At 72.0% G+C, this 57,671-nt stretch carries 45 protein-coding genes and 1 tRNA gene (1 of these 46 running past the window's edge); 16 read left to right on the top strand and 30 right to left on the bottom strand.

From position 1 onward, the window contains the following. The 3 genes from IXW69_RS08240 to IXW69_RS08230 form a co-directional block, all read left to right on the top strand. Positions 1-834, top strand: the 3' portion of a protein-coding gene (locus tag IXW69_RS08240) for a sensor histidine kinase (RefSeq protein WP_323745244.1). It extends 744 nt beyond the left edge of the window; only the last 834 of its 1,578 coding nucleotides appear in the window; its start codon lies beyond the left edge, outside the window; the stop codon is at positions 832-834. A gap of 160 nt (positions 835-994) precedes the next feature. Then, positions 995-2,245 (top strand): HD domain-containing protein, encoded by a 1,251-nt coding sequence (locus IXW69_RS08235; protein WP_194785863.1) that lies wholly within the window; start codon positions 995-997, stop codon positions 2,243-2,245. A gap of 244 nt (positions 2,246-2,489) precedes the next feature. Continuing rightward, on the top strand, positions 2,490-2,783 hold the full coding sequence (locus IXW69_RS08230; RefSeq protein WP_194785862.1) for a WXG100 family type VII secretion target: 294 nt from the start codon (positions 2,490-2,492) through the stop codon (positions 2,781-2,783). A 459-nt stretch (positions 2,784-3,242) separates the two neighbouring features. Here the strand turns inward: IXW69_RS08230 and IXW69_RS08225 are convergent, their stop codons facing one another. The 4 genes from IXW69_RS08225 to IXW69_RS08210 all read right to left on the bottom strand — a co-directional run bounded on the left by IXW69_RS08225 (position 3,243) and on the right by IXW69_RS08210 (position 8,652). After that, a complete protein-coding gene (locus IXW69_RS08225; protein WP_194785861.1) occupies positions 3,243-4,187 on the bottom strand; it encodes a hypothetical protein in 945 nt (314 codons plus the stop codon). A 603-nt stretch (positions 4,188-4,790) separates the two neighbouring features. Next, positions 4,791-6,410: a chaperonin GroEL gene (gene groL, locus IXW69_RS08220; RefSeq protein WP_194785860.1), complete on the bottom strand. Its 1,620-nt coding sequence runs from the start codon at positions 6,408-6,410 to the stop codon at positions 4,791-4,793. Between the two features lie 317 nt (positions 6,411-6,727). Then, entirely contained in the window at positions 6,728-8,092 is a 1,365-nt protein-coding gene (locus IXW69_RS08215) for a glycoside hydrolase family 15 (RefSeq protein ID WP_194785859.1), read from the bottom strand. Next, on the bottom strand, positions 8,089-8,652 hold the full coding sequence (locus IXW69_RS08210; protein WP_194785858.1) for a LytR C-terminal domain-containing protein: 564 nt from the start codon (positions 8,650-8,652) through the stop codon (positions 8,089-8,091). The genes IXW69_RS08215 and IXW69_RS08210 overlap by 4 nt, the downstream gene beginning before the upstream one ends. 84 nt (positions 8,653-8,736) lie before the next feature. Between IXW69_RS08210 and IXW69_RS08205 the strand changes: the two genes are divergently transcribed. Further along, the gene (locus IXW69_RS08205; RefSeq protein ID WP_194785857.1) at positions 8,737-9,414 is read left to right on the top strand and encodes a uracil-DNA glycosylase; all 678 of its coding nucleotides are present in this window, start codon (positions 8,737-8,739) and stop codon (positions 9,412-9,414) included. 73 nt (positions 9,415-9,487) lie between these two features. Here the strand turns inward: IXW69_RS08205 and IXW69_RS08200 are convergent, their stop codons facing one another. The 4 genes from IXW69_RS08200 to IXW69_RS08185 form a co-directional block, all read right to left on the bottom strand. Further along, positions 9,488-10,270: a Rossmann-like domain-containing protein gene (locus IXW69_RS08200; protein WP_194785856.1), complete on the bottom strand. Its 783-nt coding sequence runs from the start codon at positions 10,268-10,270 to the stop codon at positions 9,488-9,490. A 193-nt stretch (positions 10,271-10,463) separates the two neighbouring features. Continuing rightward, a tRNA-Thr gene (locus IXW69_RS08195) sits at positions 10,464-10,539 on the bottom strand. Between the two features lie 59 nt (positions 10,540-10,598). After that, complete coding sequence (locus IXW69_RS08190) at positions 10,599-11,489, bottom strand: DsbA family protein (protein ID WP_323745243.1); 891 nt, start codon at positions 11,487-11,489, stop codon at positions 10,599-10,601. A 190-nt stretch (positions 11,490-11,679) separates the two neighbouring features. Then, on the bottom strand, positions 11,680-13,659 hold the full coding sequence (locus IXW69_RS08185; protein WP_194785855.1) for a serine/threonine-protein kinase: 1,980 nt from the start codon (positions 13,657-13,659) through the stop codon (positions 11,680-11,682). A gap of 225 nt (positions 13,660-13,884) precedes the next feature. Between IXW69_RS08185 and IXW69_RS08180 the strand changes: the two genes are divergently transcribed. Together IXW69_RS08180 and IXW69_RS08175 are read left to right on the top strand one after the other, a co-directional pair. Then, positions 13,885-15,012, top strand: a complete 1,128-nt coding sequence (locus IXW69_RS08180; protein WP_194785854.1) for an ABC transporter ATP-binding protein — start codon at positions 13,885-13,887, stop codon at positions 15,010-15,012. 193 nt (positions 15,013-15,205) lie between these two features. Next, positions 15,206-16,594 (top strand): DUF4032 domain-containing protein, encoded by a 1,389-nt coding sequence (locus IXW69_RS08175; protein ID WP_194785853.1) that lies wholly within the window; start codon positions 15,206-15,208, stop codon positions 16,592-16,594. 96 nt (positions 16,595-16,690) lie between these two features. Here the strand turns inward: IXW69_RS08175 and IXW69_RS08170 are convergent, their stop codons facing one another. The 3 genes from IXW69_RS08170 to cysS all read right to left on the bottom strand — a co-directional run bounded on the left by IXW69_RS08170 (position 16,691) and on the right by cysS (position 20,626). Then, positions 16,691-17,935: a hypothetical protein gene (locus IXW69_RS08170; RefSeq protein WP_194785852.1), complete on the bottom strand. Its 1,245-nt coding sequence runs from the start codon at positions 17,933-17,935 to the stop codon at positions 16,691-16,693. Positions 17,936-18,147: 212 nt separating this feature from the next. Further along, positions 18,148-19,146, bottom strand: coding sequence for a 23S rRNA (guanosine(2251)-2'-O)-methyltransferase RlmB (rlmB, locus tag IXW69_RS08165; protein ID WP_194785851.1), 999 nt, complete (start codon positions 19,144-19,146; stop codon positions 18,148-18,150). Positions 19,147-19,168: 22 nt separating this feature from the next. Further along, positions 19,169-20,626 carry a cysteine--tRNA ligase gene (gene cysS / locus IXW69_RS08160; RefSeq protein ID WP_228525116.1) on the bottom strand — a complete coding sequence of 486 codons (1,458 nt, stop codon included), beginning with the start codon at positions 20,624-20,626 and terminating at the stop codon, positions 19,169-19,171. Positions 20,627-21,400: 774 nt separating this feature from the next. On the opposite strand from cysS, the gene IXW69_RS08155 reads away from it, so the two are divergent. Next, a complete protein-coding gene (locus IXW69_RS08155) occupies positions 21,401-22,561 on the top strand; it encodes a methyltransferase domain-containing protein (RefSeq protein WP_194785889.1) in 1,161 nt (386 codons plus the stop codon). 95 nt (positions 22,562-22,656) lie between these two features. Here the strand turns inward: IXW69_RS08155 and IXW69_RS08150 are convergent, their stop codons facing one another. Both IXW69_RS08150 and IXW69_RS08145 read right to left on the bottom strand, forming a co-directional pair. Further along, the gene (locus IXW69_RS08150) at positions 22,657-23,421 is read right to left on the bottom strand and encodes a glutamine amidotransferase-related protein (protein ID WP_194785849.1); all 765 of its coding nucleotides are present in this window, start codon (positions 23,419-23,421) and stop codon (positions 22,657-22,659) included. Positions 23,422-23,499: 78 nt separating this feature from the next. Continuing rightward, positions 23,500-24,894, bottom strand: coding sequence for a PAS domain-containing protein (locus IXW69_RS08145; RefSeq protein WP_194785848.1), 1,395 nt, complete (start codon positions 24,892-24,894; stop codon positions 23,500-23,502). 254 nt (positions 24,895-25,148) lie between these two features. On the opposite strand from IXW69_RS08145, the gene IXW69_RS08140 reads away from it, so the two are divergent. Next, the gene (locus IXW69_RS08140) at positions 25,149-25,601 is read left to right on the top strand and encodes a GNAT family N-acetyltransferase (RefSeq protein WP_194785847.1); all 453 of its coding nucleotides are present in this window, start codon (positions 25,149-25,151) and stop codon (positions 25,599-25,601) included. 267 nt (positions 25,602-25,868) lie between these two features. On the opposite strand, the gene IXW69_RS08135 is transcribed toward IXW69_RS08140, so the two are convergent. The 7 genes from IXW69_RS08135 to IXW69_RS08105 all read right to left on the bottom strand — a co-directional run bounded on the left by IXW69_RS08135 (position 25,869) and on the right by IXW69_RS08105 (position 30,932). Further along, a complete protein-coding gene (locus IXW69_RS08135; RefSeq protein WP_194785888.1) occupies positions 25,869-26,552 on the bottom strand; it encodes an HAD family hydrolase in 684 nt (227 codons plus the stop codon). Between the two features lie 23 nt (positions 26,553-26,575). Continuing rightward, positions 26,576-27,115, bottom strand: a complete 540-nt coding sequence (locus IXW69_RS08130; protein WP_194785846.1) for a hypothetical protein — start codon at positions 27,113-27,115, stop codon at positions 26,576-26,578. Beyond that, the gene (locus IXW69_RS08125) at positions 27,115-27,978 is read right to left on the bottom strand and encodes an HAD-IIB family hydrolase (RefSeq protein WP_194785845.1); all 864 of its coding nucleotides are present in this window, start codon (positions 27,976-27,978) and stop codon (positions 27,115-27,117) included. Before IXW69_RS08125 ends, IXW69_RS08130 begins: the two co-directional genes overlap by 1 nt. Before the next feature lie 202 nt (positions 27,979-28,180). After that, positions 28,181-29,056, bottom strand: a complete 876-nt coding sequence (locus tag IXW69_RS08120) for a PTS system mannose/fructose/sorbose family transporter subunit IID (RefSeq protein WP_194785844.1) — start codon at positions 29,054-29,056, stop codon at positions 28,181-28,183. Positions 29,057-29,077: 21 nt separating this feature from the next. Then, positions 29,078-29,929 (bottom strand): PTS mannose/fructose/sorbose transporter subunit IIC, encoded by an 852-nt coding sequence (locus IXW69_RS08115; RefSeq protein WP_194785843.1) that lies wholly within the window; start codon positions 29,927-29,929, stop codon positions 29,078-29,080. A gap of 68 nt (positions 29,930-29,997) precedes the next feature. Beyond that, positions 29,998-30,492, bottom strand: a complete 495-nt coding sequence (locus IXW69_RS08110; RefSeq protein ID WP_194785842.1) for a PTS system mannose/fructose/N-acetylgalactosamine-transporter subunit IIB — start codon at positions 30,490-30,492, stop codon at positions 29,998-30,000. Next, positions 30,492-30,932 carry a PTS sugar transporter subunit IIA gene (locus tag IXW69_RS08105; RefSeq protein ID WP_194785841.1) on the bottom strand — a complete coding sequence of 147 codons (441 nt, stop codon included), beginning with the start codon at positions 30,930-30,932 and terminating at the stop codon, positions 30,492-30,494. Before IXW69_RS08105 ends, IXW69_RS08110 begins: the two co-directional genes overlap by 1 nt. 913 nt (positions 30,933-31,845) lie before the next feature. Between IXW69_RS08105 and IXW69_RS08100 the strand changes: the two genes are divergently transcribed. Beyond that, positions 31,846-32,190: a hypothetical protein gene (locus tag IXW69_RS08100; RefSeq protein WP_194785840.1), complete on the top strand. Its 345-nt coding sequence runs from the start codon at positions 31,846-31,848 to the stop codon at positions 32,188-32,190. A 145-nt stretch (positions 32,191-32,335) separates the two neighbouring features. Here the strand turns inward: IXW69_RS08100 and IXW69_RS08095 are convergent, their stop codons facing one another. The 3 genes from IXW69_RS08095 to IXW69_RS08085 form a co-directional block, all read right to left on the bottom strand. Further along, a complete protein-coding gene (locus IXW69_RS08095) occupies positions 32,336-33,151 on the bottom strand; it encodes an HAD-IIB family hydrolase (RefSeq protein WP_194785839.1) in 816 nt (271 codons plus the stop codon). Beyond that, a complete protein-coding gene (locus IXW69_RS08090; protein WP_194785838.1) occupies positions 33,148-34,020 on the bottom strand; it encodes an HAD family hydrolase in 873 nt (290 codons plus the stop codon). The genes IXW69_RS08095 and IXW69_RS08090 overlap by 4 nt, the downstream gene beginning before the upstream one ends. Before the next feature lie 66 nt (positions 34,021-34,086). Further along, entirely contained in the window at positions 34,087-36,291 is a 2,205-nt protein-coding gene (locus IXW69_RS08085; RefSeq protein ID WP_194785837.1) for an NAD(+) synthase, read from the bottom strand. Between the two features lie 248 nt (positions 36,292-36,539). Between IXW69_RS08085 and IXW69_RS08080 the strand changes: the two genes are divergently transcribed. Next, positions 36,540-39,068, top strand: coding sequence for a GH32 C-terminal domain-containing protein (locus IXW69_RS08080; RefSeq protein ID WP_194785836.1), 2,529 nt, complete (start codon positions 36,540-36,542; stop codon positions 39,066-39,068). 118 nt (positions 39,069-39,186) lie between these two features. Further along, on the top strand, positions 39,187-39,621 hold the full coding sequence (locus IXW69_RS08075) for a PI-PLC domain-containing protein (protein WP_194785835.1): 435 nt from the start codon (positions 39,187-39,189) through the stop codon (positions 39,619-39,621). Between the two features lie 421 nt (positions 39,622-40,042). On the opposite strand, the gene IXW69_RS08070 is transcribed toward IXW69_RS08075, so the two are convergent. After that, complete coding sequence (locus tag IXW69_RS08070) at positions 40,043-40,729, bottom strand: TetR/AcrR family transcriptional regulator (RefSeq protein ID WP_194785834.1); 687 nt, start codon at positions 40,727-40,729, stop codon at positions 40,043-40,045. 171 nt (positions 40,730-40,900) lie between these two features. Between IXW69_RS08070 and IXW69_RS08065 the strand changes: the two genes are divergently transcribed. Together IXW69_RS08065 and IXW69_RS08060 are read left to right on the top strand one after the other, a co-directional pair. Next, positions 40,901-42,598: a carboxylesterase/lipase family protein gene (locus IXW69_RS08065; protein WP_194785833.1), complete on the top strand. Its 1,698-nt coding sequence runs from the start codon at positions 40,901-40,903 to the stop codon at positions 42,596-42,598. Between the two features lie 106 nt (positions 42,599-42,704). After that, positions 42,705-43,394: a hypothetical protein gene (locus tag IXW69_RS08060; RefSeq protein WP_194785832.1), complete on the top strand. Its 690-nt coding sequence runs from the start codon at positions 42,705-42,707 to the stop codon at positions 43,392-43,394. A 147-nt stretch (positions 43,395-43,541) separates the two neighbouring features. Here IXW69_RS08060 and clpB read toward each other — a convergent pair whose 3' ends face one another. Continuing rightward, positions 43,542-46,262: an ATP-dependent chaperone ClpB gene (gene clpB, locus IXW69_RS08055; RefSeq protein WP_194785831.1), complete on the bottom strand. Its 2,721-nt coding sequence runs from the start codon at positions 46,260-46,262 to the stop codon at positions 43,542-43,544. A gap of 346 nt (positions 46,263-46,608) precedes the next feature. Between clpB and IXW69_RS08050 the strand changes: the two genes are divergently transcribed. Together IXW69_RS08050 and IXW69_RS11925 are read left to right on the top strand one after the other, a co-directional pair. Next, the gene (locus IXW69_RS08050; protein ID WP_194785830.1) at positions 46,609-46,791 is read left to right on the top strand and encodes an antitoxin; all 183 of its coding nucleotides are present in this window, start codon (positions 46,609-46,611) and stop codon (positions 46,789-46,791) included. Between the two features lie 247 nt (positions 46,792-47,038). Beyond that, positions 47,039-50,716 carry a hypothetical protein gene (locus IXW69_RS11925; RefSeq protein WP_194785829.1) on the top strand — a complete coding sequence of 1,226 codons (3,678 nt, stop codon included), beginning with the start codon at positions 47,039-47,041 and terminating at the stop codon, positions 50,714-50,716. Positions 50,717-50,881: 165 nt separating this feature from the next. Here the strand turns inward: IXW69_RS11925 and IXW69_RS08040 are convergent, their stop codons facing one another. Beyond that, positions 50,882-51,409, bottom strand: coding sequence for a YceI family protein (locus tag IXW69_RS08040; RefSeq protein ID WP_194785828.1), 528 nt, complete (start codon positions 51,407-51,409; stop codon positions 50,882-50,884). A 199-nt stretch (positions 51,410-51,608) separates the two neighbouring features. On the opposite strand from IXW69_RS08040, the gene IXW69_RS08035 reads away from it, so the two are divergent. Further along, the gene (locus tag IXW69_RS08035) at positions 51,609-54,008 is read left to right on the top strand and encodes a prolyl oligopeptidase family serine peptidase (protein ID WP_228525106.1); all 2,400 of its coding nucleotides are present in this window, start codon (positions 51,609-51,611) and stop codon (positions 54,006-54,008) included. Positions 54,009-54,083: 75 nt separating this feature from the next. On the opposite strand, the gene IXW69_RS08030 is transcribed toward IXW69_RS08035, so the two are convergent. The 4 genes from IXW69_RS08030 to IXW69_RS08015 all read right to left on the bottom strand — a co-directional run bounded on the left by IXW69_RS08030 (position 54,084) and on the right by IXW69_RS08015 (position 57,532). Further along, positions 54,084-54,923: a hypothetical protein gene (locus IXW69_RS08030; RefSeq protein WP_194785827.1), complete on the bottom strand. Its 840-nt coding sequence runs from the start codon at positions 54,921-54,923 to the stop codon at positions 54,084-54,086. Between the two features lie 128 nt (positions 54,924-55,051). Next, positions 55,052-55,768, bottom strand: a complete 717-nt coding sequence (locus tag IXW69_RS08025; RefSeq protein ID WP_194785826.1) for a DUF4282 domain-containing protein — start codon at positions 55,766-55,768, stop codon at positions 55,052-55,054. Between the two features lie 208 nt (positions 55,769-55,976). Further along, on the bottom strand, positions 55,977-56,504 hold the full coding sequence (locus IXW69_RS08020; RefSeq protein ID WP_194785825.1) for a heat shock protein transcriptional repressor HspR: 528 nt from the start codon (positions 56,502-56,504) through the stop codon (positions 55,977-55,979). Further along, positions 56,501-57,532: a DnaJ C-terminal domain-containing protein gene (locus tag IXW69_RS08015; protein WP_194785824.1), complete on the bottom strand. Its 1,032-nt coding sequence runs from the start codon at positions 57,530-57,532 to the stop codon at positions 56,501-56,503. Before IXW69_RS08015 ends, IXW69_RS08020 begins: the two co-directional genes overlap by 4 nt. Between the last annotated feature and the right edge of the window lie 139 nt (positions 57,533-57,671).

The following is a 57,671-nucleotide window of genomic DNA, read 5'->3' as shown; positions in this document are numbered from 1 at the left end:
CTCAACACGATGCTCACCCAGAACGAGCGCGCCTTCTCCGTGCAGGTCGTCTCCCAGGAGCGGATGACCCGGTTCGTCTCCGACGCCTCCCACGAGCTGCGGACGCCGCTGGCGGCGATCCGCGGCTACGGCGAGCTCTACCGCATGGGCGGGGTTCCGCCCGAGCGTCAGAGCGAGGTCATGGGCCGCATCGAGGACGAGGCCTCCCGCATGGGGCGGCTCGTGGAGGACCTGCTCCAGCTCGCTCGCATGGACGAGGGGCGCCAGATGGCCTCCGCACCGGTCGACCTCACGAAGGCGGCCTCGGGCGCCCTGGCGGACATGGCCGTGCTCGCACCCGAGCGCGACTGCGCCCTCGTCCCGCTGCAGACGGGCTACGCGCCGATACCGGATGACGCCGAGCCGGGACCGCTCATCGTCATCGGTGACCGGGACCGCCTCTCGCAGGTCCTCACCAACCTGCTGGGCAATGTCACGCGGCACACGCCGGAGGGCTCGCCCGTGGAGATCGCCGTCGGTGCGCTCGGACCGGAGGCGGCCACGACGCTCACCGCGACGGGGAGGGCGCCGGCTGGGACCGCCGTCGTCGAGGTGCGCGACCACGGGCCGGGCGTCCCCGCGGAGGACGCTCAGAAGGTCTTCCAGCGCTTCTACCGCTCGGACTCCTCCCGCAACAGAGAGACGGGCGGATCAGGCCTCGGTCTCGCGATCGTCGCCCAGATCATCGAGCGGCACGGCGGGACGGTGCGGATGCTGCCGACGCCCGGCGGCGGCGCGACCGTCCGCATCGAGCTCCCGCTGGCCCCCGCGCAGGAGGCTCCGCAGGCGTCCTGAGGCCCCTCTGACGCGTGCGGAGGACAGGGCCGCCGACCGGCCCGCCACGCGACCGTATTGTCAGCGTTTCGTGGCGGTTCCGACATCTCAGCCCTTCGACTTCGCCGCCCGGACGGCCCTACGATTGCGGGCGTCCCGCACCCGATCCCGGAGGCTTTGCATGGGCGTCATCGACGCACCGCAGTGGCTGCTCCCCGCCTACGTCCGCTCCGTCAAGTCCCTCGGCGCCTCCGCGTCAGCGGACGAGATCCGCGCCGCCGGCGAGCGGCTCATCGAGATGTGGGGGAGCCCGGACCGCCGCTTCCACAACCTGCGCCACGCCATCGACATGCTCGCCCGCGTGGACGAGCTCGCCGACGAGTCCCACAACCCCGACATCATGCGGCTCGCCGCCTGGTACCACGGCTGCATCTTCTCCTCGTCCTCGGAGGAGACCTATCGCCGCAACGGCGGTGAGGACGAGGTGGCCTCCGCCGCCTACGCCGCGCAGGACCTCCACGGCCTCGGGGTGCCGGACAAGGTCGTGGACAGGGTCTGCGCCCTCATCCTCAACCTCAAGCATCACAACCTGGCGCCCAACGACATCGACGCCCTCGCCCTCAACGACGCCGACCTCGGCGCCCTGGCCGTTGAGCCGCAGCAGTACAAGAAGTACCGGGAGCAGGTCCGCGCCGAGTACGCGCACATCCCGGCCGCGGACTACCTGCGGGCGCGCCTTACCATCATCGGCAAGCTCCTCGCCCGGGACGCGCTCTTCTCCTCGCCGCTCGGCGCCCGCTGGGAGCTCCCGGCGCGGGAGAACCTGGAGGCGGAGCAGCGCCGCATCGAGGCCGAGCTCGCCAAGCTGCCCACGGACCCCGCCGAGCCGGTGACGGCCGCCGACGTCGTCGCCAAGCACCTGGACGCCCGCATCGCGGAGGCCGCCTCGCAGGGCGAGGAGCAGGCCGCGCGCCGCGCCCAGGCCGCCTCGGCCACCCTGGGCGGGCTCGAGTCCGCCGACGACCCCGAGCTCGCCGAGTCCCGCGCGACGACGCGCCCGACGCCCGTCGTCCCGCCGACGCCCGGTCGGACGACGACGGCCGCCTCGGCAGCCACCCCGGCCACCGGCGTCTCCGCCGTCGGGCCGCAGACGCGCCCCGAGCCGAAGGACGAGACCGTCGGCCACACGACGACCATGGAGTCCTGCATCGAGGACCTGGACCGGCTCCTGTCCTCCCCGCGCGCCGTCGACGCCGTCGCCGCGACCGAGGGCGGCTTGGACCGCGCGGCGCTCGCTCAGGCGGAGCGGGACAGGATGTGCGCGCGTCTGCGGGCCAAGGCCGAGGAGGCCAAGGTGCTCCGCGAGGCCCGCACCGGCGAGTTCGCACCGATCTCCGCGGAGGTCATCGACGACGGCCAGCACGAGGGCTGATCCCGCGGTCTCACAGCACCCACGGAGCCGCTCCCGGTCTGGGGGGCGGCTCCGTCGCGTTCCGGCGGGGTCGTACCGAGGACGCCGCGGCTCCACAGACGGCGGCCGCACACCCCTTCCCCCCAGGGCGACGAGGCTCGCCGGAGGCCGCGAGCGGCCCGCCCCTAACGTGGTGCGTGCCGCGGGCGCCCGCTCGCGCCGCACGCAGCAGGGGCCTGCCGCCCCTCTCACTGAAAGGCCCACCATGCCCGTCTTCGCCGTCGACACCCAGGCCGTCGCCGACACCGCCGCCCGGACCCGCACCCGTATTACGACCATCCAGACCGAGGTCGACGCCATGAACGGCGACGTCGCCCTCCTCCAGTCCTCCTGGAGCGGTGGCGCCTCGGACTCCATGAGCACCGCCGCGGCCGACTGGCACCTCACCCAGGCGCAGGTCCAGTCGAGCCTCGACCTGCTCAGCCAGGCCCTCGACCAGGCCGCCGTCTCCTACGACGACGCCGAGTCCGCCAACGCGGGCCGCTTCGGGGTCCGCTGAGGCACCGCGCCACTCACCCACGAGACGCCGCTGGCGTCAACCGTCGCAGACCCGCCCCCCCCCGCCCAGACACGACGACGGCGGGCCGCCCTCCGCGTGGAGGACGGCCCGCCCAGGCGCGTGCTCCGAACAGATCACCGTTCGTCCGTAGAGGTTCTCCCCCGAACGAGTCTCTGATCAGCCTCCCACCCTCTTCAACGGGTGCTGATATTGGGACGACTCCGATTTCCGGCTCCGGCGCACACGCTCACGACTCCATCCGGCGAAGCCGAGGTAGGCGCAAGCTAAACCCAACACGCTCACTGAGAAGCCCGCTCGCTGCCGAATGACGATGCTTAATATGCCGAGAGCCAGAAAAAGGGCAAACCCGTCCCATCGGGCCATCCCGGAACGCCAGCCAGCGATGCAGGCGAGAACTGACAGCGCAACAACCAGAATGCAGTCATACATCGAATCACCTCAACGGCAATACCCGTTCCTATACGGCCGGGCTACGATCTTCGTACTAATTGTCGCATTAGCAGGACGATAGTCGAGAGCCGCACAGGCACCATGGTTTGTGGTCACAGAATACACTCCGGCATGAAGTGCGCACGCAACCCCCATGACAGCACCACCAATTCCGGTCCCAAGAGCGAGAAGGGCGGTAACAATCGCACAGACCGTGTTGCTGCCGGTCACATAGTCAGCCGTCCACGATTTGTTGAGGTATGCCGTTGCCGCAGCACCTAAACCGCCAGGAACTGCGACGGTTACACCCCTTCGAGTCCAGGTCGGGTCTGCGTCTACTGGAAGTGCCGCACCAGACACGTCGACGTGCTGAACGATCGAAGTTCCCTCAATCTCGTACCGAGTCGGAACACTAGCACCGTTCGCATCGCGCGCCCACGGCCGCTGTGCAGTGAATACCTCCGAAACCACTCCGTCAGTCCCCTCCTCGGCGAGGATAATACTTCCGTCGCTTGCCTTAACGAGTGACTGACGTTCTCCGAGCGAGATGTCATATCGGAACACCGTGGGCGCGGATTCATTCTCGATCGTCGTCAGAGTTCGGATTCCTCCGCCGTGTAGCGCCTGCACGTAGACCCCGCCGTCGTCGACCGTAGAATCAAGCCTTAGAGTTCCATCGGGCAACTTCACAGGATCACCATCGGCGACCACAGGTAGGTGAATCGAAACGCCCTCCAGGGCTCCATCCGGCTCGATCTGCAACGTTCCTGATTCAAGATCGACCGTCTGTGTAACCACGCTGGACTGAACGCTCACATCACCATTTCCATCGATTACAGGGTCAACGTTGTCGGCCGTCACCACCTGAACGAGGTCGTCGCTGCCAGGAATTTCATCTGCGGCGGCACCTGGCGCAGAACCTGCCATCACGAGGCAACCGAGCGCAAGCGCCACGGTCAGGCGACGGGACGTGTGAGACTGTGAGACTGTGAGACATGATCTCGCCCCTTCAAGATTGGTCGGCCGGACAGCCTCCCTATCGGAAGGATAGTGTGCGTCACGTCACATTGGCTAGATGTCCGTCTCATGTTCGCGATGAATCTCTTCTGCATTGCACACCCAGCCAGGCCCTCGACCAGGCCGCTGTCTCCTACGACGACGCCGAGTCCGCCAACGCGGGCCGCTTCGGGGTCCGCTGAGGCACCGCGCGCCACTTGCGTCAACGGCCGCCGCTCCAGCTATCCCACCCGGGACACGACGGCGGCGGGCCGGTCGTTCAGCCGACGCACCGGCCCACGAGACGCCCAGTTCTGACCTTTCTCACTGAGTCAGCACCTCTGGGGGTCGATCTCGGTGAGAGACCTCAGAGCTCGGCGTGCGCCGCTCGCGTCAACCGTCGCAGCCCCGCCCACCCCGCCCAGACACGACGACGGCGGGCCGCCCTCCGAGTGGAGGACGGCCCGCCGTCGTGCGATCGGGGTGCTGAGCCGGTCACCGGACGCCGCGCCTGTCAGCGCGACGGTTCGGGGCCGGCTCAGTGACCGGCGACCGGTGGGATCAGTACATCCCGCCCATCTCGTCACCGGCCGGGGCGGCCGAGGCCGGGGGCTCCGGCTTGTCGGCGACGACGGCCTCCGTGGTGAGGAACAGACCCGCGATGGACGCGGCGTTCTGGAGGGCGGAACGGGTCACCTTGACCGGGTCGGCGATGCCGGCGCCCAGCAGGTTGACGTACTCGCCGGTCGCGGCGTTGAGGCCCTCACCGACGGGGAGGTTGCGGACGCGGTCCACGACGACGCCGCCCTCGAGACCGGCGTTGGTCGAGATCTGCTTGAGCGGAGCCTCGACGGCCAGCTTGACGATCTGGGCGCCCGTAGCCTCGTCACCCTCGAGCTCGAAGGAGTCGAGGACCTCGGCGGCCTGGATGAGGGCGACGCCACCACCGGCGACGATGCCCTCCTCGACGGCGGCCTTGGCGTTGCGCACGGCGTCCTCGATGCGGTGCTTGCGCTCCTTGAGCTCCACCTCGGTGGCGGCACCGGACTTGAGGACGGCGACGCCGCCGGCGAGCTTGGCGAGGCGCTCGGAGAGCTTCTCCTTGTCGTACTCGGAGTCGGAGTTCTCGATCTCGGCGCGAATCTGGGAGACACGGGCGTCGATGGCGTCCTTCTCGCCGGCGCCCTCGACGATGGTGGTCTCGTCCTTGGTGACGACGACCTTGCGGGCCTGACCCAGGTCCTCGAGGGTGGCGTTCTCGAGCTTGAGGCCGACGGTCTCGGAGATGACGGTGCCGCCGGTGAGGATGGCCATGTCCTGCAGCATCGCCTTGCGGCGGTCGCCGAAGCCCGGGGCCTTGACGGCGACGGACTTGAAGGTGCCGCGGATGCGGTTGACGACGAGGGTGGCGAGGGCCTCAGCCTCGACGTCCTCGGCGATGATGGCGAGCGGCTTGCCGGACTGCATGACCTTCTCGAGGAGGGGCAGCAGGTCCTTGACGTTCGAGATCTTGGACTCGACGAGCAGGACGTAGGCGTCCTCGAGGACGGCCTCCTGGCGGTCGGCGTCGGTGACGAAGTAGGGCGAGATGTAGCCCTTGTCGAAGCGCATGCCCTCGGTGACCTCGAGCTCGAGGCCGAAGGTGTTGGACTCCTCGACGGTGATGACGCCGTCGTGGCCGACCTTCTCGAGGGCCTCGGCGATGAACTCGCCGATCTGCGGGTCGCCGGCGGAGATGGACGCGGTGGCGGCGATCTCCTCCTGGGTCTCGACGTCCTTGGCGTCGGCGAGCAGGCGCTCGACGACCTTGGCGACGGCCTTGTCGATGCCGCGGCGGACGGCGATCGGGTTGGCGCCGGCGGCCACGTTGCGCAGGCCCTCGCGGACGAGCGCCTGGGCGAGGACGGTCGCGGTGGTGGTGCCGTCACCGGCGACGTCGTCGGTCTTCTTGGCGACCTCCTTGACGAGCTCGGCGCCGATCTTCTCGTAGGGCTCCTCGAGCTCGATCTCCTTGGCGATGGTGACGCCGTCGTTGGTGATCGTGGGGGCGCCCCACTTCTTGTCGAGGACGACGTTGCGGCCCTTGGGGCCGAGGGTGACCTTGACGGTGTCGGCGAGGGTGTTGAGGCCCCGCTCCATACCGCGGCGGGCCTCCTCGTCGAAGGCGATGATCTTGGACATTGAGTTCCTCCACTTGTGTGGTGGGGCCTGCCGGTGCCCGCGACGGACGGCCCTCCGGCTCCGCGTTCTGGTCACGCGGGCCGTTCGGGCCTCACTGGAAGGCCAGGTTGACTCACTCGGGCTGTCACTCGACGTCCCTGAGTGCTAACCGCAATGCTGGCACTCTCACCCCTTGAGTGCAAGACGCTCAAGGCTGCGCCGCGGGGCTTCCACCGACGGCGAAGACCCCGGGCCCTCAGCCAGGGCGGGCACTGGGCTGACAGGGTCCGCACCCAGGATCGGAGCCCGGCGCGGTGGATCGCTCGGCAGCCCGGACCTCACCCGCAGGCGGCGAGGACGACGAGGGCGCAGGTCCATGCCAGGGGCGCCGGCCCCGCGGGCGCACCGGTCGCCGCGACCTTCTCGGGCAGGGCTCCGACGGCGGTGCGCGAGGCCGCCAGCCAGTCGCGGAGCTGCTCCTCCTCCGACTCCAGTGAGAGGGCCCGGGCGGACCAGCCCACGAGCGCGGTCTCCGGCGTCCAGGACACGCCGTCGTCGCGCCACGAGGAGCCGGGAGCCAGGCCGCCGGAGCCTCGGGCCAGGCGGGTGAGGAGCGTCCCCCGCGCCTCGAGCGCGCCGGCGAGCGGCTCCGTGAAGGGCGGCAGCACCCAGCAGATCGCGGCGTCGACGTCGTCGCCACCGGCGTGGCGCCCCCACCCGGGCTCGAAGGCGTCCTCAACGGCGGTGCGGACCTCACGGCACCGGCCGGACAGGCCCTCCCGGCCGACGCTGCCCACGAGGACCCCGGCGGCAGCGAGCCGGGAGGCCGCCTCGAGACCGAGCAGGACGGGCGCCGCCGTGCCCAGCGTGAGACGGTCCTCCTCGACCTCCCAGTAGTCCGGCGAGGGCGCGGGGAGCCGGTCGTCGCCGTCGGTGAGGGCCAGCAGGCGGGCAGCCGCCCTCGTGAGCGCGGCACGGAGGTGGGCGCTCGGTGCCGGCGGGGTCCGCCGCGTCCCGACCGGTCCGGGAAGCACCCGTCCCGCGGCCCAGAGGAACCAGCCCGTGCCGTCCGTCTGGGGCGAGCGGGCGTCCGGGACGCCGCCGTCGGCCGTGTAGCGGGCCTGGAAGGCCCCGTCCTGGCCGAGGAGCGAGGCCAGGCGTTCGAGGACCGTGAGAGCCTCCTCCTCCAGGCCCGCGGCGGCGAGGGCGACCGCGGTGAAGGCGGCGTCGCGCGGCCACGTGTAGCGCCAGATCCCGACGGGGCCGGCGATCACGGAGCCCGCCGGGTACTCCACGGCGGGGGCTCCGTCCTGGGCGAGGACGGGCGAGGTGAGGGCGAGAAGGTCGTCGAGGGCGCCGTCCGCGAGGTCGCGCCAGGGGCCGTCGGGCAGGATCGCGCCCGAGCGCCGGGAGCGGGCGGCGTCGACGAGGGCCCGGCGCCCGGAGTCCGGCATGGTGACCGGGCCGCTGTCGGCGGTCGGCACGCGCGTACCCGGCTCGTACACGAGCCGTGAGCCGACGGGCAGGGCGCGCAGGACGCCGTCGGGCCCGACGGCGACGCCCTCACTGAGGAGGAAGGGCGGCAGGCGGTGCCAGAGGCCGGCCAGGCGCGCACCCGCGAGCGTCACGGCGGAGGTGCCGAGGACGAGGCCGGCGCCGCGCAGGAGGGCGCGTCGGGAGGGGGATCCGGGCTCCGGGGTCACTCCTTGTAGTCGTCCCGCAGCACGACCACGATCGGGTTGGACTGGGCCTCGGTGGCGGACTCGACGACCTCGGTGACGCCGAGGGCCTGCGCGACGGCCTGGGCCGTGGACTTGTTCTCGGGGGCCGCGTAGTAGACAGTCGACGCGGTCGGCTCGGCGAGGGAGTAGACGCCCTGCGAGACGGTGACGGCGGTGAAGCCGGCGTTGGTGAGCTTCTCGCCGGTGCGCGTGCCGAGACCGTCGGTGATGGTGCCGTTGTGGATGGTGATGCCGGCTGTCATGTCCGCGTCACCCGCGAGAGTGGCGCTCGCCGTCGCCGTCGGGGTCGCCGACGCGGTCGACACGGCGGAGGCGGTCGCCGCCGTCTCGGTCTGAGAGCCGGAGCGGGCGCCGAGGAGAGAGACAGCGCCCCAGGCGAGCAGGGGCACGATGATGAGGACCGCGAGGAGCGGGAGCCAGCTCCGCCAGGCGGGGACGGGCTCGCGGTGGACGCCGATCGGGGCCGGGCCGTCGTCGGCCGGCTCGTCGAACTCGTCCTCGGGGTACTCGTAAGGGGTCACGCCGCGAGGATAGCGGGGCGGCGTGCTGCGGCCGCCCAGGTCGGGCGCGACACCCCGGACGGGGCCCCGGGCTAGGCTCGCGCCGTGAGCGACCCGAGGCCTCTGAGCGACATCGTCGACCCGAGCTGGGCGAGCGCCCTGGCTCCGGTCGAGCCCACCATCCACGAGATCGGCGCCCGCCTGCGCGAGGAGGTCGCGTCGGGCCGCGGGTACCTGCCGGCCGGCACGGACGTGCTGCGCGCCTTCACCTACCCCATGGACGAGGTCAAGGTCCTCATCGTCGGTCAGGACCCGTACCCGACGCCGGGGCACCCCATGGGGCTGTCCTTCTCCGTCCAGCCAGGCGTGAGGCCACCGCGGAGCCTGGAGAACATCTACACGGAGCTCGTCGCCGACCTCGGCGTCGAGCGCCCCACCACCGGCGACCTCACCGCCTGGTCCCGGCAGGGCGTCATGCTCCTCAACAGGGTCCTCACGGTCCGCCCCGGCGCGCCCGCCTCACACCGCGGCTGGGGCTGGGAGGCGGTGACCCAGCGAGCCATCGAGGCGCTCGTCGCCCGGGACCGACCTCTCGTCGCGATCCTGTGGGGGCGGCCCGCCCAGTCCCTCACCCCGATGCTGGGCTCGACGCCGATCGTCGCCTCGCCCCACCCCTCACCGCTGAGCGCCTCCCGAGGCTTCTTCGGCTCACGGCCCTTCAGCCGCGCCAACGAGATGCTCGTGTCCCAGGGAGCCGAGCCGGTGGACTGGCGCCTGCCGTGATGGCGGCCCCTGCCTGACGCGAGACGTCCCCGCACCTGAGGGTGCGGGGACGTCGTCGTGCTGCTCGGGCGCGTCAGTCCCCCGCGCCGGGGACGGGCAGGCCGAGGTGCATGCGGAAGCCGGGGCCGATGTCGCCGGGCTCGGGGAGCTCCTCGGGGCGATCGGGGCGCACCGAGGGGTCTGCGACCCAGCCGGTGACGGTGTCGACGCCCAGGTCGAGCCACAGGGGGTGCATCGGCGTGGAGGGGCCGACCATGACGGTGCGGGCGCCGCCGTCGGCCGCGAGCGCGATGAGGCGGGGCGCCGTCTTGTTGACGAGGGAGGACGAGGAGATGAACACCCAGTCGGCCTCGGGCAGGAGGTACTCGCAGGCGGTGTCCGGGAAGTCCCCGTCCCGGACCTCGCGCTCGAGGACGTCGAGCTCACCGGCCTTCGACAGCGCCGTGCGGGCGAAGGGGTAGTGGCCGATGACGGCGACCCTCTGCCCCTCGACGACGTCGTTGTAGGGGTCGAAGACCTCGCGCCAGGTCGTGCCCGCACCCGTCTCCTCGAAGCCCTGCTCAGCGGCGACCTCCGCCTTGGAGTACCAGGAGTTGATGGCGGCGAGGCCGACGCTCGCCTCAGCGAGGTTCCAGCTCTTGACGAGGGCGGCGACGTCGCGCAGCGGTCGACCGGCGTCGGGGAGGCCGGCAGACAGGGCCGGGCGCGAGCTGAGCTCCATGGTCCAGGCCGAGCCGACGCCGTCGGCCGAGTTGAGGACACGGGTCCACCTCGGACCGCGGTGGGAGGCGGTCACGGTGACGTCCTCGGGAAGGTCCTCGATGAGGGCGTCGTAGACGTCCCAGGCGCTGGTCACAGGTGGTCTCCTCGCTGGTGGTGCTTGTTCGGCGAGTCACCCTAGTGGCGCGCGCGGCCGGTGCAGCGGTGGGACCGCAGCGTGGACGGGTTGCGATCCGGCGACGACGCTCGGACGCGGCGGTGCGATCCGGGTAGGAGCGGGAGACGCCCGCCGCCGCTCCCTCTGGGTGCGACGGCGGGCGTCCCGCACGTGGAGCCGCGTGCCGGGTTCGAACCGGCGACCTGCTGTTTACAAGACAGCTGCTCTACCAGCTGAGCTAACGCGGCGTGGCGGCGCCGAGCCTACAGGCTCCGCACGCTCGTCCCGACCACGGGCCGGAACCGGGTCACTTGGCGCCGGAGGGGTCCGCCGTCGACTGCTCGGTCGCCTGCTCGGTGGCGCCGTCGGTCGCGGAGGAGGACGCGCCGCTCACCGTGTCGGTGAGGCCCGTGGCCGTGCCGATCGTGGCGAGGTCCAGGGTCTTGCCGTCGAGGACGACCGTCGGGGTCCCGCTGAAGCCCTTGTCCGAGAAGACCTTCGTGCCCTGCGTCGTCCACTCGCCGTACTTGTTGGCGCTGATGGCGTCGGCGAACTTGGAGGTGACGGAGGAGGGGACGCCGGCGTCCTGGGCGGTCGAGACGATGTTGTCGACCGTCATGAGGCTGGTGTCCTGCGACTGGTAGATCTTGTAGAAGAGGGCGAAGACCTTGGTGTGGAAGTCGAGGGCCTTCTCGGGAGCCTCGTCGAGGACCGTGCCCATGGCGTTCATGACCTGGTCGGTCCAGTCCTGGCCGAGGATCTTGCAGGGGTGCAGGGCCAGGGTGATCTTCTTGTCGTTGATGAGCTTCGTTATCTCATCGGAGTGGAGGTCCTCGAAGACCGCACAGTAGTGGCACGAGTAGTCGAAGTAGACGTCGAGGACCTTCGCTCCGGAGTTGGTCGCTCCCGCCTTCGGGCCGGCGCCGTAGGTCCACGACCCGTCCTTGAGGACGATCTTCGGGAAGTCCGACTTGTTGGCCTTACCCTGAGAGACGGTCGAGTCGGACGAGTCGTCGTCGCGCGTGACCGCGTACGCCGCGCCGCCGGCGATGACCACCGCGCCACCGGCGAGGAGCGAGCGGCGGGTGATCTTGGTCCGGCGGTCCTTGCGCTCCTGCTCCTCGCGCATGGCCTGCGCCTGGGCGCGCGCGGCGGCGCGGCGCTCGGCCTTGGTCGGACGAGGGTTGTTGGAAGCCACGGGTTCTCCTCGGGTCTGTCGGGTCGGACCCGGACGGGGAGGACCCACGAACCCAGGACCGCTGATGGTTCACGAACATTCTGCCCGCCGTCCGGAGCGAGGGACAGAGGACGCCCTGCGGAGTGGCTCACGCCCGACAGCACCGCCCGACCGCCGTCGTGCACGGCGGCCGTCGGCCGCACGGCGCCGCTCAGCCCCAGCTGTAGAAGGGCTCGAGCGTGGCGGGCGGGAAGCGCCCCGCCATGAGGAGAAGGACGACGGCACCCGTGACGCCGAGCAGCACGAGGGACAGGACGAGGCGGACGACTCGGTTCGGCGCGACGAGCTCAACGAGCCTGGCGCCGCCGCGCCGGGTGGGCGCTCCCCAGGGGATGAACCACGTGACGCCGAGGTAGATGGCCGTCAGGCACGCCATGAAGCCAGCGATGCGGTGGTACTCGGAGAAGGAGGCGCCCACGCGCGCCGGCGTCGACCCGAATCCGAGGACCTTGGCGCCGACGTAGAAGACGACGAGGGTGACGACGAGGCTGACGACGACGGCGAAGGCCGTCGCGACGAGGGAGCGCAGCAGGTACCAGGGGCTCGCGGCCCACATGCGCGAGTCGTCGCCGCGGCTGCGTCCGCCCTGCTGGAGCCGGCGCCAGCGGCGGGCGTCGTCCGCGCGGCCGACGGTGCCGGCCAGGACGATCGCCGTGGTCGCGATGACCGCGACCCACCCGGGCAGCCAGGCGCCGAAGGCGGCCAGGACGAGGGCGAGGGCGGCGACGACGCCCGGGTGGCGTCGCGGCTCCCGGGCCCAGTCAGGCAGGCCGGGTCGCGCAGAGCCCGTGCCCGCGGGGAGGGGCTGGGAGACGGGGGCGGGGCCGGGACCCTGCTGCGGCCCCGCGGTGCCCGATCCGGCCTCGTACCCGCTCACCGGGGTGCCAGTCGTGGCGGGCGCCCACCGCGCCGGGGCGTGCACGGAGGAGGCCGCCGGGACAGACTGACCGGTCTGGGGGCGGTGCGGGGCGAAGGCGGGCGGGGCGGAGCCGTCGGGACGTGCTCCCGCAGAGCCCTGGGAGCCGGTCCACGGGTCGGTCCAGCCGCCTGCGCCGGCGGCGGGCCCGTAGCCCCCCGCGCCGGAGGGCCCCGTGGACGGGGTCTGCGCGCCGTAGGCGCCGCTCGACGCGCTCGGGGCGGAGGCGCCGGACCCGTCCGGGGCGTAGGGCGCGGCGTAGGAGCCCGTCGGGGTACCCGGTTCCACGGAGCCGCCGGGGCCGAGGAGCTCGTCGACGACGACCGCGCCGTCGCCACCGGCGGCGATGTCGTCGAGGACGGCGAGGAGGTCGGGGACGGCGAGACGGTCCGCGCGCTCGGGTGCGAGCGCGGCCGTGAAGGCGCGGGCGAGGGCGGGGCACTCGGCCTCGAGGCCCGCGGTCTCCGGGGTGCCGGCGTAGACGCGTCGGAACACGGCCTGCCACGGACCGGCACCGAAGGGTGCTCGACCGGTGACGGCAAAGAGGAGGACGCCGGCGCAGGCGTACCAGTCGACGTCGGCGGTCGGCTCCTCGCCGTCAAGCATCTCCGGGGGGATGAACCCGGGGGTGCCGGTCACCTGGCCGGTCTGGGTGAGGCGGGTGTCGTCGGCGACCTGCGCGATGCCGAAGTCGATGAGGACGGGCCCCTGCGCGCCGAGCATGACGTTGGAGGGCTTGAGGTCGCGGTGGATGACGCCGGCGCCGTGGACGGCGCGGAGGGCGTCGACGAGGCCGTGCGCGAGGTCAGCGAGGTCACGGGCGTCGGTGGCGAGGTCGTAGACGCCCTCGTGGTCGACCTCGTGCTGGAGGGTCGGACCCTCGACGAGCTCCGTGATGACGAAGGTGACGCCCGCACCGTCGGCACCGTCACCCGTCTCGATGTCGAGGATGCGGGCCACGCGGGAGTCGCGGACACGGGCGAGGACGCGGGCCTCACGGTCCAGGCGGCGCCGGGCGACGGGGTCAGCGGCGATCTGGGGGTGGAGGATCTTCATCGCGACGCGCTGCCCGTCGGCGTCCTCGACCTCCCAGACGACGCCCATGCCGCCGGCACCGAGACGGCGGAGAAGCCGGTAGCCCCCGACGACGGTGCCCGCGCGCAGCCCCGCGAGGGAGGCGGGCGTGGCGGGCCTCGAGCCGGGGTCGTGCGTCATGCGGCCACAGTACCGGCGCGCACGCGACGCCTCCGGCACGTGATGCGTCTCACGGCTCGCGTCATCAAGTGTTCCTCTCACAGCCATACCGCGATCAGGCTCCGTGTGGGATCATGTCCTTGCGCACGGCCCTCCCCAGGCTCTGCACGTGTCAATGCGGACACGCATAGGCACCTTTCACTACGGATCGTCCGGCACGTACCTGCCGGTGAAGGGATACCAACCATGGCAACCGTGACCTTCGATCACGCCACCCGTATCTACCCGGGCAACGACCGCCCGTCCGTGGACGCGCTCAACCTCGAGATCGCCGACGGCGAGTTCCTCGTCCTCGTCGGCCCCTCCGGCTGCGGCAAGTCCACCTCCCTGCGCATGCTCGCCGGTCTCGAGGACGTCAACTCCGGCCGCATCCTCATCGGGGACAACGACGTCACCGACGTCCAGCCCAAGGACCGTGACATCGCCATGGTCTTCCAGAACTACGCGCTGTACCCGCACATGTCCGTGCACGACAACATGGGCTTCGCGCTCAAGATCGCCGGCACCCCGAAGGACGAGATCGACCGCCGTGTCAAGGAGGCCGCGAAGATCCTCGGCCTCACCGAGTACCTCGACCGCAAGCCGAAGGCCCTCTCCGGTGGTCAGCGTCAGCGCGTCGCCATGGGTCGCGCCATCGTGCGCAAGCCCAAGGTGTTCCTCATGGACGAGCCGCTGTCCAACCTGGACGCCAAGCTCCGCGTCCAGACCCGCACGCAGATCGCCTCGCTGCAGCGCTCGCTCGGTGTCACGACCGTCTACGTCACGCACGACCAGACCGAGGCCCTCACGATGGGCGACCGCATCGCGGTCCTCAAGGACGGCGTCCTCCAGCAGGTCGGCACCCCGCGCGACATGTACGACACCCCGGCCAACGAGTTCGTCGCCGGCTTCATCGGCTCCCCCGCCATGAACCTCGGCCGCTTCTCGGTCGAGGGCTCGGACGCCACCATCGGCGCCGCCAAGATCGCCCTGTCGCGCGCCACCCTCGACGCCCTCAAGCCCGAGGACAACGGCAAGGTCACCATCGGCTTCCGCCCCGAGTCCCTCGAGGTCGTCTCCGAGAACGACGAGCACTCCATCCCGGTCCGCGTCTCCTTCGTGGAGGAGCTCGGCTCCGACGCCTACATCTACGGCGAGCTCGTCGGGGCGGACTCCTCCGAGGAGAAGCTCGGCTCCGGTGAGGACTCGAGCCAGATCATCGTCCGCGTTCCCCCGCGCACGGCGCCGGCCCCCGGCGAGGCCATCCACGTCCGCATCAAGCCCGGTGAGGAGCACATCTTCTCCGCCTCCACGGGCGAGCGCCTCCCCGCCTGACGCGCCGCACCGTCGATCCTCACGGATCGCGGAGGCGACGAGCCGTCCTGACGGACCCGTGACGGGCTCCGTCCCCGCGCCACCACGACGCCGGGACGGGGCCCGTCCCCGTTCCCGCCGCCGTGCCTCCACGGCCCCGGAGGCCGTCGGGACGGCGGGTACCGGGCGCGAGGATTCCTGAGATAATCGCGCCATGCCCCAGTCCATGCAGATCACCGCGGCGACGATCGACCCGGCGCTCCTCGACCTGCCCTGGGAGACGCCGCTCGAGGACTGGCCCATGGACGTCCTCGCCGCGCTCCCGCGTGGTCTCTCCCGGCACATCGTCCGCTTCGTCAACCTGTCCGAGCGCGTCATCGCGGTCAAGGAGATCGGTGAGTCCGTCGCGCACCGCGAGTACGAGCTCCTGCGCGACCTCCAGCGCCTCGGGGCTCCCTGCGTCACCCCGACCGCCGTCGTCACGGGCCGCACGGACCTGAACGGCGACGAGCTCAACTGCGCCCTGGTCACGGAGCACCTGTCCTACTCCCTGCCCTACCGCGCGCTCTTCAGCCAGTACATGCGCCCGGAGACGGCCACCCGCCTCATCGACGCGCTCGCCGTCCTCCTCGTGCGCCTCCACCTGCTCGGCTTCTACTGGGGCGACGTCTCGCTGTCGAACACGCTCTTCCGTCGTGACGCGGGAGCCTTCGCCGCCTACCTCGTCGACGCCGAGACCGGCGAGCTCTACCCCGAGGGCGGTCTCACCGAGGGCAAGCGCCTCTACGACATCGACGTCGCCCGGACGAACATCATCGGCGAGCTCATGGACCTCCAGGCCGGCGCGCTCCTCGAGCAGTCGGTCGACACCATCGAGGTCGGGGACCGGATCGTCTCCCGCTACACCGAGCTGTGGAACGTCCTCACCGCCCGCGAGGAGTTCAGCCTCAATGAGCGCTGGCGCGTCCGTCGCCGCATCGAGCGGCTCAACGAGCTCGGCTTCGACGTCGGCGAGCTCAAGATGGAGACCCTCGCGGACGGCTCCGGCGCACGGATGGTCATCCAGCCGAAGGTCGTCGACGCCGGCCACTACCACCGCCAGATCATGCGGCTCACCGGCCTCGACGTGGAGGAGCGCCAGGGCCAGCGCATGCTCAACGACCTCGAGGCGTTCCGCGCGACGACGGGGCGGATGGACCAGCCCCTCGAGCAGGTCGCTCACGTGTGGCTCGCGGAGGTCTTCGAGCCGACCCTGGACGCGGTGCCGATCGAGCTGCGCCGCAAGATCGAGCCCGCGGAGATCTTCCACGAGGTCCTCGAGCACCGCTGGTACCTGTCCGAGAAGGCCGGCCACGACGTCGCCATGGAGGCGGCGGTCGAGGACTACGCCCGCACGGTGCTACCGGAGCACTGGGACGAGCAGTCCTACCTCTCCCTGGGCGACACCCAGGAGATGGCCGCGATCTTCGACGGCGACGAGGGCGAGGACGAGAAGCCCCTCGGTGACGACGAGGAGTTCGCCGCCCGTGACGAGGAGACCGCGGAGCAGTACCACCTCAACCCCATGGGCTTCACCGCGGGGATGAGGTTCAAGGGCGAGTAGCCCCCTCCCTCACGACGAACGAGACCTCCCTGGACGAGCGCTGCGCCGTCGGCGCAGCGCTCGTCCAGGGAGGTCGTGCTCGTGCGTGCGGGGAGGTCAGTCCTCAGCGAGCTCGCGGTTGACGAGGGCCATCTCCTCGTCCGAGCGGCGGCGCAGCTCGCGGTGCCGGGTGAGCGAGGCCAGCGAGGCCTCAGTGACCGCGTCGACGACGAGGACGACCCCCGTCGCGACGAGACCGCCGTGGATCTCTCCCCGGGCGTTGCGGCGCCGCATCGCCGCACCGATGAGCGCCCCGCCGACACCTGCCTCGAGGACGGTGGCCGCGCGCACGACCCACGGGCGCTCGGTGACGGTCTGGACGTAGCCCTGGACGAAGCCGGAGCCCGGCGTCTCAGGGTCCTGGAGCAGCAGGCCCACCGAGCGACCGACGGCGTTGGACAGGCCGCGGGGCTCGTGGACGACGACGCCGGGGACCTCGGCGGGCGCGAGGCGGCCGGTGAGGACGCCGTCGACCCACTCGGGCAGGCCGAGCGCGGCGACGAGGGCGGCGAGGCCCTCGGCGCCCGGCGTCGCGATGGCGGCGGCCGTGGCCTCGGGGTCGGCGCCGGGCACGGCCCCGGCGATGACGGAGGCGTCGGTGGAGTCGGTGAGAAGCTCCTCGACGAGCCTCGTGAGCGCCGGACCCGGTTCGTCGACCGCGCCCCACACGTACTCGGAGGTCATGCCCCAGGAGAAGACGGCGTCGTCCTCGGTCTCGCCGGTGGGGATGGCCCGCACGGAGAGGTCGCCGTTGGTGGAGGCCAGGACGAGCGCCGGGAGGGACTCCTCGTCCCACCCGAAGGTGCCGAGCTCGGCGCCCTCCCCCGTGTACATGACGATCCGGCGGTCCAGGCCGGGCACGGCAGCGACGGCGAGGGGCCGTTCGAGGAGCGTGGCCTGGAGCGGAACCATGTAGGCGCTCAGCGGCGTGAGGACGACGGTGCGGGAGGCGGCCGAGCCGCGCGTGGGCAGCTGCGGGAGCTCGACGTCGTCGGGCAGGGCGTCGAACGACGCGGGGCCGATGGTGACGTCTGCGGAGAAGGCCCGAGCGACGCCCTCGGCGAGCTCGGAGACGCCGTGCCCGGGAACGACGCCGCCTCGGGAGGGCGGGGTGACGGCGACGCGGCCCTCGGCGTCGGACAGGAGGGTGAGCGACTGGAGGTGCGGCGTGGAGGGGTACCACTCAAGCCGTGCGACGACTCCCTCGGTCCTCAGGTGCTCGGCGACGTCCTCGGGGCGCGTCCCGGGCGCGACGAGCACGCCCTCGGTCCGGTTCCATCGCTGCGCGGGGTCCTGTGCCATGCGAGTGGCCTCCTCAAGTGTCATGACGCCTGCGCGGCGGCGGGGCGTCGGGCCCATTGTGTCAGCATCGGGCCGGGTCGGGTACGAGACGGGGCCGCCGGAGGGCATCCGGTCCTCCACGGCGAGCCGGGCACGGGTGTCTGTGCACGCCGTCGGCCCCAGGCGGTCCGCTTGGTACCGGCGGCGGCGAAACGAGGCGCCGCCGCCGCGGGTCAGCCCTGGGGCGCGGCGGCCGCGCGGCGCAGCCGGTCGACCTCGTAGAGGCTGATGCCGGTGGCGACCGCGGCGTTGAGGGACTCGACGTCGCGGGAGATCGGGATCGAGGCGATGACGTCGCAGGTCTCACGCACGAGGCGGGACAGGCCCGCGCCCTCCGCTCCCGTGACGAGGACGAGGGGCTCGTCCGCCACGGTGAGACTCTCGACGTCGGTGTCTCCGCCACCGTCGAGGCCGACCACGAAGCAGCCCTCCTTCTTGAGCGCCTCGAGGGCGCGCACGAGGTTGGTCTCGCGGGCCACGGGCACGCGCGCCGCAGCACCGGCCGAGACCTTCCAGACGGTGGCGTTGACGCCGACGCTGCGGCGCTCGGGGATGATGACGCCGTCGGCGCCGAAGGCACCGGCGGAGCGCAGGACGGCCCCGAGGTTGTGCGGGTCGGTCACCTGGTCGAGCGCGACGAGAAGCGGCGTGCGGCCGCGCAGTCGGGCCCGCTCGAGGAGGCCAGCGGCCTCGGCGTACTCGTAGGCGGGCACCTCGATGGCGACGCTCTGGTGGACGGCGCCGTCGGTGAGGGCCTCGAGGTCAAGCTTGGTGGTCTCCAGGACCGGGGCGCCCAGGAGGGCGGCGCGGCGCACGACGGCGCCGAGGCGGTCGTCGGACTCCGCGGAGACGGCCATGAAGACGCGCGCGATGGGGACGCCGGAGCGAGCGGCCTCGGCGACGGCGTTGCGGCCGCAGACGATCTCGTGGCCAGCGGGCACCTGGAAGCGGCGGCGGATCTTCTCCAGCTGCTTGGCGCGGGTCGGCTGGGCGGCGCGCGCCTCGGCGCGGGCCTTGGCGCGGGCCTTGGGGTGGCCGACGCGGTCCTCGGCCTTGGGCGTCGGGCCGCGGCCCTCCAGGCCCTGGCGGCGGTTGCCGCCGGAGCCCTTCGTGGCGCCCTTCTTGGTGCCGGGGCGGCGCTTGGCGCCGGGGTACTGCTCGTTACCGGGCAAGGGGATGGTCCTTTCTGGGCCGTCAGGCGAGGTGCCAGCGGGCACCGGTGGCGGAGTCCTCGACGACGACGCCGGCGGCCGTGAGCTGGTCGCGCAGCGCGTCGGCGCGAGCCCAGTCCTTGGCGGCGCGCGCCTGGGCGCGCTCGTCGATGAGGGCGGAGACGAGGTGGTCGAGGGCCTCGAGGGCGGCGTCGTCGGAGGCTCCGGCGCCCGCGCCGATGACGCGGGAGCGCCACGGCTCGGCGAGCGGGTCGAGGCCGAGGACGTCGAGCTGGGCGCGCAGGTCGAGGGCGAGCTCGGCGGAGGCGGAGGCGTCGCTCGCGGACAGGGCCGTGTTGAGCCGCTTGAGGGTCGCGTGGACGACGGCCACGGCGCCGGCGAGGTTGAGGTCGTCGTCCATGGCGGAGGAGTACTCCTCCGGCAGGGCGCGGGAGCGGATCTCCTCGGAGGGGGCGTCGACGACTCCCCCGGCGAGCTCGAGGGCGCGGGTGACGGCGCCGGAGAGGCGGTCCCACAGGCCGGCGGCGTCGGCGAGGGTCTCCTCGGAGAACTCGACGGTGGAGCGGTGGTGGACGGTGCCGAGCGCGAGGCGCAGCACGGGGGCGTCGTAGCGCTTGAGGAGCTCGGCGACGACGAGCGAGTTGCCGAGCGACTTGCTCATCTTCTCGCCCTTGATGGTGACCCAGGCGTTGTGGACCCAGTGCTGGGCGAAGCCCCAGCCGGCGCCGTGGGACTGGGCCTGCTCGTTCTCGTGGTGCGGGAAGCGCAGGTCGATGCCGCCGCCGTGGATGTCGAAGGACTCGCCGAGGAAGCGGCGCGACATGGCGGAGCACTCGAGGTGCCAGCCGGGCCGGCCACGGCCCCACGGGGCGTCCCAGGAGGCGTCCTCGGGCTCGGTGGGCTTGGCGGCCTTCCACAGCGCGAAGTCGCGCGGGTCGCGCTTGTCGGCCTCGACGTCGTCGTCGATCTGGGACTCGTCCTCGGTGGTCGCGAGGTCGTCGACGCGCTGGTTGGTGAGCGAGCCGTAGTCCTTGAGGCTGCGGACGTCGAAGTAGACGTTGCCCGCGTCGCCGACGTAGGCGTGGCCGGCGTCGAGGAGGCGCTGGACGAGGGCGATCATCTCGGGGATCTGGCCCGTGGCGTGCGGCTCGTAGGTGGGGGCGGTGACGCCGAGGGCGCGGTAGGCGGCGTCGAACTCGCGCTCGAAGCGCTGGGCCCAGGCCCACCAGGCCCAGCCGGCCTCCGCGGACTTGGTGAGGATCTTGTCGTCGATGTCGGTGACGTTGCGGACGAGGACGACCTTCTGGCCGGAGCGCTCGAGCCAGCGGCGCAGGACGTCGAAGGCGATGCCGGAGCGCATGTGCCCGATGTGCGGGGAGCCCTGGACGGTCGCGCCGCAGAGGTAGATCGCGACCGTTCCGGGGGTGACGGTCGGCGCCAGGGGGACGACGGCACGCGCGGCGGAGTCGTACAGGCGCAGGGTGGGCTCGGCGGGCTGGGCAGCGGGCCGGGTCTCCTCGTTCGTGGCCTCGGGGGCGGGGGTGTCAGTGCTCACCGGGCCAGCCTATCCGTTGGGGCAAGGCGGCTCTCTCGGCGCCGCTCGTGGCTCCCGCTCGCTCCGCGCGCACCACCTCGCACCGTGCGCACCAGCTCGCACCCTGTGCTCGCCGCTGAGACGACTCCAAGGTGAGCACACGGTGCGAAGGCGCGCAGTCGGTGCGAGCACGTGCGAAGCCGAGCAGCGTGTGCCAGCACGCGCGAGGGCGGGCACCGGGTGCGTGCGACGCGCCCGCACCGTTCCTAGGTCTTTCACAGGCTCCGTCCCGGTGCCCTCCCAGGGTCGGTGGGTTACATAGTTCCTGCCGCCGGACGGAGCGGGCAGCGAGGGTTGGGGAACCCGACGACCTGCCGGTCTCCGAGAGCCGCACGGGTCCTAGGGAGCCCGGACGGCTCGCTCCGGCGAAGGAGGAGGCTCCTCCCGGGTCATGGGAAGCCCGGGGAACGCGAGCCCCTCGACGACGAAGGCCCTCGGGCCGGGAGAGACAACCCGGCCCGAGGGCCCGTCCTCGTTCTTGAGGCGGACAGCCTCAGGCAGGACCGAGCGCCCGGGCCCGTCACGCGCCCCAGCGCAGCGCCGCCGTCACCACCGGGCATGATGGGGCCCGTGAGCACGCAGCAGACCACGGGGGCCCCGACGTCGTCGGCCGCCTTCTGCCCGCTCCACGACGCCAGCGCGTGCCCCTCCTGCCCTCACATGGACCTGCCCCTGACCGACCAGCTCGAGCGCAAGCAGGCGCGCGTCGCCGGTCTCCTCGCCGACGGCGCGAACCCCGTGCGCGCGAGCGTGTGGGAGCCGCCGCAGCCCTCCGCTCCCGAGCGCTTCCGGAACAAGGCGAAGATGGCGGTCTCCGGCACGGTGGACGCGCCTGTCCTCGGCCTCGCCGACGCCCGCGGCCTCAGCGTCGACCTGCGCCGCTGCCCGCTCCGCGTCCCCGCCGTCGAGGCGGCCCTGCCCGTCCTCACCCGACTCATCACGGAGCTGCGCCTCACGCCCTACGACATCGCGGCCGACCGGGGCGAGCTCAAGCACGTCCTCGTCACCGCCTCCCCCGACGGCGAGCTCATGGTCCGTCTCGTGTGCCGCACCGCGGACCGCGTCCCCGACCTGCGTGCCGCGCTCCCCCGCCTCCGCGAGGAGCTGCCCGGGCTCGCCGTCATGAGCGTCAACGTGCAGCCCGTCCACCAGGCCGTCATCGAGGGCCCCGAGGAGATCGTCCTCGCGGACGCCTCCCTCGGGCTCGGGGACCGCCTGCTCATGCGCCTGTCCCTGCCCGAGACGGAGCACCGGCCGGCGCGCGAGCTGCCGCTGCTCCTGCCGACGCGCTCCTTCTTCCAGACGAACACGGCCGTCGCCGAGGCGCTCTACGCGACGGCGGCCGAGTGGTCGCACGACCTCACGGGCACTGGCGGCACCGCCAGCCGCCCGGCCGAGGTCTGGGACCTGTTCTGCGGGGTGGGCGGCTTCGGCCTCGCTCTCGCGGACCAGGGCCGACAGGTTCGCGGGGTCGAGGTGTCCGCTCCTGCGATCGACGGCGCCCGCGAGGCCGCACGGCTCATGGGGCTACGGCCTGGCGAGGTGGACTTCGCGGCGGGTGACGCACGCGTGCTCGACCCGGCCGCAGGTGTGGTCCGCGACCTGCTCGTCGTCAACCCGCCGCGGCGCGGGATCGGCGCCGACCTCGCCGGGCGTATCGAGGCCTCCGGCACGCCGCGGGTCCTGTACTCCTCGTGCAACCCGGTGAGCCTCGCGAAGGACCTCGCGCGCATGCCGTCCCTGCGGGTGCGTCGGGCACGCCTGTTCGACATGTTCCCGCACACGGATCACGCCGAGGTGCTCGTCGAGCTGGTGCACTGAGCGCCGGTCGATCGGCCCAGCCCGAAGCCGACGCCGCCCGTGCTCACGCGGCGCGGTGACGCCCCGTCCCGGCACCGGTGGGCGCCGTCGCCGTCTCAGAGCCCGACGGAGTCGAGCCAGTCGGAGATGACGCGCTGGCCGGCGGGGACGAGCTCCTCGCCGAGGCGGGCCGTGTCCTGGCGGATCGTGCGCGGGTCGATGCCGTTCCCGGTCAGCTCACCGACGTTGGCGATGAGCCAGCGCTCGATGAAAGCGGGATCGGCCTCGATGTGGAACTGGAGCCCGAGCGCCGAGGCCACGGTGAAGGCCTGGACGGGCGTCGTCGGGCTCGAGGCGAGCACCTGCGGCGTCGGGGCCGTGTCCGTGGGGGCCGGCAGGACGATGCGGTCGCCGTGCCAGTGGAGGACGGGCATGCCGTCGAGCGGCGCGAGCAGTCCCTCACGCCCTGCCACGCTGAGCGAGACCGGCGCCCAGCCGATCTCCGCCGCTCCGGCCTCCACTCCCCCACCGATCGCGGTGGCGATGACCTGGGCTCCGAGGCAGACGCCGAGGACCGGGCGCCCTAGGGCGAGACGGCGGCGCACCGCGGCGATCTCGTCGTCGAGGTACGGGTAGAGGTCCGTCTGGTCGACGCCGATCGGGCCGCCGAGGACGACGAGCAGCTCGACGTCGTCGCTGAGCCCCCCGGCTGAGGCGGGCGCCAGGTCAGCGGTGGAGCCGACGCCGGCGTCCCAGTAGGTGACGTCGAGACCGTGCTCGGCGATGGCGGGGGCGGCGAGTCCGAGGTCCTCGGAGCCGACGTGGCGGATCGCAAGGGCCCGCCGGGCGGGCGCGGGACTGGCGGGGCTGGCAGGGGACATGAGAAACCTCTCGTGGTCGTCGCCCTCAGGCTACGACCACGAGAGGTTTCCGGGAGCTGGCGGGCCGCTGAGCGGGCGTCAGGCCAGCTCGGCGAGTGCCTTGCGGACCTCGGCCAAGCGGGCGTCGATCTCCTCGGCCTCGTAGGGGATCTCGAGGTCGCGGATCGCGCCGGCCAGGTCGGCGAGGTCGCGCGCCTCGGTGAAGCCGTCGCGCACGAGCGAGCGGGCCGTGCGAACCGAGATCTCGTTCTCGGCGCCGGCCTCGGAGGCGGTGGCGAGGAGGTCGAGAAGCGGACGGTGCGTCACCGTGAGGGAGCGGGCGACGACGTCGAGCTCACCGCCGACGAGCTCGGCGCGTGCGCGGAAGAGGGCGAGCCGCTCGGAGAGCCAGCCGGCGCCGTCGTGCAGGGCGCTCACGAGCTCGCCGAGCGAGCCGACGGCGTCGTTGGCGGCGAGGTCGTCCTCGCCGTCGAGGACCTGGAGGGCGAAGAAGCCGGCCGCGAGGTTGTGGAGGCGGAGCAGGGCGATGGCGAAGCGGACGGAGTCGACGTCGCCGCGCAGCTCCTCGACCTGGCCGGCGAGGGGGCGCAGCTGCTCGAAGGACTCCAGGGCGAGGGCGTCGACCTCCTCGTAGCGGGCGCGGACGTCGTCGAGGAGCTCGCCCTGACCGGCGATCCGCTCGACGTCGCCGTCGACGCCCCGCAGGCTCTCGCGCAGCTGGCCGAGGCGGCCCGAGAGGGCGTCGATCTCCACGGCGCGCCTGCCGAGGAGGGTGACGAGGCGGCTGCACTCCTCGAGGAGGGAGACGAGGCCGGAGGTGGACTCCTGAATCCCCTTCATCTCTGCGAGCACGCGGGCCACGGGGCCCTCAGCGTCCGGCCGCTCGGGGATCCCCACACCGGCGGCGACGAGCGCCGCGACCTCGGCAGGCAGCGCCTGGCGCGTGAAGTCGACGGCGTCCTTGTAGCCGAGGGCACGCAGCTCCTCCAGGAGGGCCGCCTCCCCGGCTGCCGCGACCTCGCGACGGGTGGAGCCGGCGGCGGCGGACTGCTCCTCGACCTCGAGGACCCTGGCGTAGGCGGCCTCGATGGTGTCGCGCAGGGTGGTGTTCTGGGGCAGTGTGCGCACGGACAGGTAGCCGTCGCCGGACGGCACGATGGTCGCGAAGACCCGGTAGTAGCCGCCGTCCTTCGAGCGGTTCGTGATGTAGGCGCTGGCCGCCAGGCCGTCCTGGATGGCCTCCCAGATGGAGCGGTAGACGCCGGCGGGCATCGACGGGTGGCGCACGACGTTGTGGGCCCGCCCCACGAGGGAGCCTCGCGGGTAGCCGGACAGGCGCATGAAGGTCGAGTTGGCGCGGCGGATGCGGCCCTCGGCGTCAGTGGTGGAGAAGAAGAGCTCCTCCGCCTCGTAGGTGTGCTCCTCGCCGGGCAGGGCGGAGCCGCTCGGGGCGGTGGCGGGCGTGTCGGTCATGGTGGCCTTCCTGGACGACTGCGGTGGCGACGGGGCGGCGCGGCGGGCGGCGCGGGCGACGACGGCGGTGCCGCGGTCCGCTCCGACGAGCCCGCGGGAGTGCCCCGGCAGGACGTTGGACCTGCCCGGAAGGTTACTCGGTGTCACCCGCGCACGTGGGTCTCCGAGCATCCCCCGTCACCGATCGTGACCGTTAGGCTCGGGTGACGACCGCGGTCCGCCGGACCGCGCTGACCAGGCCCAGGAGAGCAGCCATGACCGTCGAGATCGTCACCCAGTCCAGCCCCGAGCTCGTCGAGGCGATGGGACGTCTCATCCCGCAGCTGTCGCGGACCGCGCCCGCGCTCACCGAGGAGCAGGTGCGCGACCTCGTCGCCCAGCCCGGCGTCTACCTCTTCGTCTTCCGCCCGAACAAGCCCGCGGAGGACGGCATCCACCACCCGATCCTCGGCATGCTCACCCTCGCGACCTTCACCATCCCGACGGGTCTGCGCGCCTGGGTCGAGGACGTCGTCGTCTCCTCCGAGGCCCGTGGCCAGGGAGCCGGGCGGGCCCTGGTCGAGGCCGCGGTGACGCACGCGCAGGAGCTCGGCGCCCGCACGGTCGACCTCACCTCCCGTCCGAGCCGCGAGGCCGCCAACCGCCTCTACCAGCGCGCCGGCTTCGAGCTGCGCGAGACCAACGTGTACCGCTTCTCCTGGAAGTGAGCCGCTGAGCGGACCGGACGCGAGGGAGCCCCGCCGGATCGTCTCCGGTGGGGCTCCCTCGTGCTCGACGTCGCCGGGCTCGGCTCGTCAGGGAGTCTCGGCGGGGTGACTCACGGAGCTCCCTTCGGCCGGCCCAACGCCCGCCCGGGCATCCTCTGCTCCGCTTCGCCCCCTGTGCGCCGGTTCTGTCCGTGTTTTCGCCGCGCACAGGGTGCGAGGCGCGGCGTCGGGCGGCAGCCAGGTCGTCTGGACGCGCTCAGTACCGCGTCAGCGTGAGGCCCACAGGAGCAGGTGCGGCGTGACCGAGGCGAGGTGCGGGACGACGACGAGCCCGGGGTCCGCCGGGAAGTGCTTCGGCCCGCCGATCTGGATGACGTACAGGCCGTTGGAGCGCGCCGAGGCCGCACCGGTCGCGGAGTCCTCGACGGCGACGCACTGCTTCGGCGACAGCTCGAGACGACGCATCGCCTCGGCGTAAGGGGCCGGGGTCGGCTTGCCGGACAGGCCGTCGTCGCCGGTGACGAGGGCGACGAAGACGTCGCCGAGCTCGTGGGCCACGGCGTCGACGATGGGCCGGGGCGACTGGGTGACGATCGCCTGGGCGAGCCCGAGCTCGGCCATGGCGGAGGTGATCTCCCGGGCCCCGGGGAGGATCGGCGGGTGGGCTCGGACGGCGGCCTCGACGTCGGCGGCCATGCCGGCGAAGACCTCGGCGGTGGCCGGGTCCTCGGGCGAGGCGGTGGCGCCGGTGGCGGCGATCAGCTCGCTCGTCCGACGGATGGAGGCGCCCTTGATGCCCTCGATCTGCTCGAAGGTGACGGTGCCGCCGAGTGCCTCGCAGCGGCGGACGAACGCCTCGTCCCAGAAGGGCTGCGAGTCCATGAGGGTGCCGTCCATGTCCCACAGGACGGCGCGGACGACCTGCCCGTCCGGGGTCGGGCCGGAGGGCAGGGAGACGGCAGGCCCCTTCGTGCTCACTTCGAGCCACCGGCCCGGCGCGCGGAACGGGCCTGCTTCTTCGCGGCGCGGTGCTCGTTGCGGCTCTGCTGGTCCACAGCCCAGGCGACGCGGCCCTGGAGCCAGTCCCGGGTCTGGGAGGTGAGCATCTTGTTGGACTCGAGCAGGCCGCCGGCGCGCAGGCGCGTGAACTCGAGGTACTCGGGGTCGCGGGTGCGCTTGTACCGGTCACCCGCCTCGACGATCTCCGTGGCGGCCGCGGCCACCTGCCGCTCGACGGACTGGCGCACGAGCAGGAGGACGAGCGCGAGGACGAGGCACACGATCGAGCCGTAGCCCTTGGTGAGGGGGTAGAGGACCGCGGCGAGGACGGACAGGACCATGGCCGGTCCCATCATCCCGAAGGTGTAGCCGTCGGGCTTGTCGCTGTAGCCGTGGAACCACTGGTCGATCTTGGTGCGGCCGTCGGGGTCTCCCCCGCGGAACCACTCGCGGACGCGATCAGCGGCACCCGGGCGGGTGACGTCGTCGGGGGTGGGCTCGGTGCTGCGTGCCATCAGCGGGTCTCCGTGTCGATCGGGGTGTCGATGGGGGTGTCGGTAGGAGCGCCGGCTGGTGCCGGCGTGGCAGGGGCGCCGTCGAGGGTGGCGTCGATGAGCTCGGCGATGGAGCCGACGGTGCGCTCGCAGACGGCGGTGACGTCGTCGGGCGACCAGGGGAGGGCGACGGCGTGGTCGGCGACGAGGTGCATCGGGACGTCGTTCCACGAGTCGCCGATGGTCCAGGTCTCGATCGTCTCCCCGGCGCGGGGGCCGTCCTCGGCGGTGAGGCGGGCGACGAGGTCGAGTAGGCCCGAGCCCTTCGTGCAGCCGGAGGGGACGATGTCGAGGAACTCCTGGTTGCGGATGACCTCGACCTGGTTGCCCCATCGTGCGGTCACGTCGGCGACGATCGTGTCGCGGACGTCGTCGTCTCGCACGCGCATGGGTACGCCGATGAAGCGGTGCTCGTGCATCTCGTCGATCGCGAGGGGCTCGAAGACCTGGAGAATCGGGGAGACCTCGTTGTAGGTGTCGGAGAGGACGTAGTCCTTCTCGATAGTCGTGGCGAAGACGGTGAGGCCGTCGTGCACCTGGAGGGACTCGACGATGTCGTGTGCGACGCCGTCGGGCAGGTGGCGCTCCGAGATGACGCGGTAGTCGCCGTCGGTGAGGACCGCGCCGGTGAAGGTGATGGCGTGGTCGAACTCGACGCCCTCGGGCTCGAGCGTGTCCCGCGTGGCGAAGACGGACTTGCCGGAGCAGATGGCGAGCAGGTTGCCGGCCTCGCGCCAGCGGCGCATCGCCTCCAGGTCCTGAGCGGAGACCCGTCGGTCGAAGAGGATCGTCCCGTCGAGGTCGGTGGCCAGGAGCGCTGTCATGCGGGTCCTTCCGGTTGAGGTGGTGCGTGGCGCCGGGCGCCCTCAGGGTAGGCGCCCGCGGCAGGTGGTCGCGAGGACGCCCGGGCAGGCGACGGGGCCGTCGGGAGGTGTCCCGACGGCCCCGTCCGACCTGCGGCGGCCGCTCAGAGGCTCGGCCGTGGCGGTGCGTCCCGGTGCTCCGGGGCGTGGTCAGCCGGTCGGCTCAGAGGCCGAGCCAGCCCGTCCAGGCGCCGAGGATGCCGATGACGAACATGCCGAGGATGATCCACAGCGGGTTCACCTTCTTGTTGAGCAGCCACATGCACAGGAAGGTCAGGCCCAGGGCCGCGCAGGCCGGGAGCAGGTTGTCCAGGATGTTCTGGACGGTGGTGACGGTCTTGGTGCCGTCGTCAGCGGTGACCGTCGAGACCACGCCGGGGAACTTGATGTTCGTCCACTTGGCCACGAGGGACCCCATGACGAACAGACCGGTGATCGAGGCGATCTGTGTGATGCGCTTGAGCTGGCCGCCACCGACCTCGGCGACCATGTCGGTACCGCGCTCGTAGCCCCAGCGCAGGCCGTACCAGCGCATGAGGATGCGGATGATGTTGATCCCGAAGAAGTAGATGATCGGGCCGAGCCAGGAGCCGGTCAGCGCGAGGGACGCGCCGAGGGCGCCGAGGACCGGGCGGGCGGTGCCCCAGAAGATCGGGTCGCCGACGCCGGCGAGCGGGCCCATGAGGCCGACCTTGACGGCCGTGATGGCGTCCTCACCCATCTCGTCGCCCTTGGACTTCTTCTCCTCCATGGCGGCGGTGACGCCGAAGACGACGGAGGAGACCCACGGGTGGGTGTTGTAGAACTCGAGGTGGCGCTTAAGGGCGGCCGCCTGCTCGGTCTTGTCGTTCGGGTAGAACTTCTTGATCGCGGGCATGAGGGTGAGGCAGAAGCCGATCGCCTGCATGCGCTCGAAGTTGAAGGAGCCCAGGAGGAAGGTGGAGCGCCAGTACATGCTCCGCAGGTCCTTCGTGGTGAGCATGCGCTCCGGGGCGGCCTCGGTGGTCTCGGTGGCCTGAGTCTCAACTGCAGTGGACATTGGTGTTCTTCCTTCCAGCGCTCAGTCGAGCTCGTCGTCGAGGTCGTCGTCCAGGTCCGCGCCGCCGGCGGTGACGCCAGCGGGTGCCCCCGCGTAGGCGGCCACCTGCGGCTTGGGCTGGAACTCCGGGTTGAGCTGGACGTAGATGAGGGCGAAGCAGACCGCCAGGATGCCCAGGGCGACCAGCGTGATGCCGGCGTTGAGGGTCGTCGCGAACTCGGCGACGACGAAGCCGATGAAGAAGAAGGGCAGCAGCTTGCGGGCCTTCATCATGTTGATGACCATCGCGTAACCGACGACGACGATGAAGCCACCGGCGATCTGGAGGCCTTGGGTGATCGTCGGCGGGATGGCCTCGAGGGCGGTCTTCACGGAGTCGCCGGAGGCGAGGGCCGCGACGATGGCGGTCGGGATGGCGACGCGCAGACCCTGGAGGCTCAGGGCGATGAAGTGCATCCAGGTGATGCCGCGGAAGTTGGCCTTCTCGGCGAAGGCGTCCGCCTGGTGCGCGAAGAACACGTTGACGGTGCGGACGAAGATGGTGAGGGCCTGGCCGGCGACGGCGAGCGGGACGGCCACGGCGATGGCCTCCTTGGTGCTCTGGCCGCCCGCGATCACGATGACCGTGGAGACGGTGGAGGCGAGGGCGGCGTCAGGGGCCATGGCGGCGCCGACGTTCATCCAGCCGAGGGCCAGCAGCTCGAGGGAGCCGCCGATCATGATGCCGGTGGTGGGGTCGCCCAGGACCAGACCGGTGAGGGTGCAGGCCACGAGGGGGCGGTAGAACATGCGCTCGTCCAGGACGGAGTCGCAACCGGCGAGGAACGCCACGAGGGTCACGAGGATGATCTGGACCGCACTGATGTCATGCATGGGAGTGCTTTCTTCTCAGTGTTTTCGGGAGGAGAGACGGGAGGGGCTCTGGGGCCGGTTCGCCGTGTTCAGGACAGGAAGCCCTTGGACTTGAGGGCGCCCATGAGCTCGGCCGAGCCCGTGGAGGGAACCTGCTGGATGTACTGCTTGACGCCGCGGGAGTCGATCTCCTTGAAGTCCTCCACGTCCTTGTCCGAGACGTAGACGGCCTGAGAGAGGGCCTTGGTGCCCTGCTTGAAGGTCATGCCGCCGACGTTGACGGAGTCGACCTTGATACCGAGGTCGAGGAGTCGGATGACGTCAGCCGGGGTCTCGACGACGAGGATGGTCTTGAGGTCCGCGTACTTGGGGTTGTTGTAGACACGGGCGGCCTTCTCGACGCCGATGACGTTGACCTTGACCTTGCCGCCGCCCGTCTGGAGCATGAGCGTCTTGCGCAACTCGTCGTTGGCGGCGCCGTCGGACACGGCGATGATGCGCTCGGCACCGAGGGAGCCGGCCCAGTTGTTGGCGACCTGGCCGTGGACCAGGCGGGAATCGATACGCAGGAGCTTGATGTCCATCAGAGCTCGTCTCCTTCGTCGTCGGAGTCATCGGTGGGGGTGGGGGTGAAGATGTCGGAAAGGACCTTGACGCCGTTGGAGCCGGCGGACCTGGCGACCTCGACGAGCTCGGCGAGGTCCGCGCCGACCATGCGGCGGCCGAGTACCTCGATGAGCATCGGGAGGTTCACTCCGGTGACGACGTCGGCGTCGTCACGCTCCGCGGCGAATCGCGCCGCGGCGTTGTAGGGGCTGCCACCGAGGAGGTCCACGAGGAGGAGGTACTGGTCGCTGGGCGACCCCTCGACGGCGGCGGCGTACTTGGCGAGGAGGTCGTCCGGACCCTCCGACTGCTCGAAGGTGACGGGGACGAGGTCCTCCTGGGGGCCGGCGATCATGGCCGACGAGGCGACGAGCCCCTCCGCCAGACGGCCGTGGGCTGCGACGATCACAGCGACCATGTGTGCTCCTTTGCTGATCGGCCCCGTGGGAGCGGGACCGCGGTTGCGTGGTGAAGACGTTAATCGTGTAACTCGTTGCAAGGACCTACCTTGGTCCCACGTCGTTAAACGATTGACGTCGCGCGGCTCACACAGTACACGGTGAACGGGCTCACGTCACGTTCGGGTTTCGACAGACGGACCGCGTGCGGATCTGCCCCGCTGGCACGCGCCCTCCAGCCCGGCTCGCACCCTGTGCGCGCCCTCGACACGCACCGACAGCACGCACAGGAGGAGAAGCGGCGCAGCGGGTGCGATTGCGAGCGACGGACCTCACCCTCCGTGAGAGCCGAGCCAGAGCGGGGCAAGGTCGTGGCACGAGCGAGCGATCGACCCACCGGTCTCCACGGATCGTCCCGCGCACCCCGCGGCGTCTACGCCAGGAGCGCCGAGTGGGTGCGGCTGCCCGCGGGGAAACGTCATCTCGTCATCGCCCGCGCCGCCACGATGACGGCACCGCCAGGGAGCGAGCGCGTCCTCGTGCGCGAGTCCGCCGCCGTCGTCCAGGGGATCCCGATGGTCGGCTCCCTGCCACGGCGCGCGCAGGTCGCGATCCCCGGCTCACCGCGGGGCCGCGTCTGCCGGTCGACGACGACGCACTCCGCCCCGGCCGGCCTCGACGTCCGATCGATTCAGGGCACCCTGACGACCTCACCCGCGCAGACCGTCGTCGACCTCGCGTGCACGCGCACATTCCGGTCGGGCCTCGTCTCAGCAGACGTGGTCCTCGCCAGCGGCTCCGCCACCCTGGAGGAGATGATCGAGATCGTGGAGCGTCACCCCGGTCGCCCCCGGGATCAGGCGCGCCCGCCAGGTCCTCACGTACGCCGAGGGCGCCTCGGAGTCCCCCGCGGAGTCATTGAGCCGGGCCGTCATGATCGAGCACAGGCTCCCGCTGCCCGTCATCCAGTACGAGGCCCGCGAGAGCGACCGAGTCCACGTCGCCCGCGTCGACTTCTACTGGCCGGAGCTCAGGCGGGTGGGAGAGATCGACGGCAAGATCAAGCTCGAGGAGCCGTTGGCGGAATCTGATCCGGCGAGCCGCGCGGCCGCACTCGTCCAGCGCGACTCCCGCCTCGCCCACGCGCTCGGGCACCTACCGACCCACTGGACCTGGGACGACGCCTACCACGAGGAGGAGATGCTGCGTCGGCTGGCGCTCGGAGGTATTGAGCCGCAGCCGCGTCTCCCTCAGCCTCCGAACAGGATCCGAGCCTGAGGGGCAGCCTCACGCCCGCAGGTTGTCACAAGGCAAGGCACAGCAGAGGGTGCGAGGCCGAGCGCAGGGCAGCCCTCCGCACCGCACCGACAACGCGGCAGAGGGTGCCAAGCCCAGCGAGCAGGGCGCTCACCTCACACGCGTCTCAGCCGCGATCCGTCAGGAGGCTCTCAATGAACGCGGCGACACTCGGCGTCGTCGTGCCACCAGCGGCGGCGACGACGTCGTCCGGGGAGCCCGCCATGGCGCAGGGCCGGTCGACGACCTCGAACATGGGCACGTCGTTCCACGAGTCGCCGACGGCGGCGGTGAGCTCGAGGCTGGTCCCCGACTCCACCAGGAGCGCCTCGAGGACCCGCAGCGCATCCCCCTTGGTGCGTCCGGCGGCGATGACGTCGAAGAATCCGTGAGAGCGGATCGCGTCGATCCGCCCCTCCCCCGTGCCGGCGACCTGTGCGGCGAGGGCGTCGGCGAGATCCGGGTCGAGAACGCGCACGGGCATGTGCGTGACGTCGTGCTCGAGGAGCGCCTCGAGGTCGATCGGCTTGAAGTGGTTCGGGATCCCCGCCTCCTTCGACCCTGTGAGTCCCAGGGCGTCATGGAGGATGTAGTCGCCGTCGAGCGTGGTGGCGAGGATGTCGCAGTCGTCGCGCTCGGCGAGGAGCTCCGTGACGGTGCGTACGACGTCCGCGGGCAGCGGGTGGGTGCGCAGCACGGTGCCGGCACCGTCGAGGAGCGTCGTGCCGGACGCGCAGACGATGTAGTCGGCCTCGACGGGGACGCCGGCAGCCTCGCTGGCGTCGGCGAGCGCGAGCCGGGCGAGGCTCACGGACCGGCCCGTGGCGACGGCGAGGACGTTCCCGGCCTCGCGCCAGCGGATGACGGCCTCGGCGTCCTCCCGGGTGACGGTGCGGCGGCGGACGAGCGTGCCGTCGAGGTCGGTGGCGAGGAGTCGGGTCACGCGAGCTCTCCGGGACGGGACGGCCAGGTCATGACGCCGTCGGCGTCGCGCCACGTGGCGGCGTGGTCGGGGTCCGCCTCCGCGGAGAGGACCCAGTCGACGACGGCGGCGACGGACGGGGTCGTGCACTCGCACACGTCGACGACCTCAGGCGGCGCGGAGGCCATGGCGACGGGGTGGTCGGCGAGCTCGTGCATGGGGATGTCGTTCCAGGAGTCGCCGACGGTCCAGGTCTCAACGGTCTCTCCCGCGTAGGGGCCGTCGGGCGCCGTGAGCTCGGAGACGAGCTCCGTGAGACCGAGGCCCTTGGAGACGCCGGCGGGGACGAGGTCGTAGAAGTCCTGGTTGCGGAATCCGGTGACGGCACCGCCCCAGCGCTGCTCCACGCCGTCGCGGATCCGCTCGAAGGCGGGACCGTCGGCGACGCGCAGCGGCACGCCGATGACGCTGCGGCCGGCGAGGTCGGCGGTCGTTCCCGGGGTGAAGAGGGTGAGGAGCCCGGTGCCGGAGCCGATCGAGTCGTAGAGCTGGAGGTCGCCGTCGAGGGTGGTGGTGAAGACGGTGACACCGGGGGCGTCGTCGACGAGCTCGAGGACTCCGTCGGGGACGCCGTCGGGCATCCCGGTGACGTGGAGGACCTCGTAGTCGCCGTCGGTGAGGACGGCGCCGGAGTAGAGGACGGCGTAGTCGAACTCGAGGCCGGAGGGGTCGAGGGCGGAGTGGAGGGCCGCGACGGAGCGCCCGGTGTTCATGACGAGGAGGTGGCCGGCCTCACGCCATCGGCGCATGGCGGCGAGGTCCTCGTCGCGGACGCGGCCGTCGAAGAGGATGGTGCCGTCGAGGTCGGTGGACAGGATCTTGCGGGTCACGTGAGTCCTTCGGTGGGTCGGCTCGGTGGTGCTGCGGAGGGGCGTGGGGCGACGCGCCCCGCGTCGTCACTCCTGCGGCACGTTCCTCTCGAGCTCCGCGATCCACGGGTTCGAGCCCGCGTCCGAGGGCATGCGCCAGTCGCCGCGCGGGGACAGCGAGCCGCCGGCGACGACCTTGGGGCCGTTCGGGAGCGTGGAGCGCTTGAACTGGTTGGAGAAGAAGCGCTTGAGGAAGAGCGTCTCCCACTTCCTGATCTCGGGGAGGGCGTAGGCGACCTTGTCCTCCTCGGGCAGGCCGGCGGGCCAGGCGCCCGCGTCGGCGTCCGCCCAGGCCTTCTCGGCGAGGAAGGCGATGCGGCTCGGGCGGGCCCCGCGGCGCAGCACGTGCCAGAGCGTGAAGTCCTGGAGGGCGTAGGGGCCGATCTTGGCCTGGGTCGACTGGATGGGCTCTCCCTCAGCAGCCGGCACGAGCTCGGGGCTGATCTCGGTGGCGAGGATGGACAGGAGCACCTCGCCAGCGGTGTCGGAGAAGATCCTCTCGGAGACGACCCAGCGGATGAGGTGCTGGATGAGGGTCTTGGGGATGCCGGCGTTGACGTTGTAGTGGCTCATCTGGTCGCCGACGCCGAAGGTGCACCAGCCGAGCGCCAGCTCGGAGAGGTCGCCGGTGCCGAGGACGATGCCGCCGCGCTGGTTGGCGATGCGGAAGAGAAAGTCGGTGCGCAGGCCGGCCTGGACGTTCTCGAAGGTGACGTCGTAGACCTCCTTGCCGCGCTCCCCCTTGCCGTAGGGGTGCCCCATGGCTGCGAGCATCTGCTCGGCGGCGGGCTTGATGTCGAGCTCCTCGAAGGAGACGCCGAGCGCCTCGGAGAGCAGCTGGGCGTTGCTGCGGGTCTCGGCGCTCGTGGCGAAGCCCGGCATGGTGATCGCCTGGATGTGGGTGCGGGGCAGGCCGAGGCGGTCCATGGCGCGGGCGGCGACGATGAGGGCGTGGGTGGAGTCGAGGCCGCCGGAGACGCCGATGACGATCTTGGGGTTGCCGATGGCGCGCATGCGCTGGACGAGGCCGGCGACCTGGATGTTGTAGGCCTCGTAGCAGTCCTGCGCGAGGCGGGCCGGGTCGTCAGGGACGAAGGGGAAGCGGTCGACGCTGCGGCGCAGGCCGATGTCCGTGCGGGGGGCCGCGAGGCTGCGCCGCTCGACGAGCACCGTGCGGAAGCCGGAGGGGTCGATGAAGGTGGCGACGCCGTCGTCGGCGCCCTGCAGACCGAGGCCGCGCGCGCCGCGCGAGAGGGTCTCGCGATTGTCGTCGAAGGAGCCCTGGCGGACCCGCTCGGCGACGAGCCCCTCGACGTCGACGTCGACGACGGTGGCGCGCGGCCCCTCGGGGAACCGCTCGGTCTCCCCCAGGAGCGCGCCGTTCTCGTAGACGAAGGTCTGACCGTCCCAGGTGAGGTCCGTGGTGGACTCGCCCTCGCCGGCGGCGGCGAAGACGTAGGCGGCCAGGTCGCGCGAGGAGGAGGCGCGGGCGAGGAGCTTGCGGTCCTCCGCCTTGCCGACGGTGATCGGCGAGCCCGAGAGGTTGACGAGGACGGTCGCGCCCGCGAGCGCGGCCAGCGACGACGGCGGGACGGGAACCCACATGTCCTCGCAGACCTCGACGTGGAGGGTGAGGCCGGGGACGTCCTCGACGTCGAAGAGGAGGTCGGGGCCGAAGGGGACGAGGATGTCGACGGCGTCCGGGTCGTCGGGGCGGTCGACGTCGGCGTCGCCCACGCCGGGCAGGCGGATCCAGCCGTCGGTCTCGACAGTGTCCCCGGCGGCGAAGTGCCGCTTCTCGTAGAACTCGCGGTAGTTGGGCAGGTAGGACTTCGGGGCGACGCCGAGGACGTGCCCGCCCTGGATGACGACGGCGCAGTTGTAGAGGCGGGTGCCGACGAGGAGCGGAGCCCCGACGATGAGGACGGGCAGCAGGTCGGTCGAGGCGGCACGGACGGCCTCGATGGCGGCCAGGACGTCGGCGCGCAGGACGTCGGAGAGGAGGAGGTCGTCGATGGAGTAGCCGGTGAGGCTGAGCTCGGGGAAGGCGGCGACGGCGACGCCGTCCTCGGAGAGGGCGCGGGCCTGCTCGATGATGGCCGCAGCGTTGGCGGCGGGGTTCGCGAGGACGACGGGGAGCGTGACGGCGGCGACGCGCGCAAAGCCCTGGTCGTAGGCGGAGCGGAACTCGATCGTCGGGGAGGCGGGGGCGGCGCTGGCGTCGTTGGGCATGGCTCGATCCTCCCACGCGCCCCGGACACGTTGAAGGGCAGGCGGAGCGAGCCGATGAAGCGTGCCGGGCTCGCCACTCGGAGACCTAACCCCTCGACGATGCAAACAATCCGTCCGAACCGGCGTGGTTGTCTGACATCATGCGAGTTAATCCATTAACGTTGTGCGGACCACACGGCGGTAACGACGCCGAGCGCCGACCGTCACAGGTGGCGACGAACCAGGAACCGCACATCGAAGGAGATGTCATGCGCAGAGCCGCGCACACCCTGCCCCTCGCGGTGCTCACCGCGCTGACGGTGCTCGGGGCGCTCATCGCCCCGACCGCCTCCGCCGCCCAGGCCGACGCCTCATCCAGCGAGCAGTGGCGCCCCGCCTTCCACTACGCGCCGGAGAAGAACTGGATCAACGACCCCAACGGCCTCGTCTACGAGAACGGGACGTACCACCTCTTCTACCAGCACAACCCCAAGGGCATCGCCTGGGGCAACATGAGCTGGGGCCACGCCACGAGCACCGACCTCGTGCACTGGACCGAGCAGGCGGTGGCGATCCCGTACACCAAGGACTACGGCGTCTTCTCAGGCTCCGCCGTCTACGACGAGAACAACACCTCGCGTCTGGGCACCAAGGAGAATCCGCCGATCGTGGCCATCTGGACGCGCGCGGACAACCACACCGGGATCCAGGCGCAGTCCCTCTCCTACTCGACCGACCACGGGAAGACCTGGACCAACCTCAACGACGGCGACCCGATCCTCGACGTCAACAACAAGGACTTCCGCGACCCCAAGGTCTTCTGGGACTCGACCTCGAACCGGTGGACCATGGCCGTGGCCCTCTCCGCCGAGCACAAGGTCTCCTTCTACTCCTCCTCCGACCTCATCCACTGGACCCACGAGTCCGACTTCGGCCCAACCGGTGACACGACCGCCGTCTGGGAGTGCCCGGACCTCTTCGAGGTCCCCGTCGACGGCGGAGGCTCCACCTGGGTGCTCTCGCTGTCCATCGCCGGCAAGACGAAGTACTTCACCGGCAGCTGGGACGGCTCGACGTACACCGCCGACCCCGTCTCGGTCTACGACGGCTCCGAGGGCACCCTCCTTGAGGGCTTCGACTCCGGCAGCTACGACGGCTGGACGACCAACGCCGACGGCGCCACCGGCACCGCCCTGGGAACGGCGCCCGCCACAGGCGACCTCGCGGGCCACCAGGGCACCGGCTACGTCGACACCTACGGCACCGGGGACAACGACACCGGCTCGCTCACCTCCGCGCCGTTCACGATCTTCACCGACTACCTCAACCTCCTCACCGCAGGCGGCAAGCACCCCTACGACGCGACCGCCACCGGTGACAACGGCGGCGGAACGCTCCTCACCGGCTTCGACTCGGGAAGCTGGGACGGCTGGGCCGTCGAGGGCAGCGCCTTCGGCACCGCGCCCTCGACCGGCGCCAACTCTGGGCAGCAGGCGCTCCACCACCAGCAGGGCGCTGGGCTCCTCAACTCTTTCTACGACTCGGCGACGGGCCAGGGCTCCGACGCCGGGACGGGCACAGTCACCTCGCCGTCCTTCACCATCAACGCCGACCACCTCAACCTCCTCGTCGGCGGCGGCAACCACGGCGCCGACGACGTCTCCGGCGAGACCGCCGTCGAGCTCGTCGTCGACGGCCAGGTCGTGCGCACGGTTACCGGCAAGAACACCGAGTCCCTCAACTGGCAGAGCGTCGACGTCTCCGACCTGCGCGGCAAGACGGCCACGCTCCGTGTCGTGGACGCAAACACCAGCGGGTGGGGGCACATCATGCTCGATGAGGCGCGCCTGTCCGACACCGCGGCTTCGCCCTTCCCCTCGAACACCTCCGTCAACCTCGTCGTCGACGGCGAGGTGGTCGCCTCCGCTACGGGCAACAACTCGGGGACGCTCGACTGGCAGTCCCTCAACGTCAGCCGGTGGAAGGGACAGCAGGCCACGCTTGTCATCGAGGACAACAGCTCCTTGGACAGCTGGGGCCACTTCATGGTCGACTCGATCACCGCCTCGGACACCAAGGGCTTCTCGCAGGCGGACTCGCTGCCCGTCATCGACCACGGTCGCGACAACTACGCGGCGGTGACGTGGAACGGTGCGCCCGACGGCAACCGGTACGCGATCGGCTGGATGTCGAGCTGGGACTACGCCAACGACCTGCCGACCAGCACCTGGCGCGAGGCGATGACGGTGGCCCGCGAGTACACCGCCCACACCGTCGACGGGAAGGTCCGAGTCTTCGCGGAGCCCGTCGCCTCGCTCGACTCCCTGCGCACGGGGCAGACCTTCTCCCGGAAGAACACGAACATCCAGTCAGCCGAGCGCTCCATGGGCAAGAAGGCCGCAGGGAGCTCCTACGACATGGAGCTCACGATCAACCCCGGCACCGCCGAGCGCTCCGGCGTCAAGGTGCTCGTCGGGGCCGGGCAGGAGACCGTCGTCGGGTACGACGCGACGACCGGCGAGGTCTACCTCGACCGGACGAAGTCCGGGACCATCCCGAACGACTCCTTCCCGTCCATCGACCGCGCCCCAGTCACCCCTGCGGCCGATGGCCTCATCCACCTGCGCGTGCTGGTCGACCACTCGAGCGTCGAGGTCTTCGCAAACGACGGCGCCGCCGTGATCACGGACGCCGTCTACCCGGACGCCTCCTCGACGGGCGTGAGCCTGTTCGCGGAGAACGGCCGGGCGCGCTTCCCTCAGCTGACGATCCACGAGCTCGGCTCCTACACGGACTGAGGCCGAGCACACCGTTCGAGGGGCTCCTTCCGCGCGAGCGGGAGGAGCCCCTCGTCCCGTGCTGACCACCTTGAGGCGCGTCCACCTCCCGGCCACCCGGCGGTGCCAGGATCGCGCCATGGCCGCTATGACCGCTCCGTGCACCGCCGCCTACCCGCCCACCCCGTGCCCCTGCCCCGTCCCGGAGGGCTCGCGGACCGTCTTCGCGCACCGCGGCGCCTCGGCGCTCGCGCCGGAGAACACGCTGGCCGCGTTCCGGCAGGCCGGCGGGGTCGACGCCGGCTCCTGGTTCACGGCCGCGGACGGCTCGCACCTCTTCGGCGGGGAACCGGTCCCGACGCTGCGGGCGGCCCTCGAGGTCGTCGCCGAGGCGGGGATGGGCGTCAACGTCGAGCTCAAGTCCTGCGAGGCGGGCGCCGAGGCGTCGCGCCGGCTCGTCGACGGCGTGGCCGTGCTCCTCGACGAGTACGCGGAGGAGCTCTTCAGCTGGGGCGTCACGGGGATCTTCACGGACCGCGTCCACGAGCTGGGGTCGCTCGCCGCGCAGGGCTGACGGCTTCCTCGCCTCGCTCCCGACCTCCCACGGGCGCTCGGCCGTCGCCCGTGCGGATGACCGCCTCTCGTCGTCGGACGGCCTCAGGCCTCGCGGGCGCCACACTGGAGCGACAAGCGCCAGCCCACCTCAAGGGGTGAGATGAAGACCACGCAGCAGATCCCGCACCGCGTTGAAAATGCAATCAAGTTCCGGTGTTCACCCTCGCCCTAGCCCCCTATGCTTCACCAGTCGGAACGCACTTGGCACGAGGAGATCAGGGACTCCGTTGACATGCCGATGCGTTCGGGGATGCCGCGATTCAGGGACCGCGCCCCCGAGCCCGACTGAGGCCCCGCACCTGTGGTGCGGGGCCTCCTCGCGTCTAGAGGACCGTTAGAACGGGCCGTGCGTACGGCGTCCTAGAAGCGCCGTGACGAGATCAGGCGCTGATGCCCCACCGCTCCTTGAGGCCCTCGATGTAGAGGCGGATCTCCGCGACCATGTCCGTCGCCAGCGTGGCGTCCGCGGCGGTTCCGTCCGTCGTCGACGCCAGCCACTGGATCTGCAGGCCGTCGGACAGGGCGGTGACTGATCGGGCGATGAGCTCCGAGGGTGCGTCCGCACGCACGACGCCGGCGGCCTTGCCCTTCTCGAGGGCGTCGATCAGCGCCTGGACCGAGACGTGAAGGTGCTCGACGAACCACTCGTGGGCCGGGTGGTCGGCGTCGAGCACGGAGACGATGGTCGCCGTGTAGATGGCGACGAGCTCGCGGCGCTGCGCGTTGCGCTCCACGAGACGCAGGTAGGCATCGAGCATGGCCCACGGGTCGTCCCCAGCGAGCTCGGAGATCGCGTTGACGTCCTCGCGGTCACGACGGTCGAGCACCTGCGCGAAGAGCTCGTCCTTGGAGGAGAAGTGGTGCAGCAGCCCGGCCTTGGAGATGTCCGCGGCGGCAGCGATGTCCGCCAGGGACGTGCCCGCGTAGCCGTGGGCGCCGAAGAGCGCGACCGCCTCGTTGAGGACGCGCTCGCGCTTGTCCTCGCTCCCGGCCTTCGGTCGGCCGGGCCCGCGCCGGCGCGCGGGCGGGGCTGCTGAGGAGCGTGACGACGTGTTCCTGCTGGCCATGAGGCCATCATCCCACTGCGCGCAGGCTTCCGTTGCGCCGTCGCCCATACAACCGTCCTCACGGTCGAATCGTGGCAGAGTGTGCACCGACCGCATCGCGTCCCCACAGCGAGGAGCACCTCCCCGCGAGCGCAGGAACGGGCCCGCGCCACAGCGTCGAAGGAGACCGGCATGAGCACCGACAACCGCACCCCACGCGTCACCGACACCCCTGTCGCCAGGCCGACCGGCGAGCCCGGCCCGCTCGTCGCCGCCGCCTGCGGCCCCGTACGCGGTGAGTGGCGCACCATCACGACCGCGACGGAGCACAGCCGGTACCAGCGCTCCGCAGCCTTCTACGCCATCCCCTACGCCGAGGAGCCCACCGGGGAGCGGCGCTTCATGGGCCCCGTCCCCCGCGGGCGCTGGTCCGAGGGGCTCGACGCCACCACGCCCGGCGCCACGCCCCAGCGCGGCTCCATCTTCGACGACCCGGCCATCCCTGAGCCGTCCGTCCCGGGCGAGGACGTCCTCAACCTCAACGTCTTCACCCCTGTCCCCGGGGAGGAGTCGGCCAACCTGCCCGTCTACGTCTGGATCCACGGCGGAGGCTGGGTCTCCGGCTCGCACAACTCACCCTGGTACGACGGCGCCGCCTTCAACCGCGACGGCGTCGTCACCGTCTCCGTCGCCTACCGCCTCGGCTTCGACGGGTACGGGTGGGTCGACGGCTCCGACGCCCCCTACAACCGCGCCGTCCTCGACCAGGTGACCGCGCTGGAGTGGGTGCGGGACAACATCGCGGCCTTCGGCGGGAACCCCGACGACGTCACCGTCGGCGGTCAGAGCGCGGGCGGCGGCAACTCACTCGTCCTCATGAGCGTGCCGCGCGCCCGGGGCCTCTTCCACAGGGTCATCTCCGAGTCGGGCGCCGTTCCCGACCAGACGGCCGGGGTCACGCGCGAGAGGTCCGTCGCCCTCGCCGAGGCCCTCGGGGTCCCGCCGACCCTCGAGGGCTTCCGCAGCGTCTCCTACGACGAGGTCTTCGAGAGCACGAACCGCCTCGGCGGGCAGACCGTCGAGAACGAGAGCACGAGTGACGGCTCCGACGACTCCGCCCCCGGTGGTCCCGCCGACGGCACCGCCGGGCAGCCGGGCCCCGACCCGGTGGAGGCTGTCCGCACCGCCGTGGACGGCCTGGGCCAGAGCCTCGCGTTCATCCCCACCGTGGACGGGGAGATCGTCTCCGCCCCGCTCGCCGAGGCCCTCGCCGCCGGGCAGGGCTCCGACGTCGCCGTCCTCGCCGGGTCCACGACCCACGACTTCGCCTTCGCAGGCCTCGCCTACGCCGAGTCGGCGGCCGGCCTCGAGCCCAGGACGCTCCTCACCGACGCCGGCGTCCCGGCCGAGCTCGCCGAGGCCTACCTCGCCCGGCACCCCGAGCACGCGCAGGCGCCGCACCTCCTCATCGGCGACCTGATCTCCGACGCGACCTTCCACCTGCCGCTCGTCGAGTGGTTCGAGGCGCGCGAGAGGGCCGCCACCGGCGCGGCCCGGCAGTGGGCCTACGAGTTCGCCTACGCCTGCGGGCCGATGCACCTGGCCTACCACTGCACCGAGCTGCCCTTCGTCTTCGACTGCCTCGCTGAGCCCTACTGCGAGCACACGCTGGGCCCCGGCGCCCCTCAGGAGCTGGCGGACGCCGCCCACGAAGCCTGGGTCAGGTTCATCACGACCGGCGAGCCCGGGTGGCCCCGGTGGGGCGAGGCGTCCACGGGCCGCCGCTTCGGCGACAACCTCACCGGGACGCTGGTCGTCCAGCAGGATGTGCCGACCTTCGTGGTCGAGCGTGACCTTCTCCGCCTGCGCGAGGAGCGTGCCGCCTTCTGAGGCCCGGAGCACCGCTCCTCCTCACGGCCGAGGTATCGCGATCGGGCCGGGCGCTACCCTCGTGGCACCCGGCCCGACTCGACTCTCCCACCAGGAAGGGACCGTCATGACCTCCCAGAAGCTCATCCGCGCGCTCACGCTGCCCACCGTCGCCGCCCTCTCCGTCGGCGCGGTGTCGGCATGCGGCCACGACTCCCCCGACAGCACCGCGAGCGCCTCGCCGACGCCCTCGGCCGCCTCGGCCGTCACCGTGACCGCGAGCCCGAGCGAGGCGGAGACGACGGCCCCCGCCGTGGAGGCCTCGAGCGCGCCGGCCTCCGAAGCGCCCAGCGCAACGGCGACCGAGTCGGACGCCCCTCTCACGCAGGGGACGCAAGAGGCCACCCAGGCGTCGACCCCGTCTCTCGAGGCCGCGCAGGCGGTCTGGACGAAGGCTGGTCAGGCCATCATCGACGGCGACGAGTCCGCCTTCCTGTCCGTGTCGAGCCAGTCGGTCCTCGACAAGCTCACCACGGAGCAGAAGGCCGAGACCGGCCCGGACGGCTCACTCGCCTGGAAGGACTGGGACGTCATGGGCGGTCACGACGCGACCGCCTCGCAGGACGTCAAGCACGAGGTCGGCTCGTGCGTCGAGGGCACCGAGAACGGCGTCAACCCGCCTGAGGGGACGGGCGTCACCTGCGAGATCGACGCCGTGCCGACGGGCAGCGAGCCCATGGTCATGGGCTACTTCTTCCTCGGGCAGCAGCCCGACGGCTCGTACAAGGTGCTCGGTTACCAGCGCAACTACCAGTGAGGCGATGAGGCTCCCGTCACCCGCCCCGACCTCGCCCGGACGCAGACCGGCAGACGCACGCTCGACCGCCTGAATCCTGGGAGTCAGACGGTCGAGCGGTGCGTGAGGGGCGTGCGCGGGGCGGGCCGGGCGACGCCGGGCCGGCCCTCAGACCGCGGTCGCGGCGCTGGCGGCACTGGGCGCCCAGGCCTCACCGCGAGCGGTGAGCACCAGCCCGGCGAGCACGCCGTCGGGGCTGACGTCGACGACGACCTCCTGGCCGTCGAGGACCTCGCCGCCCAGGATCATCCGGGCGAGCTTGTCCCCGATCTCGCGCTGCACGAGGCGGCGCAGCGGGCGGGCGCCGTAGGCGGGGTCGTAGCCCTCGTCCGCGAGCCAGCTGCGAGCGTCGTCCGTGACCGTGAGCGTGAGGCGGTGGTCCGCCAGGCGCTCCTGCATCTTCTCGAGCTGCAGGTCCACGATCCGGCCGAGCTCCTCCTTGCTGAGCGGGTCGAAGATGAGCGTGTCGTCGAGCCGGTTGAGGAACTCCGGCTTGAAGTGCGCGTGCACGGCCGTCATCACCGAGTCACGCTTCTCCTCCTCGGAGAGCAGCGGGTCGATGAGGAACTGGCTGCCCAGGTTCGAGGTGAGCACGAGGATGACGTTGCGGAAGTCGACCGTGCGGCCCTGGCCGTCGGTGAGGCGTCCGTCGTCGAGCACCTGCAGGAGGACGTCGAAGACCTCGGGGTGCGCCTTCTCCACCTCGTCGAGCAGCACCACCGAGTAGGGGCGACGCCGCACGGCCTCGGTGAGCTGACCGCCCTCGTCGTAGCCGACGTACCCCGGAGGGGCGCCGACGAGGCGGGAGACGGAGTGCTTCTCCGAGTACTCCGACATGTCGATGCGCACCATGGCGCGCTCGTCGTCGAAGAGGAAGTCCGCGAGGGACTTGGCGAGCTCGGTCTTCCCGACACCGGTGGGGCCAAGGAAGAGGAAGGAGCCGGTGGGGCGGTCGGGGTCGGAGACCCCGGCGCGCGAGCGGCGCACGGCGTCAGCGACGGCCGCGACGGCGGCCTTCTGCCCGATGAGGCGGGAGCCGATGACCTCCTCCATCTGAAGGAGCTTCTGCTGCTCGCCCTGCATCAGCTTCCCGACGGGGATGCCGGTCCAGGAGGCGACGACCTCAGCGACCTCGGCGGGGCCGACCTTCTCGGCGATCATGGGCTCCGGCACGGAGGCACCGTCACGCTGCTGACCGTCCGGGCCGACGACGGCGCCTGCGGCCTGCTCGGAGGTCTCGGCGTCGCGGATCTGATTCTCGAGGGCGGGCATCTCGCCGTAGCGGATGCGGCCCGCCTCCTCGAAGCGGCCCTCGCGCTCGGCGAGGTCGGCCTTGGTGCGCAGCTCGTCGAGGGCGGCGCGGAGCTCGCCGACCTTGTTGTGGCCGGCCTTCTCCGCCTCCCAGCGGGCGTTGAGGGCGGTGAGTTCCTCGTTGGCGTCCGCCAGCTCGGCGCGCAGCCGCTCGAGGCGGTCGCGCGACGCCGGGTCGGCGTCGTCACCGTCCGCGGACAGCGACTCGGAGAGGTAGGACTCCTCCATCGTCATGCGGTCCACGCGGCGGCGCAGCTCGTCGATCTCGACCGGCGAGGAGTCCAGCTCCATGCGGAGCCGGGACGCCGCCTCGTCGATGAGGTCGATGGCCTTGTCGGGCAGCTGACGGGCCGTGATGTAGCGGTCGGAGAGCTGGGCGGCGGCGACGAGGGCGCCGTCGGAGATGGTCACCTGGTGGTGGGCCTCGTACTTGGGCGCGATGCCGCGCAGGATGGCGACGGTGTCGGCCACGGAGGGCTCACCGACGAGGACCTGCTGGAAGCGGCGCTCGAGCGCGGGGTCCTTCTCGATGTTCTCGCGGTACTCGTCGAGCGTGGTGGCGCCGACGAGGCGGAGCTCCCCGCGGGCGAGCATGGGCTTGAGCATGTTGCCGGCGTCCATGGCGCCCTCGGAGCCGCCGCCCGCGCCGACGACGGTGTGGAGCTCGTCGATAAACGTGATGACCTCGCCGTCGGAGGACTTGATCTCCTCCAGGACGGCCTTGAGGCGCTCCTCGAACTCGCCGCGGTACTTGGCGCCCGCGACCATGCCCGCGAGGTCGAGCGCGATGAGGCGCTTGCCGCGCAGGGACTCGGGGACGTCGCCCGCGACGATGCGCTGGGCGAGGCCCTCGACGACGGCGGTCTTGCCGACGCCGGGCTCGCCGATGAGGACGGGGTTGTTCTTGGTGCGGCGGGACAGGACCTGGACGACGCGGCGGATCTCGGAGTCGCGTCCGATGACGGGGTCGAGCTTGCCGGCGCGGGCGGCCTCGGTGAGGTCGGTGCCGTACTTCTCGAGCGACTTGTAGGTCCCCTCGGGGTTGGGCGAGGTGACGTGGGCGTTGCCGCGGACCTGCGGGAGGGCGTCGCGCAGGGCGGTGGCAGTGGCGCCGGCGTCCGCGAGAAGGCGGGCGACGGGGTCGGTCGACGGGTTGCCGGAGGCGAGCCCGATGAGCAGGTGCTCGGTGGAGATGTAGTCGTCCCCGAGGTTCTTGGCCTCCTTGGAGGCGGCGTCGAGGGCGGCGAGGAGGGCGCGCGAGACCTGCGGCTGCCCCACGGAGCTGCCCGACGAGGCGGGGAGCTGGGTGAGCACGCGGCGGGTCGCGGCGCCGACGGCGGTGCGGGCGGAGGGCTCGGGGTCGACCGCCGCGAGCAGGCCGAGGGCGACTCCGTCCTCCTGGCCGAGGAGCTCGGAGAGAAGGTGAGCAGTCTCGACCTGGGGGTTCCCGGCGGCCGCGGCGGCCTGCATGGCGCCGCTGATGGCCTCCTGGGAACGGGTGGTGTAGTTCGTGTCCATTGAGAGGACCTCCTTGATGACGTTGCGACGGCGGGTACCCGGTGGCGGGATCGCTCGGGTCCGTCGATCCGGTCAGTCCAACTTCCGCGAGGTTGAGTCTATTCCACTCAACTTGGCGAACAGCACTGTGACGCGACGCTCGACGGTCGAACCCGGTCGCGGCGCGGCCCTGCGGGCGCCAAGCCGCCTCACGGACGGCGAGACATAGGAACTCCGTCCCGCCCAGCCTCTCTCACCGACAGCGAAGGATGCGCTCGTGCGGTGGCGCACGGCACACTCTCGTGCTTCCATGACCCCAGGCCGACGCCAGCTGGCGATCCGGGACCCCGACGGAAGGAGAACAACCATGGGTATTGACGACCTGAAGAACAAGGCCGGCGACGCTCTCAGCTCCGACAAGGGCGAGCAGGCGTCCGACAAGGGTCTGGACAAGGCCGCGGACGCCGCCAAGGGCAAGTCCGGCGGCAAGTTCGACGACAAGGTCGACTCCGCTCGCGACGCCGCCGACGGCAAGATCGGCAACGCCTGAGCCATAGAGCTATCACCGCGGTCTTGAGATCGCAGGGGAACCCCCGCACCGAATGGTGCGGGGGCTCTTGCGCTCTTGCGGGACCCTCCGACCTGGTCGGAGGCACCGGAGACTCCTAATCTGAGCACCGTCTCAGTGGCCACGCATGCGTCTCGTTATCGAATCGTTATAAACCTGGTTGCTAGGACACGGTGTCGTGCCAGGCTCCGCACCCCTGAAGTTCATCCCTAGAACACAAGGAACTCCTGTGATCAGTCGCAAGTCCCAGCTCCTCATCACCGGAGGGGCCGCCATCGGTCTCTCCCTCATCCCCGCCTCCGGTGCCTTCGCCGACGACGCCTCCTCCGCCCAGCCGCCCACGACCTCCCAGGACCCCGCCGCGACCGCCAGCACCCCGCCCGTCGAGCAGGCGCAGGCCGACCTCGACGCCGCCCAGGCGGAGCACGACGCCGCCTACTCCGCCGCCGCCGACGCCGAGCAGGCCGAGGCGGACACCGCCTCCGCCCAGGCCACCGCCCAGGCGAGCGCCGACGCCGCGGACCAGAAGGTCGCGGACGCGCAGGCCACCGCGACCGCCGCGGACACCGCCAAGCAGGACGCCGCCGACGACCTCGCCTCCGCGAAGGCCACCGCGACCGCCGCCGCCTCCGCGGACAGCGACGCGTCGGCCACCCAGGCCACGGCCGAGAGCTCCGCAGCCGCCGCCGACGACAAGGAGGCCGCCGCCCAGGCGACCGCCGACGCCGCGGACAAGGCCGTCGCCGACGCCAAGGCCACCGCGGACCCGGCCCAGCTCCAGAAGGCCGCGGACGACGCCAAGAGCCGCCTCGCCGACGCCCAGAGCGCCTACGACACCGCGAAGCAGCGCTCGGACGAGGCGAACGACCAGGTGGCGCGCGATCAGGCCTCCCCCGTCACGCGAGACGCCGAGCTCGCAGCCGACGAGCGTGCCGCGACGAGCGGTACCGCCCTCATCGAGCAGCTCTCCTCCATCGTCTCCGCCTATCCCGCAGAGCAGCGAGCTGGCAGCTTCGACACCGACCTCGCAACGGCCCAGGCCCCGGTGACGGCAGCGCAGAGCGCCGTCGACGCGACCGCGGCCGCGCTCGCCGACGCCCGCACCGCCGGCGACGACGCCCGGGTCGCAGCCCTGGAGGTCCAGCTCGCCTCCCAGTACCGCACCCTCCTCGATGACCAGACCGCTCTCATCGCCTTCTGGCGCGACCACCTCACGACCGGCGCCGCCCAGACGCTCCCGGCGTCGAGCACCTGGGTGGAGGCCAACCGCACGGCCTCCGGCACGACGGAGGGCAACGGCATCAACAAGGCGGTCGCCGACCGTGACGCCCTCAAGGCCGACGGCGCGGCAGCCGACCTGACCACGGCCCAGAAGGCCCTGGATGACGCCAGGGCCGCGTCCGCGCTCGCGGACGCGGCGCTCGAGTCCGGCAAGGCGCCCGCAGGCCCCACGCGCGACGAGGCCGTCAAGGCGGCGCAGGACGCGATCGCGGCCGCCGAGCAGCAGGTCGCCACCGCCCAGACCGCCGTCGGCACCGCCCATGAGGCCGACGTCGCCGCCGCGCTTCGCCTCGACACCGCGATCGAGACGCTCAACACCGCGCGGAGCAACCTCCTCCACCTCCAGGACGTTCTCAACCTCCTCACCGTCGCCGCCGCGACAACCACCAAGGAGCATGAGGCCGCCGTCGCCGCATGGACCGGCGCAGCCGCTGCTCCGGCCGGAGTCGAGGACGCCGACCACGACGCCCTCGCGGCGCAGAAGGCTCTCGACGCCAGCTACTCCGCCCTCATCGGCCACCTCCACGACGCCGCGTCCGCCCAGGCGGCGATGAGCACCGCCTCCGCCGCGCTCGACGCCGCCCAGAAGACGCTCGAGGCGAGCCCCGACGACGCCGCAGCCAAGCAGGCCGTGGCCGACGCGCAGGCCGCCTACGACACCGCCGAGAACGACTTCCTCAACGCCCGCCAGTACTACTGGGCCTACCAGGACGGCGACGACAGCACCTACGAGCAGTCGCAGGACCGCGACGGCGCGATCAGCGCCGTGGACTCCGCCCTCGCGAACGCCACCGGGTACACCGAACCGGCCGCGATGACGGCGGCCCGCCAGGCGCTGCGCCAGGCGGCCACGGCGAACGAGGCCGCGCAGAAGGCGCTCATCGACGCGCTCGGTTCCGGGAGCGACGCGACGCAGCCGCAGGCGGCCGCAGACGCCGCCGCCCAGGAGTACGTGCGGGCGCTCAACACCTTCACGCTCCTGCTCACCGCAGCAGACGGGGAGGAGATCCCGGCGGTGAGCCTGGACGACCCGGCTGCGGCAGCTGACGCCGTCGCACGGGCCCAGCTCGACGTGGACGGCGCCCAGGTGCGCGTCACCTGGGCCGACGCTGACTACTACCTGGCACTCAACGGGCGCGAGACCACGAGCCTCGCCCTGGACAACGCCACCCGGGCCCTCGGCACCGCCTCCGCGGCCCTTTCCATCGCTCAGGACGCCCTCGCCGCCGCGAACGCCACTCCGAGCCCGGTGAGCCCCGCACCGACCGCGGCCGACCTCGCCGCGTCCCAGCGCACCGTCATCGCCGACCAGACCAAGGCGATCGCGGCCGCGGACGCCCTCGTCACCGCGTCCTCGCCGGCGCAGTGGCCGGACAACCCGAACTGGGACGTCGACTGGGCCGACTTCCACAACGCCATCGAGATGGACTCCCGGCCCGCCGCCGCCGCGGCCGCGGAGGCACTCGCGACGGCCGAGGCGTCAGGCGACGCCGCGGCGATCTCGGCCGCCAGGGCCGACCTCATCGCGAAGAACGCCGACCTCCTCAAGGACATCGAGGCCTTCGCCGACTTCCTCAGCGACGCAGGAACGGCCTCGAACGCCACCTCGCAGAGCGCGGCCTGGGTCGCGGCGGACACCGCTCTCGCCCAGTCCGTGACGGCGCTCCGCGCTGCCGGTGGGCAGGCCCCGTCCGGACTCACCGCGCCCGAGGCCGCGGCGCAGTACTCCCAGGCGCTCGCCGCACAGGCCACCGCCCAGAGCAAGCGGGACGCCGCCGAGGCGACCGGGGCGTCCGCGGAGGTCCGCGCCCTGGCCCAGCTCACGCTCGACCGGGCCAACGTGAACCTCGTGTGGGCGCGCACCGCCGTGTCACTCACCGCGTCCTCTCCGGCTCCGTCGACCGATCTGACCGCGCTCGTGGCCGCCGCCGCTGACGCCCACGCCGCCCTCGACCAGGCCAAGGCCGAGCAGGCCGCGGCCCACGCGGCCCTGGACCAGGCCAACGCCGCCCTCGCCGCCGCCGACACCGCGAACGCGGACGCCACGGCGAAGGTGACGGCCGCTCAGGCCGCCTACGACGCCGCCTCCCAGGCAGACGCCCAGGCGCAGGCGGCCCTCGAGGCGGCCAAGGCCGAGCAGACCGCGGCCCACGCGGCCCTCGACGAAGCCACCGCCGCCCACGACACCGCCCTCGCCACCTTCCAGGCAGCAGCGGACCGGGCCGACAAGGCCGACGCCGCGCTCGACGCCGCCCAGAAGGCTCTCGACGCCGCCAGGGCAGCCGCCAACGGCTCGACGTCGATCATCGAGCCTGGCAACGGCAGCCAGGCCCCGGACGACCCGTCCACCAACCTGGCGCAGCCGGGCGAGGCCGGGTCGACGCCGGTCACCCCGGTCCAGCCGAGCACCGGCGCTGACACCACCGCCAGCACTGGCACCGGCACTGCGATGCCCACAACGTCGAGCACGAAGGCCGAGCGGAAGGCCGCGAAGCAGGCGGCCAAGCGGAGCACCAAGGAGGCGAAGGCGAAGCAGAAGGCGGCCAAGGCCCACGGCCGCCACGCCGCGACCACCACGGTGACGCAGGCGGACGCCGCCGCGTCCTTCACGCTCTACCGCGCCTGATCGCCCAGCCCCTGGGCCGGCCGGGCGACCGGCCGACCCAGGACCTCTCGGGAGGGGCATCCTGGCCCCCGCCCCGACCGTGACGACGTCGCCCGCCGCACTCTCACGAGCGCGACGGGCGACGTCGTCGTTCTCAGCGGGCCGCTGCGCGCGGCCCCACCGGAATCAGGCCTGCTTGGTGGCCTCGATCTCAAGGGTGATGGCGATCTTGTCGCCGACGAGGACGCCGCCGGCCTCGAGGGCGGCGTTCCAGGTGAGGCCGAAGTCCTTGCGGGAGATGGTCGTGGTGCCCTCGAAGGCGGCGCGCTCGGCACCGAAGGGGTCGGTCGCGGTGCCGAGGAACTCGGTGTCGATGTCGACGCTCTTGGTGACGCCGTGGATGGTGAGGTCACCGGTCAGGGTGAAGGACTCCTTGGAGCCCGCGACGTTCGTGGTGACGAAGGTCCACTCCGGGAACTGCTCGACGTCGAAGAAGTCGGCGGAGCGCAGGTGGTTGTCGCGGTCCTCATTGCGGGTGTTGACGCTGGCGGCCTTGATGGTCGCGGTGGCGGTGGAGCCGACCGGGGTGGACTCGTCGGCGACCTCGATGGTGCCCTCGAACTCGTCGAACTGGCCGCGGGTCTTGCCGATGCCGGCGTGGCGGACGGTGAAGCCGAGGGTGGAGTGGGCGGCGTCGATGACGTAGGTGGTCATGAGGTTCTCCTTGGGAGGTGGTCCTGTCCGGCTCAGCAGCGCCTCACCGGTTTGTTGACTGCTCAACCATATGCCGAATCCGATACTCTGTCCACCTTTAATAAGTGTTCTCGGTCACACATCGCTGCTGGATCCAGCACTGCCTCCGTCCCCGCGCGGGGCACAGCGTCCGCCCTCCCGGCCGTGGTGCAATGGCCGCATGACCGAGCCGCTCTCCCCCGCCGACCGCACCGCCATGCACGCCTCCCCTGAGCTCCCCGACGTCCCCGTCTGGCTGGACGACGTCGAGGGCGACGAGGCCCTCGCCTGGGTCGAGGAGCGCGATGCCGAGACCCGAGCCGAGTACGAGGACGACTCGGCCTTCATCGGCCTGCGCGACGACGTCGAGGCCATCCTCGACTCCCCCGACAAGATCCCCGCCGTCTCCGAGGCCGCCGGGATGCTCTACAACCTGTGGACCGACGGCGAGCACCCGCGCGGTCTGTGGCGCCGTACCACCTGGGAGTCCTACCGCGCCGGCGCACCCGCGGCGGCCGGCCCGGCCGGCGCCGACGCCAGCTCCTCCGTCGGCACCAGCACGAACGACGCCGGCGGCAACACCGACACCGCGACCGGCACCCAGTGGGACCTCCTGCTCGACCTCGACGCCCTGGGCGGGGCCGAGGACACCACCTGGGTGTGGCACGGCGCCGAGGTCCTGCGCGACGGCCCCCTCGCCGGGCGTCGGGCCCTCGTCAACCTCTCCGAGGGCGGCTCCGACACCGACGTGACGCGGGAGCTCGACTTCGAGACCCACACCTTTCTCAGCCCCACCGACTCGGGCTTCTACCGAGCGCCGTCCAAGGGCCGCATGAGCTGGGCCGACGACGAGGGCGACACCGTCCTCGTCACCGGCGACCTCGGCGAGGGGCTCACCACCACCTCCGGGTACCCGCGCGAGGTCCTGCGTCGTCGTCGCGGCGAGAGAGTCGAGGACGCGGAGCTCCTCATCGTCGCCCCCACCAGCGCCGTCGCCGCCTACTCGTGGCGCGACGAGGAGGGCCGCACCTGGGTCGGGTACTCCCCCGACTTCTACACCGAGGAGCAGTGGCTCGTGCCCGACGGCGCGGCAACGCTCGCTCCCGCCGACGCCGCCACCGCGGACCCCGCCACGGCGCTCGTCGCCCCCGGTGCGATCCACGTCGACGTCCCGGGCTCGGCCCAGTGCTTCGGCTTCCGCGACCACCTCATCGTGCAGCTGCGCGATGAGTGGGAGATTGGCGGGACGGTCCACCCGGCGGGGGCGGTCCTGGCCGCGCCGCTTGACGCCTTCCTGGCCGGCGAGGCCGCGCTCACCGCCCTCTTCACGCCGACCCGCACGGCCTTCGTCCAGGGCGTGACGGGCACGCGCCACCACCTCCTCCTGGCCCTGCTCGACGACGTCCTCGACCGCTTCGAGGTCCTCACCCCCACCGACGACGGCGGTTGGGAACGGCGCGAGCTCGACCTCGGTGCCGTCACCGCCAAGACCGAGCTCGGCGGCACCGGCGTCAAGGCGCACGCCGCAGCGCGGGCCACCGCCGACGCCCCTGTCGACGACGCCGCCGCGGCCGACGAGGACCCGACGCTCCTGCGGCCCGGCCGCGCGATCCTCGCCGCGCACGTCGGCGCCGTCGCCCCCGAGGTGGACGACCGGATCTGGTTCACGGCGTCGACCTTCACCGAGCCGACCACGCTCGCCGTGCTCGACCTCGGCGAGGACGGCACCGGGTCGGACGCCGAGGTGCTGCGCCAGGCACCGGCCCGCTTCGACTCCTCCGGCGTCGTCACCACGCAGCACGTCGCCGTCTCCGAGGACGGCACCCGCGTGCCCTACTTCCAGGTGGGACGCCCGGGCACCGAGCGCGCCGACGGCGGTCACGAGCCCGTCCAGGTGCTCCTCAACGCCTACGGCGGCTTCGAGGTTCCCGAGACCGTCACCTACCTCGGTGCGACGGGCCGCGCGTGGGTCGAGGAGGGCGGCACCTACGTCCTGGCGAACATCCGCGGCGGCGGCGAGTACGGCCCCGCGTGGCACCGCGCGGGCCTCAAGGAGAACCGCCACCGCGTCTACGAGGACCTGGCGGCCGTGGCGCGCGCCCTCATCGAGCGCGGTGTGACGACGCCGGAGCGCCTCGGCGTCCGGGGCGGCTCCAACGGCGGCCTGCTCGTCGGCAACATGCTCACGCAGTACCCCGAGCTCTTCGGCGCCGTCGTGTGCGAGGTGCCGCTGCTCGACATGAGCCGCTACACGCACCTGCTGGCCGGGGCCTCCTGGGCGGCGGAGTACGGGGACCCGGACGACCCGGAGCAGTGGGAGTTCATCAAGGGCTTCTCCCCCTTCCACCTGCTGCGCGAGGGCACGACCTACCCGCCGGTCCTCCTCATCACCTCGACACGCGACGACCGCGTCCACCCCGCGCACGCGCGCACGATGGCGCACCGAATGCTGTCCCTCGGGCAGGACGTCACGTACTTCGAGAACTCGGAGGGCGGCCACGGCCGAGCCTCAACGAACGCCCAGCGCGCCTTCATGGTGGCTCTCGAGCACGAGTTCCTGCGGCGTCACCTCGAACGCTGAGCGCGGGCGGGCTCACCGCCGGCGCTCAGCGGCGGGCTGCCCCGGCCGGTTCAGCGCTGGGCTGCTCGGACCGCCTCAGCGCCGGGACGCGCGGACTCCGCCGGCGACCGTCGTGCCCAGGCCGACGAGTCCGGCGCCGAGGGCGGAGACCATGAGGACGCTCGCCTCGGTGACGCGGCTCGAGTCCATCATCGGGCCGACGACCATCCCGTCGGTGCCGCCGGGGCACGTCACCGTGTAGCGGCCCGAGGTGCTGGTCGTGAAGGAGGCGTAGGGCAGGCCCGTGTCGTCGGGGTCGTCGAGGCTCACGGCCTTGCCGGCGGGGTCCGCGACCGTGCAGCTCGTCGTCGAGGCACCGATCGACGAGGTGTAGACGGCCTGCTGGCCGCCGGCGTCCAGGTAGACGACGCCGGAGGAGCCGAGGACCGTGCCGGAGGACAGCGGCCCCTCGACGACGAGGCTGACGGCCAGGGCGGTCAGGGCGAGCGGCACCGCGATGAGGAGGACGAGGCCGACCGTCAGGAGGCCCCAGCGCGAGCCCCACGAGCGTCGTCGCTCCGGCGCAGCGACGGCCTCGCGTGGAGCAGTGGTCACCGTCTCCCACGGCCGTCCGCCCCAACCGGGGTTGCGGTACGGGTCCGTCGCCTTCGGGGCGGTGTCGGGGCCGGCGCCTCGGGCGGCGCGGACGTTGTCGCGGCTGGAGCGGCGACCGGGGCCGACTGCCCCGGGACCGACGGCTCTGGTGGTGCGCGAGGCCGTTCCGACACCCGCGCCGTCGGAGCCTCGTGAGGTCCCGGTGCCGGCCCGGGACCCGGGCGGCTCGATCCCTTGCTCACGCAGGTACTCGGCCAGCTCCTCGGGGCTCAGCCGCTTGCCGTAGCGCGGCTCGCCGTCCTCGGTCTCGTAGGTGGGCACTCGGTCGCCTCGTCCTCTCGGTCAACCACGCGGTGTGGACGTCGACCGAAGCGTACAGGCCCCGGGGACGGCACGGCCGGCGGACGCTGGAGCGTCCGCCGACCGTGCCGGTGCGGGGTCGGTGGGTCTCAGACCGCCGAGGCGCCGGTGGTGGTGCCCTCGACGGCCTCGGCGCTCTTGCGCGTGTTGCGCTCGGTGCGGACGACCGCGACGACGAGCTCGAGCCCGAGGCGGACGGCGACGAGGTCGAGGATCGCCGGGATGATGCCGATGATCGCGGTGAGGAGGAATCCGGCGGCGCTGAAGCCGAGGCCCCAGCCGTCGCTGCCGGTGGCGATGCCGACGACGATGGCGAGCCCGAACCAGGTGAGGCCGACGCCGATCATGGACAGGATGTAGATGACCTTCGCCCACGTGACGGTGATATACCTCGAGAAGCTGAGGTCGAAGAGGGCCGAGAAGAAGTTGCCCTCGCTCTTCGTGGCGGCAGTGGCGGCCGGGTAGCCGGGCTGCTGGTACCGCCCCTGCTGGTGCTGGACGGTCTGCGCGTAGGCGGCGTTCGGGTCGTAGGAGCCGTTGGGGTCGTAGGCGGGGGCGCTGGTCTGATGGTACTGGCCGACGCCGTCGTAGGCCGGAGCGCTGGGGGCGCTGGGCTGGTACTGCGCGGGCTGCGCGTAGGCGGCGGTCCCGTCGTCCTGCCGGTAGCTCTGCGTCGGGGCGGCGCCCGCGGTGTACTGGCTCTGGTAGTCCGGGGCCGGAGCCGGAGGCGGCGGGTAGGAGCCAGGTGCGGAGGGCGCCGACGGCGGGACGTAGGGCTGCTCGGGATTCTGCGACTGCTGGGACATCGATCCTCCTGGGGAGACGGCGGTCATCCGAACCCTACAGACGCCACGCTCGCGTACCAGGGACCGGCGCGTCCCCGCTCGCCAGACGGACGGCGCACCCACGCGGCCTGACACTGGTCGCCCCTCTGTGCACCGAGCGGCCCTCTGGTTCCTGGCCGTCGGACGGCCTCGTGGCGCGTTGCCGACCCTCGGCAGGGCGTGGGGGCGGTCAGAAGCGGGCGCGGAGGGTGAGGGCCGTCGAGTGGTGACGCCCCTGCTCCGCGACGCGATCCGAGCTCTCAGCCCGGTCCGCGACCCGGTCAGCCCTCTCCACCCGCTCGACGCCGCGGGCGGCGGCCCGGGCGACGCGCGCCGGGACCACCTGGACCTCGCCGTCGGCGGCTGCCGCGAAGACGCGCTCGACGGTGGCCCGGCGGGCTCGCAGTCGGCGGTTCTCCGCCTCGAGGTGCTCGAGACGGTTCTCGAGCTCGAGGATCCGGGCGATGCCCTCGAGGTTGACGCCCTCCTGGCTGAGGGCCTGGACGCGGCGCAGGCGCTGGACGTGGCGGTGGGAGTAGCGCCTCCCGCGACCGCGGGTCCGGGCGGGGCTCACCAGGCCGAGGCGGTCGTACTGCCTCAGGGTCTGGGGGTGCATGCCGGCCAGGTCCGCGGCCACGGAGATGACGTAGACGGCCCGCTCGTCGGCGTCCTCGGCGGGGAAGTCGACGCCCTGGCCGGTGCGTCGTCGGGGGCTCACTGTGAGGCCCCCTCCGTGAGCGAGGCGCGCGGGTCGGTGTCGCCGAGGGCCTCGTCGAAGGCCTCGAGCGCGGCTCTTGCGTCCTTGGAGAGCTTGCGCGGGACGGCCACCTGCACGGTGACGAGGAGGTCGCCGGTCCGCTTGGCGGTGGCGACGCCCTTTCCCTTGACGCGCATGGTGGTGCCGGACTGCGTGCCCGCCTTGATCTTCACCCTGGTGGAGCCACCGTCGAGGAGCGGGACCTCGACAGTCGCGCCGAGGGCGGCCTCCTTGAGGCTGACCGGCAGGTCCATGCGGAGGTTGGCGCCATCGATGGAGTAGACGGGGTGCTTGGCGACGGTGATCGTCACGACCATGTCGCCGCTCTCGCCGCCGTTGGAGCCGGGACGGCCCTTGCCGCGCAGGCGGATCTTCTGGTGGTTCTGCACCCCGGCGGGGATGCGGACCTTCATCGTTCGGCCGTCGGCGGTGAGCTCGACGGTCGTGCCGGCGACGGCGTCGCGCAGGTCGATGGTGGCGTTGGTGAGCACGTCCGGGCCGCGCACCGGCTCGGGGGCGGAGCCGCCGAAGCCGAAGGGGTTGCGGGAGCGCCCGCCGCCGAAGGGGCTCGCACCACCGGACGCTCCGCCGAACATCCGCAGGATGTCCTCGTAGTCGGCCGCGGAGGTGCCGCCCGCCCCGCCGTTCGTGGAGAAGCGGACGTTGCCGCCGCCCCCGAACATCGAGGAGAGGATGTCCTCGAAGCCGGCGCCTCCCGCGCCGTTGGCGCCGGAGGTGAAGCGGGCGCCGCCGCCCGCCATGGAGCGGATGGCGTCGTACTGCTTGCGCTCGGACTCGTCGGAGAGCACCGCGTAGGCCTCACCGACGTCCTTGAACTTCTCCGCCGCTGCGGCGTCGTCGGGGTTGCGGTCCGGGTGGTACTGCCTGGCGAGCTTGCGGTAGGCCTTCTTGATGGTGGCGGAGTCGGCGTCCTTGGCGACGCCGAGGACCGCGTAGAAGTCCTTGGTCATCCAGTCCTGACTGGCCATGGGTCACCGCCTCCTGCTTCTGGTTGTCGTGGTGGTGTCGATTCGTGGTGGGTGGGTGCGTCGTCGGGGGCGGGGCCCCGGGGGGGGCGGGGCCCCGCGGCCGGGGGGTGGGGGGGGGGGGGGGGGGGGGGCGGGGGCC

This window comes from Actinomyces haliotis (assembly GCF_015355765.1).
Lineage (GTDB): Bacteria > Actinomycetota > Actinomycetes > Actinomycetales > Actinomycetaceae > Actinomyces > Actinomyces haliotis.
The sequence above is the reverse complement of the archived record's forward strand: the minus strand, read 5'-3'. Positions and strand labels throughout refer to the sequence as shown.

Coding starts and splice junctions, on each gene's coding strand:
- IXW69_RS08235 (WP_194785863.1), top strand. CDS start 995: ATGGGCGTCATCGACGCACCGCAGTGGCTGCTCCCCGCCTACGTCCGC.
- IXW69_RS08230 (WP_194785862.1), top strand. CDS start 2,490: ATGCCCGTCTTCGCCGTCGACACCCAGGCCGTCGCCGACACCGCCGCC.
- groL (WP_194785860.1), bottom strand. CDS start 6,410: ATGTCCAAGATCATCGCCTTCGACGAGGAGGCCCGCCGCGGTATGGAG.
- IXW69_RS08185 (WP_194785855.1), bottom strand. CDS start 13,659: ATGACGCACGACCCCGGCTCGAGGCCCGCCACGCCCGCCTCCCTCGCG.
- IXW69_RS08180 (WP_194785854.1), top strand. CDS start 13,885: ATGGCAACCGTGACCTTCGATCACGCCACCCGTATCTACCCGGGCAAC.
- IXW69_RS08175 (WP_194785853.1), top strand. CDS start 15,206: ATGCCCCAGTCCATGCAGATCACCGCGGCGACGATCGACCCGGCGCTC.
- IXW69_RS08170 (WP_194785852.1), bottom strand. CDS start 17,935: ATGGCACAGGACCCCGCGCAGCGATGGAACCGGACCGAGGGCGTGCTC.
- IXW69_RS08155 (WP_194785889.1), top strand. CDS start 21,401: ATGGACCTGCCCCTGACCGACCAGCTCGAGCGCAAGCAGGCGCGCGTC.
- IXW69_RS08150 (WP_194785849.1), bottom strand. CDS start 23,421: ATGTCCCCTGCCAGCCCCGCCAGTCCCGCGCCCGCCCGGCGGGCCCTT.
- IXW69_RS08145 (WP_194785848.1), bottom strand. CDS start 24,894: ATGACCGACACGCCCGCCACCGCCCCGAGCGGCTCCGCCCTGCCCGGC.
- IXW69_RS08140 (WP_194785847.1), top strand. CDS start 25,149: ATGACCGTCGAGATCGTCACCCAGTCCAGCCCCGAGCTCGTCGAGGCG.
- IXW69_RS08130 (WP_194785846.1), bottom strand. CDS start 27,115: ATGGCACGCAGCACCGAGCCCACCCCCGACGACGTCACCCGCCCGGGT.
- IXW69_RS08125 (WP_194785845.1), bottom strand. CDS start 27,978: ATGACAGCGCTCCTGGCCACCGACCTCGACGGGACGATCCTCTTCGAC.
- IXW69_RS08120 (WP_194785844.1), bottom strand. CDS start 29,056: ATGTCCACTGCAGTTGAGACTCAGGCCACCGAGACCACCGAGGCCGCC.
- IXW69_RS08115 (WP_194785843.1), bottom strand. CDS start 29,929: ATGCATGACATCAGTGCGGTCCAGATCATCCTCGTGACCCTCGTGGCG.
- IXW69_RS08110 (WP_194785842.1), bottom strand. CDS start 30,492: ATGGACATCAAGCTCCTGCGTATCGATTCCCGCCTGGTCCACGGCCAG.
- IXW69_RS08105 (WP_194785841.1), bottom strand. CDS start 30,932: ATGGTCGCTGTGATCGTCGCAGCCCACGGCCGTCTGGCGGAGGGGCTC.
- IXW69_RS08100 (WP_194785840.1), top strand. CDS start 31,846: ATGATCGAGCACAGGCTCCCGCTGCCCGTCATCCAGTACGAGGCCCGC.
- IXW69_RS08085 (WP_194785837.1), bottom strand. CDS start 36,291: ATGCCCAACGACGCCAGCGCCGCCCCCGCCTCCCCGACGATCGAGTTC.
- IXW69_RS08080 (WP_194785836.1), top strand. CDS start 36,540: ATGCGCAGAGCCGCGCACACCCTGCCCCTCGCGGTGCTCACCGCGCTG.
- IXW69_RS08075 (WP_194785835.1), top strand. CDS start 39,187: ATGGCCGCTATGACCGCTCCGTGCACCGCCGCCTACCCGCCCACCCCG.
- IXW69_RS08070 (WP_194785834.1), bottom strand. CDS start 40,729: ATGGCCAGCAGGAACACGTCGTCACGCTCCTCAGCAGCCCCGCCCGCG.
- IXW69_RS08065 (WP_194785833.1), top strand. CDS start 40,901: ATGAGCACCGACAACCGCACCCCACGCGTCACCGACACCCCTGTCGCC.
- IXW69_RS08060 (WP_194785832.1), top strand. CDS start 42,705: ATGACCTCCCAGAAGCTCATCCGCGCGCTCACGCTGCCCACCGTCGCC.
- clpB (WP_194785831.1), bottom strand. CDS start 46,262: ATGGACACGAACTACACCACCCGTTCCCAGGAGGCCATCAGCGGCGCC.
- IXW69_RS08050 (WP_194785830.1), top strand. CDS start 46,609: ATGGGTATTGACGACCTGAAGAACAAGGCCGGCGACGCTCTCAGCTCC.
- IXW69_RS08040 (WP_194785828.1), bottom strand. CDS start 51,409: ATGACCACCTACGTCATCGACGCCGCCCACTCCACCCTCGGCTTCACC.
- IXW69_RS08035 (WP_228525106.1), top strand. CDS start 51,609: ATGACCGAGCCGCTCTCCCCCGCCGACCGCACCGCCATGCACGCCTCC.
- IXW69_RS08025 (WP_194785826.1), bottom strand. CDS start 55,768: ATGTCCCAGCAGTCGCAGAATCCCGAGCAGCCCTACGTCCCGCCGTCG.
- IXW69_RS08015 (WP_194785824.1), bottom strand. CDS start 57,532: ATGGCCAGTCAGGACTGGATGACCAAGGACTTCTACGCGGTCCTCGGC.